At 68.3% G+C, this 51,669-nt stretch carries 43 protein-coding genes and 1 riboswitch (1 of these 44 cut by a window edge); of the genes, 25 read left to right on the top strand and 18 right to left on the bottom strand.

Features of this window, described 5'->3' with window-relative positions; genetic code table 11:
- Nucleotides 1-74: 74 nt before the first annotated feature.
- The 3 genes from GLA29479_RS02330 to glnA form a co-directional block, all read right to left on the bottom strand.
- Nucleotides 75-413, bottom strand: coding sequence for a P-II family nitrogen regulator (locus GLA29479_RS02330; RefSeq protein WP_031373127.1), 339 nt, complete (start codon nt 411-413; stop codon nt 75-77).
- Between the two features lie 46 nt (nt 414-459).
- Nucleotides 460-1,263 carry a TorF family putative porin gene (locus GLA29479_RS02325; RefSeq protein WP_082638224.1) on the bottom strand — a complete coding sequence of 268 codons (804 nt, stop codon included), beginning with the start codon at nt 1,261-1,263 and terminating at the stop codon, nt 460-462.
- 725 nt (nt 1,264-1,988) lie between these two features.
- Nucleotides 1,989-3,398: a type I glutamate--ammonia ligase gene (glnA, locus tag GLA29479_RS02320; protein WP_031373125.1), complete on the bottom strand. Its 1,410-nt coding sequence runs from the start codon at nt 3,396-3,398 to the stop codon at nt 1,989-1,991.
- 289 nt (nt 3,399-3,687) lie between these two features.
- On the opposite strand from glnA, the gene GLA29479_RS02315 reads away from it, so the two are divergent.
- The 5 genes from GLA29479_RS02315 (at nt 3,688) to GLA29479_RS02295 (ending at nt 7,637) form a co-directional block, all read left to right on the top strand.
- A complete protein-coding gene (locus GLA29479_RS02315) occupies nt 3,688-4,494 on the top strand; it encodes an undecaprenyl-diphosphate phosphatase (protein ID WP_031373124.1) in 807 nt (268 codons plus the stop codon).
- Between the two features lie 46 nt (nt 4,495-4,540).
- Nucleotides 4,541-5,032, top strand: a complete 492-nt coding sequence (locus GLA29479_RS02310) for a DUF2750 domain-containing protein (RefSeq protein WP_057970662.1) — start codon at nt 4,541-4,543, stop codon at nt 5,030-5,032.
- Between the two features lie 84 nt (nt 5,033-5,116).
- Complete coding sequence (locus GLA29479_RS02305) at nt 5,117-5,620, top strand: META domain-containing protein (RefSeq protein ID WP_057970661.1); 504 nt, start codon at nt 5,117-5,119, stop codon at nt 5,618-5,620.
- A 128-nt stretch (nt 5,621-5,748) separates the two neighbouring features.
- Nucleotides 5,749-6,678 carry a DUF4377 domain-containing protein gene (locus GLA29479_RS02300; protein ID WP_057970660.1) on the top strand — a complete coding sequence of 310 codons (930 nt, stop codon included), beginning with the start codon at nt 5,749-5,751 and terminating at the stop codon, nt 6,676-6,678.
- Nucleotides 6,679-6,776: 98 nt separating this feature from the next.
- Complete coding sequence (locus GLA29479_RS02295; protein ID WP_057970659.1) at nt 6,777-7,637, top strand: META and DUF4377 domain-containing protein; 861 nt, start codon at nt 6,777-6,779, stop codon at nt 7,635-7,637.
- Nucleotides 7,638-7,661: 24 nt separating this feature from the next.
- Here GLA29479_RS02295 and GLA29479_RS02290 read toward each other — a convergent pair whose 3' ends face one another.
- The 6 genes from GLA29479_RS02290 to GLA29479_RS02265 all read right to left on the bottom strand — a co-directional run bounded on the left by GLA29479_RS02290 (nt 7,662) and on the right by GLA29479_RS02265 (nt 14,550).
- Nucleotides 7,662-8,135 (bottom strand): RDD family protein, encoded by a 474-nt coding sequence (locus GLA29479_RS02290; protein WP_057919511.1) that lies wholly within the window; start codon nt 8,133-8,135, stop codon nt 7,662-7,664.
- A gap of 94 nt (nt 8,136-8,229) precedes the next feature.
- The gene (locus GLA29479_RS02285; RefSeq protein WP_057970658.1) at nt 8,230-8,856 is read right to left on the bottom strand and encodes a YbhB/YbcL family Raf kinase inhibitor-like protein; all 627 of its coding nucleotides are present in this window, start codon (nt 8,854-8,856) and stop codon (nt 8,230-8,232) included.
- Between the two features lie 63 nt (nt 8,857-8,919).
- Nucleotides 8,920-10,995, bottom strand: a complete 2,076-nt coding sequence (locus GLA29479_RS02280) for a tetratricopeptide repeat protein (RefSeq protein WP_057970657.1) — start codon at nt 10,993-10,995, stop codon at nt 8,920-8,922.
- Between the two features lie 91 nt (nt 10,996-11,086).
- Nucleotides 11,087-12,076 (bottom strand): YheT family hydrolase, encoded by a 990-nt coding sequence (locus tag GLA29479_RS02275; protein ID WP_082638959.1) that lies wholly within the window; start codon nt 12,074-12,076, stop codon nt 11,087-11,089.
- 7 nt (nt 12,077-12,083) lie between these two features.
- Nucleotides 12,084-12,893, bottom strand: a complete 810-nt coding sequence (locus tag GLA29479_RS02270; RefSeq protein WP_082638222.1) for a lysophospholipid acyltransferase family protein — start codon at nt 12,891-12,893, stop codon at nt 12,084-12,086.
- A gap of 334 nt (nt 12,894-13,227) precedes the next feature.
- Nucleotides 13,228-14,550 carry a sugar MFS transporter gene (locus GLA29479_RS02265; protein WP_057919515.1) on the bottom strand — a complete coding sequence of 441 codons (1,323 nt, stop codon included), beginning with the start codon at nt 14,548-14,550 and terminating at the stop codon, nt 13,228-13,230.
- Between the two features lie 410 nt (nt 14,551-14,960).
- On the opposite strand from GLA29479_RS02265, the gene GLA29479_RS02260 reads away from it, so the two are divergent.
- From GLA29479_RS02260 to GLA29479_RS02235, 6 genes are all read left to right on the top strand, one after another.
- Nucleotides 14,961-16,049, top strand: coding sequence for a glucokinase (locus GLA29479_RS02260; RefSeq protein ID WP_082638221.1), 1,089 nt, complete (start codon nt 14,961-14,963; stop codon nt 16,047-16,049).
- A gap of 201 nt (nt 16,050-16,250) precedes the next feature.
- Entirely contained in the window at nt 16,251-18,947 is a 2,697-nt protein-coding gene (locus GLA29479_RS02255) for a TonB-dependent receptor (protein WP_082638220.1), read from the top strand.
- Nucleotides 18,948-19,142: 195 nt separating this feature from the next.
- Nucleotides 19,143-21,560: a family 20 glycosylhydrolase gene (locus GLA29479_RS02250; protein ID WP_057970655.1), complete on the top strand. Its 2,418-nt coding sequence runs from the start codon at nt 19,143-19,145 to the stop codon at nt 21,558-21,560.
- Nucleotides 21,561-21,789: 229 nt separating this feature from the next.
- Nucleotides 21,790-22,428, top strand: a complete 639-nt coding sequence (locus tag GLA29479_RS02245) for a tetratricopeptide repeat protein (protein ID WP_057970654.1) — start codon at nt 21,790-21,792, stop codon at nt 22,426-22,428.
- Between the two features lie 217 nt (nt 22,429-22,645).
- On the top strand, nt 22,646-23,842 hold the full coding sequence (locus GLA29479_RS02240) for an EAL domain-containing response regulator (RefSeq protein ID WP_169795604.1): 1,197 nt from the start codon (nt 22,646-22,648) through the stop codon (nt 23,840-23,842).
- A gap of 8 nt (nt 23,843-23,850) precedes the next feature.
- A complete protein-coding gene (locus GLA29479_RS02235) occupies nt 23,851-26,697 on the top strand; it encodes an ATP-binding protein (protein WP_057970652.1) in 2,847 nt (948 codons plus the stop codon).
- A 258-nt stretch (nt 26,698-26,955) separates the two neighbouring features.
- On the opposite strand, the gene GLA29479_RS02230 is transcribed toward GLA29479_RS02235, so the two are convergent.
- On the bottom strand, nt 26,956-27,618 hold the full coding sequence (locus GLA29479_RS02230) for an ankyrin repeat domain-containing protein (RefSeq protein WP_057919521.1): 663 nt from the start codon (nt 27,616-27,618) through the stop codon (nt 26,956-26,958).
- Between the two features lie 292 nt (nt 27,619-27,910).
- A complete protein-coding gene (locus tag GLA29479_RS24240; protein ID WP_057970650.1) occupies nt 27,911-29,416 on the bottom strand; it encodes a Tle-like phospholipase domain-containing protein in 1,506 nt (501 codons plus the stop codon).
- Nucleotides 29,417-29,707: 291 nt separating this feature from the next.
- Between GLA29479_RS24240 and ggt the strand changes: the two genes are divergently transcribed.
- The 3 genes from ggt to GLA29479_RS02210 all read left to right on the top strand — a co-directional run bounded on the left by ggt (nt 29,708) and on the right by GLA29479_RS02210 (nt 33,115).
- The gene (ggt, locus tag GLA29479_RS02220; RefSeq protein WP_057970649.1) at nt 29,708-31,438 is read left to right on the top strand and encodes a gamma-glutamyltransferase; all 1,731 of its coding nucleotides are present in this window, start codon (nt 29,708-29,710) and stop codon (nt 31,436-31,438) included.
- Between the two features lie 203 nt (nt 31,439-31,641).
- Nucleotides 31,642-31,722: riboswitch (S-adenosyl-L-homocysteine riboswitch) on the top strand.
- Between the two features lie 12 nt (nt 31,723-31,734).
- Nucleotides 31,735-32,718 (top strand): ATP-grasp domain-containing protein, encoded by a 984-nt coding sequence (locus GLA29479_RS02215; protein WP_248842785.1) that lies wholly within the window; start codon nt 31,735-31,737, stop codon nt 32,716-32,718.
- Nucleotides 32,719-32,761: 43 nt separating this feature from the next.
- Nucleotides 32,762-33,115 carry a gamma-glutamylcyclotransferase family protein gene (locus tag GLA29479_RS02210; protein WP_057970648.1) on the top strand — a complete coding sequence of 118 codons (354 nt, stop codon included), beginning with the start codon at nt 32,762-32,764 and terminating at the stop codon, nt 33,113-33,115.
- 31 nt (nt 33,116-33,146) lie between these two features.
- Here the strand turns inward: GLA29479_RS02210 and GLA29479_RS02205 are convergent, their stop codons facing one another.
- Both GLA29479_RS02205 and GLA29479_RS02200 read right to left on the bottom strand, forming a co-directional pair.
- Nucleotides 33,147-33,713: a hypothetical protein gene (locus tag GLA29479_RS02205; RefSeq protein ID WP_057970647.1), complete on the bottom strand. Its 567-nt coding sequence runs from the start codon at nt 33,711-33,713 to the stop codon at nt 33,147-33,149.
- A 30-nt stretch (nt 33,714-33,743) separates the two neighbouring features.
- The gene (locus GLA29479_RS02200; RefSeq protein WP_057919526.1) at nt 33,744-35,234 is read right to left on the bottom strand and encodes an AAA family ATPase; all 1,491 of its coding nucleotides are present in this window, start codon (nt 35,232-35,234) and stop codon (nt 33,744-33,746) included.
- A gap of 348 nt (nt 35,235-35,582) precedes the next feature.
- Between GLA29479_RS02200 and GLA29479_RS02195 the strand changes: the two genes are divergently transcribed.
- The 11 genes from GLA29479_RS02195 (at nt 35,583) to GLA29479_RS02150 (ending at nt 45,345) form a co-directional block, all read left to right on the top strand.
- The gene (locus GLA29479_RS02195) at nt 35,583-36,491 is read left to right on the top strand and encodes an AEC family transporter (protein ID WP_057970646.1); all 909 of its coding nucleotides are present in this window, start codon (nt 35,583-35,585) and stop codon (nt 36,489-36,491) included.
- Between the two features lie 136 nt (nt 36,492-36,627).
- Entirely contained in the window at nt 36,628-37,257 is a 630-nt protein-coding gene (locus GLA29479_RS02190) for a ParA family protein (protein ID WP_057919529.1), read from the top strand.
- Between the two features lie 163 nt (nt 37,258-37,420).
- Nucleotides 37,421-37,897: a SixA phosphatase family protein gene (locus tag GLA29479_RS02185; RefSeq protein ID WP_031373099.1), complete on the top strand. Its 477-nt coding sequence runs from the start codon at nt 37,421-37,423 to the stop codon at nt 37,895-37,897.
- Entirely contained in the window at nt 37,888-38,607 is a 720-nt protein-coding gene (locus GLA29479_RS02180) for a YceI family protein (protein WP_169795603.1), read from the top strand. The genes GLA29479_RS02185 and GLA29479_RS02180 overlap by 10 nt, the downstream gene beginning before the upstream one ends.
- Nucleotides 38,604-40,541: a phospholipase D family protein gene (locus GLA29479_RS02175; RefSeq protein ID WP_057970644.1), complete on the top strand. Its 1,938-nt coding sequence runs from the start codon at nt 38,604-38,606 to the stop codon at nt 40,539-40,541. The genes GLA29479_RS02180 and GLA29479_RS02175 overlap by 4 nt, the downstream gene beginning before the upstream one ends.
- A gap of 143 nt (nt 40,542-40,684) precedes the next feature.
- Nucleotides 40,685-41,056 (top strand): hypothetical protein, encoded by a 372-nt coding sequence (locus GLA29479_RS24235; RefSeq protein ID WP_144436316.1) that lies wholly within the window; start codon nt 40,685-40,687, stop codon nt 41,054-41,056.
- The gene (locus GLA29479_RS02170; protein ID WP_057970643.1) at nt 40,954-41,439 is read left to right on the top strand and encodes a hypothetical protein; all 486 of its coding nucleotides are present in this window, start codon (nt 40,954-40,956) and stop codon (nt 41,437-41,439) included. Before GLA29479_RS24235 ends, GLA29479_RS02170 begins: the two co-directional genes overlap by 103 nt.
- A gap of 442 nt (nt 41,440-41,881) precedes the next feature.
- Nucleotides 41,882-42,073 carry a hypothetical protein gene (locus GLA29479_RS02165; protein WP_057919533.1) on the top strand — a complete coding sequence of 64 codons (192 nt, stop codon included), beginning with the start codon at nt 41,882-41,884 and terminating at the stop codon, nt 42,071-42,073.
- 370 nt (nt 42,074-42,443) lie between these two features.
- Entirely contained in the window at nt 42,444-42,803 is a 360-nt protein-coding gene (locus GLA29479_RS02160) for a hotdog fold thioesterase (RefSeq protein WP_408953896.1), read from the top strand.
- A 68-nt stretch (nt 42,804-42,871) separates the two neighbouring features.
- Nucleotides 42,872-43,918, top strand: a complete 1,047-nt coding sequence (locus tag GLA29479_RS02155) for a LacI family DNA-binding transcriptional regulator (RefSeq protein ID WP_031373094.1) — start codon at nt 42,872-42,874, stop codon at nt 43,916-43,918.
- Nucleotides 43,919-44,259: 341 nt separating this feature from the next.
- Nucleotides 44,260-45,345: an IS30 family transposase gene (locus GLA29479_RS02150; RefSeq protein WP_082638210.1), complete on the top strand. Its 1,086-nt coding sequence runs from the start codon at nt 44,260-44,262 to the stop codon at nt 45,343-45,345.
- Nucleotides 45,346-46,032: 687 nt separating this feature from the next.
- Here the strand turns inward: GLA29479_RS02150 and eda are convergent.
- From eda to zwf, 5 genes are all read right to left on the bottom strand, one after another.
- Nucleotides 46,033-46,680 (bottom strand): bifunctional 4-hydroxy-2-oxoglutarate aldolase/2-dehydro-3-deoxy-phosphogluconate aldolase, encoded by a 648-nt coding sequence (gene eda / locus GLA29479_RS02145; protein WP_057970641.1) that lies wholly within the window; start codon nt 46,678-46,680, stop codon nt 46,033-46,035.
- A 31-nt stretch (nt 46,681-46,711) separates the two neighbouring features.
- Nucleotides 46,712-47,392 carry an HAD family hydrolase gene (locus tag GLA29479_RS02140; protein ID WP_057970640.1) on the bottom strand — a complete coding sequence of 227 codons (681 nt, stop codon included), beginning with the start codon at nt 47,390-47,392 and terminating at the stop codon, nt 46,712-46,714.
- 39 nt (nt 47,393-47,431) lie between these two features.
- On the bottom strand, nt 47,432-49,252 hold the full coding sequence (gene edd / locus GLA29479_RS02135; RefSeq protein WP_057919538.1) for a phosphogluconate dehydratase: 1,821 nt from the start codon (nt 49,250-49,252) through the stop codon (nt 47,432-47,434).
- A gap of 354 nt (nt 49,253-49,606) precedes the next feature.
- On the bottom strand, nt 49,607-50,362 hold the full coding sequence (gene pgl, locus GLA29479_RS02130) for a 6-phosphogluconolactonase (RefSeq protein ID WP_248842784.1): 756 nt from the start codon (nt 50,360-50,362) through the stop codon (nt 49,607-49,609).
- Nucleotides 50,346-51,669: the 3' portion of a glucose-6-phosphate dehydrogenase gene (zwf, locus tag GLA29479_RS02125; protein WP_057970639.1), read on the bottom strand. 194 nt of this gene lie beyond the right edge of the window; 1,324 of the gene's 1,518 nt are visible here — the last part of the coding sequence; its start codon lies beyond the right edge, outside the window; its stop codon occupies nt 50,346-50,348. Before zwf ends, pgl begins: the two co-directional genes overlap by 17 nt.

The following is a 51,669-nucleotide window of genomic DNA, read 5'->3' as shown; positions in this document are numbered from 1 at the left end:
CAGGGTGCGGGTGATCCGCTCGCGCGAGCGGGAATCGATCGTCGTGTCTTTCATTTCGTTTCTCGCGTGGAGGGTCACAGGGCGTCGTCGTCGAGTTCGCCGGTGCGGATGCGCACCGTGTTCTCGACCGGCAGGACGATGATTTTTCCGTCGCCGACCTTGCCGGTGCGCGCGGCGTTCTGGATCGACTCCAAGGCCGCGTCGAGCAGGCTGTCGGGAACGGCGCACTCGATCTTGAGTTTGGGCAGGAAATCGACGACGTACTCGGCGCCGCGGTATAGCTCGGTGTGGCCCTTCTGGCGTCCGAAGCCTTTGACTTCGGTGACGGTGATGCCCGATACGCCGACTTCCGTCAGCGCCTCGCGCACCTCGTCGAGCTTGAACGGGCGGATGATGGCAATGATCAGTTTCATCTCGCAGCTCCGTAGTGGTTCGTGTGCGGTCGTGCGCCGGGCGTGCTCAGAACGCCTTGCTCACGGTCAGGGTGAAGGCGTCGTCGGCCAGGAAGTTATCGTGGGCGTTGGTGTACAAGGCCTGCTCGGCATCGGTGTCGCTGTAGGCGGCGGCGACCGAGAAGCCGTTGTCGAAGCTCTTGGTCACGCCCACTTTCCAGTCGGCGTACTCGAAGTCCTTGTTGTGCTCGATCCACTGCTTGCCGCCGTGGACGTTGAGCGTCCAGCCCGGCTGGAAGATCCAGTTGAGGTTGGCGTCGAGGTAGCCGCTGCCGTCGGAGTCGGCGTAGCCGAACAGGTCGGTCACGGCATAGGAGTACTTGAGCCCGACCGACACCGTCTCCGACGGCGCCAGCGTGCCGCCGAGGTAGATCTCGGTGGTGTCGGGGCTGTTGAAGCCGCTCGGGTAGTCGCCGGGGTAGTAATAGGTCAGCACGCCGACGTCGTAGGAGAACAGCTCGCCGGCCTTGCCGCGGTAGCCGACATAGCCGTCGAGTTCGAGGCTGTTGGAAATGTCGTCGCCGATCACGACGGTGTCCGACAGCCAACTGACGTTGCTGCCCCAGGCACCGACGTAGAAGCCGCTGTCGTGCGCGTACTCGATACCGCCCTGCAGGGCGGGGTTCTGGTTGTTCTGCGACACCCCACGGAACAGGTAGTCGCTGGTCAGGCTCACCGAGCCCGAGGTTCCGGCATGCGCGGTCGTCGCCGCGAGCGCGGCGAACGCGAGCGCGGTGGCGAGCGCCGCCTTGGCCAGCACGGTCTTGCCGGCGGCGCCGGCGGCGTTTTCGGTTTTGCTATGTAACGACATGACGCAGGCTCCTCATAAGCGGTGGCCCCTCCCCGGTCATTGCTTCGTTGCGCTCCGGCCGCGTCGACGCCTTCGTCGTGCTCGTGCCGGAGATGGACGCGCGGGCGGACTCTGCGGTCCGCGCCTGCGTCGAATGGCTGTCCTCCTGTCGGTGCGGTCGTCCTGGCATCGCGCGGGTCGATCGGTCGCGGCTCGAGGGCTGCGTACTCGTCGCGTCGGCTGCGTTGCTTCGTTCGATCGTTTCTGGGTTTCGTGGTTTGCGTTTCTGCTTCGGTTTTCGGTCCGGGACTTTGCGTTGCGTGTCCTGGGTTTGTTCGGGCAAGCCGCTCCCGCGACGTCGACCTCAGGCCGATATCGGGCGGTTGGCGGGCGAGTGGCGTCGCCCGGGTGGGTTCGTCTTCCCTGAAAGCGACACGGCCCGGAGCGTTAGCCCCGGGCCGTGTGCTGGTTCACCGCATCTCGCGCATCGCCTCCGCGCGCCGCCGCGTGGCATCCCGCCGCGCCGCATCGAAGCGGCGCGGGCGATCGGGACGGCAGGCGGGTGGCGGCAGGGCGTAGGCGCTCATGTGATCAGACCGCGTAGTACATCTGGTATTCGAGTGGGCGAGCCGGGAGCTTTCCGGAATGCGTTGAAGCGCATTCCGGCCCGGTGAGCGCCTGGTCCGCATGGACCGGGCCGGACATCCGCCGATCCGAAGACCCGATGTACATCTGCGGCAATCTCCTTAGACGGCGTAGTACATCTGGTATTCGAGCGGGTGGGTCGCGGCGCGGAACTTGGTCACTTCCTGCATCTTCAGCGAGATGTAGCTGTCGATGAAGTCGTCGGTGAACACGCCGCCGGCCTTGAGGAAGTCGCGGTCCTTGTCGAGCGCTTCGAGCGCCTGGTCGAGCGAGTGGCACACGGTCGGGATGCCCTTCTCCTCTTCCGGCGGCAGATCGTAGAGATCCTTGTCGCTCGGTGCGCCCGGGTCGATCTGGTTCTTGATGCCGTCCAGGCCGGCCATCATCAGTGCGGCGAAGGTCAGGTAGCCGGACTGGATCGGGTCGGGGAAGCGCATCTCGATGCGGCGCGCCTTCGGATTGGCCACGTAGGGAATACGGCAGCTGGCCGAACGGTTGCGGGCCGAATAGGCCAGCATCACCGGCGCTTCGTAGCCCGGCACCAGGCGCTTGTAGCTGTTGGTGCCCGAGTTGGTGAAGGCGTTGATCGCGCGCGCGTGCTTGAACACGCCGCCGATGTACCACAGCGCCATCTGCGACAGGCCGCCGTAGCCGTCGCCGCTGAACAGGTTGACGCCGCCCTTGGCGAAGGACTGGTGCACGTGCATGCCGCTGCCGTTGTCGCCGACGATCGGCTTGGGCATGAAGGTCGCGGTCTTGCCGTTGCGGTGGGCGACGTTCTTGATGATGTACTTCATCGTCAACAGCTCGTCGGCCTTGGCGACCAGCGAGTTGAACTTGGTGCCGATCTCGCACTGGCCGGCGTTGGCGACTTCGTGGTGGTGCACTTCGACTTCGATGCCGACCTGCTCGAGGGTCTTGCACATCTCGGCGCGGATGTCGTGCAGCGAGTCGAGCGGGGCGACCGGGAAATAACCACCCTTCACGCCCGGACGGTAACCGCTGTTGCCGCCTTCGTATTCCTTGCCCGAGTTCCAGGCGGCTTCTTCCGAATCGATATGGAAGAAGGTGTGGCCCATCTCATTGGCGTAACGCACCGAGTCGAAGATGAAGAACTCGGGTTCCGGACCGAAGAAGGCCTGGTCGGCGACGCCGCTGGACTTCAGGTAGGCCTCGGCGCGCTTGGCGACGCCGCGCGGGTCGCGCGAGTAGGCCTGCATGGTCGCCGGGTCGAGGATGTCGCAGGTCAGCACGACGGTCGGATCGGCGGTGAACGGGTCCAGGAACGCGGTCGAGGGATCTGGCAACAGGATCATGTCCGACTCGTTGATGCCCTTCCAGCCGCTGATCGACGAACCGTCGAACATCTTGCCGTCTTCGAACAGCGAGGGCTCGACGATGGACTTCGGGAAGGTCACGTGGTGCTGCACGCCACGCATGTCGGTGAAACGCAGGTCGACGAATTCGACCTTGTGATCCTTGATGAGCTTTTCGACCTGTTCGAGAGACATGTTCGTTCCGGGAATGGGGAGTCGGGTGAAAGAGTCGTGCAACACGAGGGCATTGAAGCCGCCTGCCTATAGGGAAGCAAGCGTCATGCCAACTTTTGGCCACCCGTAAGCCTATGAAATAAAAGTAAATCCCCGATTCGCCGCCGCACGAGCGCACCATATAAGCGCAGCGAAGCAGGCAATCACACCAAGTTAGTGCAGCACGCTTTCCGTTATTCTGGCGCGCCGCCGCGAACCCCCGATCGCGCCGCCGGCGTCCCGACTCCCCGACCCAAGACCCCCGCCCCTAATGACCGACCTGCTCGCCGCCCTGCTCCTCGGCATCATCGAAGGCATCACCGAATTCCTGCCGATCTCCAGCACCGGACATCTGCTGATCGCGCAACACTGGCTCGGGCATCGCTCCGACCTGTTCAACATCTCGATCCAGGCCGGCGCGATCCTCGCCGTGGTGGTCATCTACTGGCGCCGGCTGTGGACCCTGGCGACCGGCTTCGGTCAGCGCGACAACCGCGACTACCTGTTCAAGCTCGCCCTCGCTTTCGGCGTGACCGCGGTGCTCGGCATCGCGGTCAAGAAGGCCGGCTTCTCCCTGCCCGACCAAGTGCTGCCGATCGCATGGGCGCTGGTGCTGGGCGGCGTGTGGATGATCGCGGCCGAACATTTCGCCGCCAAGCGCGCCGCCGCGCTCGGCGAACGCAGCGAGATCACCTGGACCGTCGCGACCCTGGTCGGCATCGCCCAGGTCGTCGCCGGCGTGTTCCCGGGCACCTCGCGCTCGGGCGCGACGATCTTCATCGCCCTGTTGGCCGGCACCACCAGCCGCGCCGCGGCGACCGAGTTCACCTTCCTGATCGGCATCCCGACCATGTTCGCGGCCAGCGGCTACGAGCTGCTCGGCGTGCTCGGCACGCCCGCCGCCGCCAACGAAGACTGGAACGCGCTCGCGGTGGCGTTCGTCGCCTCGGCGGTGACCGCCTTCATCGCGGTGAAGTGGCTGTTGCGCTATATCCAGACCCACCGTTTCACCGCGTTCGCGATCTACCGCTTCGTGTTCGGCGCAGCGCTCTTGCTGCTGATGCCCTCAGGCAGTTGATCGCATCGCCCCAGCTGACCGCATCGCCCCACCGGCAGGAGCCGCCATGAACGAAGCCGATCGCGCCGCCGAACAAGAGTTGCTCGACTACGCGCAGTTGTCCGGGCCCGAGCGCTATGCCGCCTTCGTCGCGGCCATCGCGCGCACCCGGCAGTTGTGGGTCGCCGAGTCCGGCGAGTTCGTCCTGACCCTGTTCGACGCCGACGGCCAGGAGCTGCTGCCGGTATGGCCCTCGACCGGCACCGCGCGCGCCGCCCTGGCGGCCGCGCCGAACCTCAAGGGCTATGCCCCGGTGCTGCGCGAGCTGGAAACCTGGCGCGCGAAGGCCGCGCCGGCGCTGACCGAAGCCGGCCTCGGCGTCGGCGTGTTTCCGAACACGACGATGCAGTGCGCGGTGGTTACCGCGGCGGAACTGCTGGGGCATATCGACGCCGTGCTCGCCGACGAAAGCGAGCAGGAAGACGAGGGCGCCGGCGCCCTCGACCTGGAGCGCGCCCAGCGCGAACTGGCGCAGAAGTTCGCCAAGCCCAAGTCCTGACCCCGGACGGCGCGCCGGCGCGTTCGACCAGGACCGGCGGGCGCTGTCGCGCGCGCAGCGCATCCCCTTCGACAAGGAGTCGTCATGCACAGGATCTGTTCTGCCGCGGTGCTCGCGACGGCGCTCGCCGCCTGTTCGCTGTCCTCAGCCGCCGCATCGAAACGCGCGGCCCCGACGTATTCGCTGCCGCAGACCCAGGCCGGCTGGTTGCGCGCCTTCGACTGGTACCCGCTGGAGGCCACCGATGCGCAAGGCCGCCGCGTCCGCGACCTGCGCGGAGCGCGTAAACGCGGCCTGCATGTGCGCTTCGGCGACGACAGCTATCGAGTGAAAGGGGCCTGCAACACCCTCAGCGGCGCCTATCGGGTCGAAGGCGAACGGCTCGTGCACGACGGACGGCTCGACGCGGTACAGACCGTAGCGGGCTGTCGCCACGGCGCGGCGATGGAGCGCGCCTTTTTCGCCCAGCCCCTGATCGGCACGCATTTCTCCATCGATGCGCATGGCCGCGCGCCGGTCCTGCGCATCACGGCGGACGACGGCGCGCGCATGCAGTTGATCGGCCTGCCGGCCGCGCCGGCGCGCTGAAGCGCGTTCGCGCGCGACCTGTTTCGTTCTTCGGCAACGTGACCGAACTCGCATTTGTCGGCGCCGCAGCGATGGCGCGCAACCCCACGCACGACCCAGGCTATGCCATCTCGCCAAGGAGGCCCCTCATGCCCTCGCCATCTTCCGCTTCCACCCATTGCCGCCGCGCACATCTGCTAACACTGGTCGCCGCCCTGCTCACGGCCGCCTGCAGCGGCGGCGGCGGCGATCTGCCCGGCCATACTTCGGCGGCGGCGGCGACCGAACCCGAACCCACCGCCAAACCGGGCGACGCGCGCCCGGCCGCGGTGACGCAGCGTCCGCCGACGCCGACACCGGATCCAGGCCCACAGGGGCTGGTCGGCTACCGCTGGCAAATCCTGCTCGCCACCGCCGCCGACGGCCGCGCACTGCCGGAGCTGCAGCCGAACGAGTTCTCGCAGATCCATTTCGAGTTCGGCGACGACGGACGCCTGACGATCGACGGGCACTGCGGCGAAATGTCCGGCGACTATCGCCTGCGCGGCGATGTCGTCGAGGTGTCCGATGAAGTCCAACAGACCCTCGGCTGTCTCAACCATCTCGCCCAGGCGACTTCGATCGCGGTCCACGAACACCTGCTCTCGCCTTACCGCTACCGCCTGGAGGGCCATGGCGTGCGGCAGCGCCTGCGCTTGACCAGCCGCAACGGCACCCAGTTGGTCTTGCAGACGCAGGATGCGCTGTGGGGCAGCCAACCGGTCGAGAGGCTGCTGGAGGTCGCAGCGGAAGAAGTCGGCTGCGAAGGCGTGCCGGGCGGCGGCGCTCGCTGCATGTCGGTGCGCGAGTTGCGCTCGGTCCGGGGCCGACGTGCGCCGGTCTCGGCGTGGTATCGGTTCTTCGGTCCGATCGAGGGCTATCGCCACGCACCCGGCGCGCACGAACTCGTCCGTGTACGTCATTACCCGCTGAGGCTGCGCGACCGCCTCGTGGGCGCGTATGCGCTGGACTACGCCACGCCGTGGACGCCGGAACCGACCGAAGAGAACGGCACCGTAGGCGGAGCGGTCGCCCAATGATCGGCCCTGGCCGACCCGCGGCTGAACGCGGCCAACCCCATGGCCCGCGCAGGGCCGTTGATCCTGTCTTCGCAGCAAACATTGGATCATCGCGCCCCATGAACATCACCCGCCCCCTCGCTTTCTCCGCCGCAGCGCTGTCGCTCGCCCTGCTCGCCGCCTGCGCCGCGCCGTCCCACAACACCGGCAATGGGGGCGATACCGCCAAGCCCGCCGGCGACATCGCCGCCACGGCCGAGCCGGCCGCTGCGGCAAAATCCGCCATCGACCTGGGCGGCTACAAGTGGAATCTCGACTCGGCCACCGACAGCGCCGGCAAGCCGATCGCCACGCTCCAGCGCGAAGGCAAGTACGGCCTGCAGCTGAGCTTCGTCAAGGACCGCCTCGGCGTGTCCGGCGGCTGCAACCATGTCGGCGCGATGTACGTGCTCAAGGGCGACCGCATCGAGGTCAAGCAGTTCCAGACCACGTTGATGGCCTGCCAGGACCAGCGCCTGATGCAGATGGACAGCGAGATCGCCAAGCAGCTCGAAGGCAATGCGAAGTTCGCCATCGAAGGCGAGGCGCCGCAGCCGCGCCTGCGGCTGACCACCGCCTCGGGCAGCACCCTCAGCCTGAGCGGCGAGCCGACCGCGGAAACCCGTTACGGCAGCGCCGGCGCGACCCTGTTCTTCGAGGTCGACGCGCAGCGCCGCACCTGCCCGCATCCGCTGATGCCCAAGCACCAGTGCCTGTGGGTGCGCGAGCGCAGCTACGACGCCAACGGCGTCTCGCAGGCGCCGGGCGAGTGGCAGTTCCTGTACCAGGACATCGAGGGCTACCAGCACGAAGCCGGCGTGCGCAATGTCGTGCGGGTCAAGAAGTTCGACATCAAGAACCCGCCGGCCGACGCCTCGTCGGTGGCCTACGTGCTCGACATGGTGGTCGAGAGCGAACTGGTGCCCGCGCCGAAGTCCTGAGCCGCTCCCGCGGACGCGCTGCGCTCAGCGCGTCCGCACCACCAGCGTTTTCGGCAAGCGGTCGTGCCAGCCGGCGGGGCGGCGGCTGTCCGAGAACAGCACCGAGAACGGCTCGAACGGGATCAGGCGCGCGAAGGTGCGCCCGATCACCTGGCCCCAGCTCGGCGGACGCCCTTGCTCGTCGACGACGCGGGTGCCGGTGATGAGCTTGCCGACGGTGACGCCGAACATGCCTTCGAGCGGGATGTAGTAGACCAGCATCAGACCGATGCCGATGGCGTAGTCGCGAACAAAGTTCGGCTCGTCCATCGAAGCCAGCGCGCCTTCCCCGCCGAACAAGGCCAACGCGAAGGCAAGCACGAAGCCGACCGCATAGCAGGCGATGAAATCGATGAGGTAGTTGAAGAAACGCCGCAGGAAAGTCGCGGCTTCCAGCTGCGCCATGCGCTCGTCCGGATGCACCGCAGTCTGCGGTGCGTGATACGGGTTGTCGTCCATGTCGATCGTGCTCCCTGTCGGTCCCGGAGCGGGCCGCCTCGGCGGACTCTAGCCAGCCGGCGGCCTGCCCGCAATCGCGCCGCGCCGCCGTCTATCAGCCGGCGACCGCCGGATTCAGCGCATACGTCGCATACGTCGTGGCCTGGCCGAGCACGTGCCCCTGGATCGCATGCAGCACGTCGCCGGCGGTGAAACGCGCGTCGAGATCGAGGCGCTCGACGTCGAGGGCGAACACCCGGAAGAAATAGCGGTGCAGGCGCAGATCGTTCGGCGGCGGGAAGGCGCCGTCGTAGCCGTACCAGTCGCCGGCCAGATCCGGGTTGCCGACGAACCAGCCGGTGTAGTCGTTGATGCCCTGGCGCGAGCCCGCGGGACCGGCCGGGTTCTGCTTGCCGTGCGCGGTGACGCCGTCGCTGCAACTGCCGGCGGCGATCTCGGTGACCGCGGCGGGGATGTCGATCATCGCCCAATGAAAGAAATCGCCGCGCACCTGGTCGACCGGGATCTGCACGTCGTCGCGGTCGACCATCTCGGGCACGGTCGGCGCATCCGGGTCGATGCACAACAGCGCGAACGAGCGCGTGCCGGCCGGCACGCCGTCCCAGGCCAGGTGCGGATTGCGGTTGGCGGCGAAGCCGAAACCCTCGGCGGTGGCCTGGCCGGCGGCGAACTCGGCCGGCAGAGGCTTACCGTGCTCGAAACTATTGCTGTGGATACGCATGTCGGGCTCCTGGAGCGACGGCGCGTCGGGCGCGCCGTCGATGTCGTGGATAAGGCTAGGGGCTCAGTTTTCCGAGTAGCCCAGGCGGCGGGCGACCGGCTTGAGCAGGGCGAAGGCTTCGCCGAGCGGACCGGTGTACTCGCGCCAACGGCCCGGCGCCAGGCGCGCGCCGCCGAGCGACAGATCGTTCGGCAGCGACACCTGGATGCGCAAGGTGTCGGCGACGGCCTGAGCGAGCGCGCCCGGGTCGTCGACGATCTCGTCGAGCTTGACCAGGTTGTGCGGGAACAGATTGCCTTCGTGCAGGTCGACGATCTGGTCCAGGGTCTGGGCCAGCCAGCGCGCGCCGGCCTCGGGCGTTTCCAGCGCGTACGGCGTGGTGCTGCCGAAGGCCAGCCAGTCGAGCAGCATGTCGCGCGGGTCGCGCACCGCGATCAGCATCATCGCTTCGGGCAGGTAAGGACGCAGTGCGCGCAGCAGGGCGTTGTCCCACCACAGCAGCCAGTCGAACACCGGGCCTTCGGCGGCACCGCGCGCGGGCAAGGCGGCGCGGTACATCTTGACCAGGAACGCCGGGTCGAGCGAGCCGGCGAGCAATTCCTCGACCGTGCCGTAACGTTGCAGCGGATCGGTCGGCGGTTGTTCGCCATAGCGGTCGACCAGCAGCGGCGCGCCGACCGCGGTCAGCATCTGGGCGAAACGCTCGACCCGCGAGCCCGGCGCGCCCCACAGCAACAGCACGCCTTGGGCGCCGTCGGCGATCGGCGCCATCGCCGGCCATTCGGCGGCGTTGCGACGGCTGATGGCGTTGCGCGGCAGGCGCTGGTCGATGACTTCGGCATGCAGCTCGGCCCAGGTCGCGGCCGCCGCTTCGGGCTGGCCGGCCAGGTCGAAGGCGCGCCCGAGCAACTGGCGCAACTCGCGCTTGACCAAGGGATCGGGCGACAGGCTGATCAGGCGTTCGATGCGTTCGGCGGCGGCGTCGGGATCGGTCTCGGCCAGGCCCTGGACGATGCGCATCTCGGCGCGCACGTCGCCGGGATGCAGCTCGACGATGCGATGGGCGATGGCTTCGGCCTGCGCGTGTTCGCCGAGGTAGTCGTGCACCGCCGCGCGCGCTTCCAGCGCGCCCAGGTGACCGGGCATGCCGTTCTGCCAGCGCTCGATGACCTCGATCGCGCCGGCTTCGGCGAACGGCTCCAGGGCCAGGCGCGCGCGCCACAGGTTGGGCAGGTCGGCGTGGGTGGCGAGCGCGGATTCGAGAGTGCGACGCGCATCGTCGACGTCGTCGAGGCGGCGCCAGGCTTCCATGATCGCGTTGAGCGTGCGCGGGTCGTCGGGAATCACCGCCAGCGCCGAGCGCAGCGCCGGCAGCGCGCGTTCGGGGCGGCCGGCGTCGAGTTCGAGCTCACCGAGCCAACGCTGTACGCCGAAACCGGCATCCTCGCGCTGGGCCACTGCGGCGACGCGGTCGGCGGCTTCGCCGAAGCGCTGCTGGCGGCGCATCAGGTCGGCGATCATCAACTGCAGCGTGGGCTGCTCGGGTTGACGCTCGGCCAGGGTCAGGAAGGCCTGCTCGGCGAAGGCCAGATGGCCCTTGGCGAGGTAGGCGAAGGCGAGCGCATGGATGATCTGGGCGTCTTCCGGCGCCAGCGAGGCGGCCTGGCTGAGCACCGCCAGGGCGCGGTCGTTGTCGCCGCGGCGCAGCGCCAGCGAACCTTCAACGGCGGCGACCTGCGGATGGCCGGGGGCGATGCGCGCCGCGGTACGGCCGAGGCGCTCGGCTTCGTCGAGGTCGCCGCGCGCGATCGCGAGGTGGGCTTTGACGATATAGGCCGGGAACTGATTGGGGTCGAGCCCGATCGCGGTGGCGAGCGCGGCCTGGGCCTCGTCGAGCTGACGGCCGTCGAGCAGCGCGCCGGCGCGTTCCAGATGCAGTTGCGCATCCTCGGGGTTCAGGCCGATCGCGCGGTCGATCGCCGCGACTGCGCCTTCGCGGTCGCCGCCCAGACGCAGCGCGGCGGCGTGCAGGCGATGCGCGGCGGCGTCTTGCGGGTCTGCGGCCACGGCCTGCTCGGCGGCGGACAACGCCTCCGCGGTGGCGCCACGGCGCAGGGCGTCGAGGATGGGTTCGTACATTCGTGTGCTTCGGGTGGGATAAGAACGGCAATTGTAGGCGGGCCGCGCCGGTTTTCCCGGCCCCCGGCGGCGCTTGCCGCGCGCAGCAGCCTCAGGCCGAGGCGCAGGCGCTCAGGCGGTCGGCGATCCAGCGTTCGGCGAAGCCGTCGAGCTGGGCATTCTCGAGGAAGCCGCAATGCCCGCCCCAGGGCGCGATCTCGACGCGGGCGTGCTCGGGCAGGACCAGTTCCTGGAAGCCGGCGACCGGGATCACCGGATCGTCGGCGGCCATCAGGATGCTCACCGGCACCTCCAGGCGGGCCATGCGCTGGCCGGCGATCGAGTAGCCGTCGAAGTAGCGGTCGAGGGTGCCGAAGTCGGTGTGGCGTTCGACCATCCACTGGGTCAGCGGGCGCATGCTCAGGCCCAAGGTACGGTCGTCGAAATCGTGCAGCGCCGGGAACAGCGCGCGCTTGCGCGCCAGCGAGTCGCGCCATTTGCGCTCGAAGTACCACAGGTACAGCGGCAGGCCGGACTCCATCGACTCCATGGTCCGGGCCGGATCGAGCACCGGGCAGACCGCGGCGACATGGGCGAGCGGCAGGCCGGCATCGGTGGCGCACAGGGCCAGGCGCAGGGCGAAGTTGCCGCCCAGCGAATAACCGGCGACCGACAGCGGCCGCAACGGAAAGCGCCGCGCGATCTCGGCCGTGGCCTGCACCACCTCGTCGATGCGGTTGGAGTGGAACAGGCCTTCGTTGAGGTGATGGGTGTCGCCGTGATCGCGGAAATTGAGCCGGAACACCTCGAAGCCGCGCGCCAGCAACTGCGCCGCGGTCAGGCGCATGTAGTTGGAATCGGCGCTGCCTTCCCAGCCGTGCAGCAGCAGCACCAGCCCGCACGCGGCGGTGCCGGGCACGGCGCTGTGCAGGCCGTGCAGGCGCACGCCGTCGCCGGCCTCGATCAGGTGTTCGGTGGTCTGCGCGCCGATCTGGGCGAAGCGTAGCTCGGCGCGGCGCCGCCGCAGCGGGCTGGAACCCAGCGCCGACTGGACGTGCGCGTTCCTCAGCCAACGTGGAGGCGCGTAGTCGGCGGCGGTCAGCATGGCCTCAGCTCGCCATCGCCTCGACGATGCGCTGCCGCGCCAGGTCGGCGATGCGGCGGCGGCCATCGGCTTGCCCGGGACCGATCGGGGTCAGGAAATGGATCTCGGCGACACAGCCGGGTTCGCCGAGCAGGCGCAGGAAGTTGGCGAAGAAGCTTTCCTTGCCCTGGAAGGCGACCACCGACTGGGCGTTGCCGCGCTCGCCGTAGCGCAGCGCGACCGGCTGCACCGGCACGTTGGCCTCGACCGCGGCGAGGAAGATGCGCGCATGGAAGGGGCCGATTTCGCCGCCGCCGCGCGTGCCGCCTTCGGGAAACACGCCGACCGAGCGCCCGGCGCGCAGGCGCGCGAGCATCTCGTGCAGCACGCCGCCGAGCGATTCGGTGTTGCCGCGGTGGTGGAAGATGGTCTCGCCGCGCGCCGCCAGCCAACCGACCACCGGCCAGCTCTCGATCTCGCGCTTGGCCACGAACCCCATCATGCGCTGGCTGTGCAGGGTCTCGATGTCAATCCAGCTGACGTGGTTGGCGACGAACAAGGTCGCGCCCGGCAGCGGCGTGCCGATGCGGCGCAGGCGGAAGCCGAACACGTGCATCAACCCGGCCGACCAGGCGCGGATCAGGCGATGCCCCAGGGTTTCGCCGCCGCCGACGGGAATGCCGGTGGTCAAGGGCGTGGTCAGCAACAGCACGAGCGGAAGGTGCACGAGCACATGCCACAGGAGCAGAGGTACGCGGATCAGGTAACGCAGCGCGCGCGCGGTCGACGCACCCGTAGGCGCGACCGCGCCGGCGTGGGGAGGCGGCGCATTCATTGTGTGCACGATACCGAAGCGTCGTCGCAGCGGCCAGCGGCGATTGCGACTGATGGCGGGTTTTCGATTCGACGGTGAGAAATTGACCGCTCGTTCGGGCGCGAGGGCGATGGGAGGCCGGCAGCCGCACCCCGCCTGAGAAGGCAGACCGGGCGCCTGCACCCCTCTTCGACAAAGAGGGGTGGGGAGCTGCTTCAGCCGGCTGGCCGAATCCGCCCAGCGTGGGGTTGGGGGCGCGGGCAACCCGATGCCGGGGTTCGGCACGCCCACACCCAGCCCGCCGGATTCCCCTCGTACGAGCCAGCGCACAAGGGGAACCGCGACCGAAACGGCCTCAGTTCGAGACCGCGGCCGATGCCGTGGCCGAAGCCGTCGCGCGATGGGCCAGGCCGACCTTATGCCCGGCCTTGGCGAAGTACAGGATGTACAGGTAGCAGGGCACCATCAGCAGCAGGAACACCAGCTGGAAGTCGAAGTGCTGCTTGAGCGCGGCGAACAGCTGCGGGATCACCGCGCCGCCGGCGATGCCCATCACCAGCAGGGCCGAACCGCGCTCGGTCAAACGTCCCAACCCTTCGATCGCGAGCGGGAAGATCGCCGGCCACATCATCGCGTTGGCGAAGCCCAGCGCGGCGACGAAGCCGACCGAGACATAGCCCTTGGTGAAGAACGCGCCGACGGTGAAGACGATGCCGAGCACGGCCGAGACCGCCAGGTATTTCTGCTGGCTGACGAAACGCGGAATCACCACCAGCCCGACCAGGTAGCCGACCAGCATCGCGATCAGGGTGAAGGTGGTGAAGAAACTGGTTTCGCTCGGCGGCAGGCCCAGGGCCGCGCCGTAGGTGCCGATCGCATCGCCGGCCATCACTTCGGCGCCGACGTAGACGAAGATGCACAAGGCGCCGAGCCAGACGTGCGGGTAATGCGCGAGGCTCTTCTTGCCGCTACCGCTGCCGCTGTCGGCCGGGGTCGAGTTGACGTCCTCGGCGCGGATTTCCGGCAACGGCGAGCGCAGCAGCAGCACCGCCAACACCGCCAACACGCCGGCCATCGCGACATAAGGCACGTGCACTTTCGCGGCGAATTCGTCGAGCAGGGTTTGGCGCCCGGCCGGCGTAGCCGCGGCGAGCTGCGCATCGAATTTGTTGATGCCGGCCAGGACCAGGGTCGCGAACGCGAACGGCGCCAGCGCGCCGGCGATCTTGTTGCAGATGCCCATGACCGCGATGCGCTGGGCCGCGCCTTCGATCGGGCCGAGGATGCTGATGTAGGGATTGGCCGCGGTCTGCAGGATCGCCAGGCCCGCGCCGATGGTGAACAGTCCGGCGAGCGCGCCCGGGTAGGAACCGCGCAGGACGAATTCGCCGAAGGCGAAGGCGCCGATCGCCATCACGAACAGACCCAGCGACATGCCTTTCTTCATGCCGGTGCGCTTGAGAATGCTCGACGCCGGCAAGGCCAGGAACAGATACGACAGGTAGAACACCGTCAGCACCAGGAACGCGTTGAAGTCGTTCAACTCGAACCGGTATTTGACGAAGGTGATCAACGGGCCGTTGAGCCAGGTGACGAAACCGAACACGAAGAACAGCGCGCCGATGATCGCGATCGAACCCAGGTGACGCGGCCGAGCGCTGGCGTTGGAAACCGACATGAGACTCCCCTCCCAGAGCGGCGGGTACCGCCCGCCACGTCCCGCTGGTCATCCGGATGACCGGCACGACAAGCGTCGGCCCAACGTTGTCACAAGTCGCTCCCGCATACCAGTCGCAAGGCCAAGAAGCCCGCCAAACCGTGATCTTGCGCGCGCGCCACCATGTTGCGGCGCATCAATATTCCGGGCACCGAAACACGGTTTTGCGGCCTGGGAGACACATTGGCGCGAACTTGTTGACAACGTTGTCAAACCCAGAGCACTCTCGGCGCCGCCAAGGGGAAACACACCGGCAGCCGCGGAGGGCGCATGCAGTGGGAACGGAACGGGACGTCGTCGATGTCCTTGCGGGGACGCATCATGAACACACACGCCGGCGCAATCACCTACGCCGTCGTCGGAGCCTGCGCATGAGCGCGGCCGCCCGGCTGAATACGGCCACGCCCCAGTTCATCGCCGCCGATGTCGGCGGTACCCATACCCGCGTCGGCCTGGTCCGTGCCGGCAACGGCGGCGAGTCCACCGTGACCGTGCTCGCCCACCGCAAGTACGTCTGCGCGGACTATCCGAGCCTGGCCGCGATCCTGGCCGAGTTCATCGCCAGCAACGGCGTCGGCATCGATCGCGTGGTGATCGCCTCCGCCGGCGTGGTGCTCGACGACCAGGTCATCAATTCCAACCTGCCGTGGCGGATCTCGCTGTCGGAACTGCGCCGCGAGCTCGGCCTGCGCCAGGTGCTGGTCATCAACGATTTCCAGGCCAATGCCAACGCCGCCCAGTGCATGGCGCCGAACGATTCGACCCTGCTCACGCCCGGCGTCAGCGAGTCGACGCCCGGCCCGGTGCTGGTGATCGGCCCCGGCACCGGCCTCGGCGCGGCGGTGCGCATTCCGCACGGCAAGACCACCGTGGTGCTGCCGACCGAAGCCGGCCACACCGCCTTCGCGCCGGGCAATGCGCGCGAAGTCGAAATGCTGAGCCTGGCCCAGCAACGCGGCCAGACCCACGTGCCGACCGAGTACTTCGTCTCCGGCCCCGGCCTGGTCAACCTGTATAGCGCGCTGTGCACGTTCAACGGCGTCGAGCCGTCGCTGCGTGCGCCGGCGGCGATCACCGAAGCGGCGCGTCGCGGCGAAGCGATCGCGCGCGAAGCGGTGCTGACGTTCTGCGCGCTGCTCGGCAGCGTGATCGGCGATCTGGCCGTGATCAGCGGCGCCAAGTCGGTGTTCATCGCCGGCGGCATCCTGCCCCAGCTCAAGGACTTCGTGCCCGAGAGCGAATTCCACGCCCGCATGCTCGACAAGGGCGCGATGCGTCCGGTGCTCGAACGCGTGCCGGTGCGGTTGATCGAGAACGAACGGCTCGGCGTGATCGGTGCGGCGAGCTGGTATCTGGAGCACGGGCAATACGAGCCGGGCCAGTACGAGCAGGGCCCGCAAGAAAGCGAACCCGGCGATGGCGCGACGGCGCCGGCGAATCGCCAACAAAAAACGCAGTAGGCGCAAGGCCTCAGGCGCACGCGCGCAAGGCGCGTGCGCGAAACCGCGGCCTCGCATCGAAGGCGGCAACACCGAAACCGGAAACGGCGTCGCCGCGACCGGCTGCACCAAGACAAACAAGACAAGACAAACCGGACTTCGCGACGAACCGGCTTTCCCCGGTCGATCGCCGAGCCATCACCGCCCGAGGGAGGAACAGTAATGAAAGCGCGCAAGAGCATCCTGTCAGCCAGCATCGTCGCGGTCCTGACCTGTATCGGTCCGGGCCTGGCGGCCGCCCAGGACACCCAGGACACCCAGGCAGCAACGAGCCCGTCCGCATCGTCGGAAGCCACCGAGCTCGATACCGTCGTCGTCACCGGCATCCGTGCGAGTTTGGAAAAATCGCTGGATACCAAGCGGGCCAACGTGACCGTGTCGGAAGCGATCACCGCCGAGGACATCGGCAAGTTCGCCAACACCAACGTCGCCGAGGCCATGTCGCAGATTCCCGGCGTCACCCTCGATCGCCGCTTCGGCCAGGGCGAGCGGGTCAGCATCGACGGCACCGACCCCAGCCTCAACCTGACCTTCCTCGACGGCCATCCGGTCGCCCAGGCGATCTGGCTGTACGGCGAACAGCCGAACCGCGGTTTCGACTACACCCTGCTCGCGCCGGAAATCCTCGGCCGCCTGGAGATCATCAAGTCGTCGGAAGCGCGCATCACCGAAGGCAGCCTCGGCGGCACGGTGTTGATGCACACCCGCCAGCCGCTCGACATGGACGCCAACTCGGTCGCCGGCTCGGTCAGCTACAACTACAGCGACCAGGGCAGCAAGGGCCGCCCGAGCGCGTCGCTGCTGTACAGCTGGAAGAACCCGGAAGAAACCTTCGGCGTCTCGGTCGCCGCGCAGCACTACGAAGAGCAGGTCGATCGCCAGGGCCTGGAGATCTTCGGCTACGCCAAGGCCTCCACCTTCACCAATGCCGCGCGCGCCGGTCTCGACCCGAACGCGGAAGTGCCGAACTCGATCAACGCCGCCTGGTTCCAGCAGCACCGCAAGCGCGACAGCGCCGTGGTCAACCTGCAGTTCAAGCCGAGCGACGAGTGGGAGTTCAACCTCAGCGGCCTGTACATCAAGGAAAACTTCGACAACTACAACCAGTCGCTGTACAGCTTCCTGACCTGGAACGACGGCACCGTCGCAGCGGTCAACCGCCTCGGCGATGCGAAGAACGGCGTGGTCACCAGCGGCCATTCCAACGCCAACGCCGATCCGCTCGGCGGCACGGTGCTGTACGACAACAACGTGCGCGAGTCGGAAGTCGAGACCAAGGGCCTGGACCTGCGCACCGCGTTCGACGGCGAGGGCTGGGGCTTCAAGGGCCAGATCGGCCGCAGCAAGTCCGAGAACAAGCACCTCGCCCAGTACTTCATCGAGCCGGTCTACAACGGCGGCTTCAGCTGGGACATCGACCGCGGCATCACCTTCGACAACCCCGACGCCGCGCGCAATCCGGCCAACTGGGGTCCGTCGGGCGGACTGGTCAACGGCTGGATGGGCAACAACGGTGTGTTCTCGACCGAGAGCAAGGACACCTACGGACAGGTCGACTTCAACGTCGAGTTCGACAGCGTGTTCAACAACCTCCAGTTCGGCGTGCGTCGCGCCAAGCACGAAGAGTCCTTCGAGCTCAACATCTACGGCCCGGTCAACCGCGGCACCCTGGCGGACGTCGGCACCGTCGGCCTGACCGACATCCGCGGTTTCAGCAACGACCACGGACGCCACATCCAGGTCGGCCGCGGCAACGTGCTCGACTGGGTCAAGGGCAGCCCGCTGAACTTCGCCAACCCCGATCCGGCCGGCTTCCTCAACAACACCTGGGCGCTGGAACAGACCAACACCGCGGCCTATGTGCAGGCCGACTTCGCCAGCGGCGCCTGGCGCGGCAACTTCGGTCTGCGCTACGTCGAATCCAAGACCGACGCCAGCGGCTTCGTCTACGGCGGCGCGCCTTCGCTCGACAACCTGGCCAGCAAGTGGCAGACCAAGTCGAAGAAGGAAGACTTCGTGCTGCCGTCGCTGAACGTGGTCTACGACACCGGCAACGACGTGCTGCTGCGTTTCGCCGCGGCCAAGGTGATCGCCTGGGCGCCGTACAACCAGATGGTCAACAACACCTTCCTCAACGACACCACGTATAACGGCAGCGGCGGCAACGCCGACCTGTCGCCGTACGAGTCGACCAACTTCAACCTGTCGGCCGAGTGGTACTTCGCCGAGCAGTCGGTGCTGGCGGCGTCGGTGTTCTACAAGGACATCTCCAACTACATCGACAGCGCGGCCCGGATCGAACGCCAGTACAACTCGATCCGCGACACCAACCGGGTCGTGTTCGACACCACCCTGGTCGGTTTCCACGGCTGCACCAGCGACGGCTATTGCGACTACGACATCCAGCGCCCGCGCAATGCCGGCAAGGGCAAGGTCAAGGGTTTCAACGTCAGCTACCAGCAGCCGTTCGCCGACACCGGCTTCGGCCTGACCGCGAACTACACCTACGCCGACGGCGAAAACAACACCGGCGACCCGTTGCCGTACCAGTCGCGCGACAGCGTCGCGATCAGCCCGTACTACGAGAACGGCCCGCTGACGTTACGCCTGTCGTACAACTGGCGCAGCCATTACCTGGCCGGCGGTTACGTGGCCGGCGCGGCGCCGGCGAGCGTGGACGCCTACTCGGAACTCGGCGCCAGCGTAGGTTGGAAGTTCAACGAGAACATGGCCTTGTCGTTCGACGCGATGAACATCCTCGACGAGGAATACGTGCAGTACTCCGGCAGCAAGAGCAAGCCGGTCGGTACCTACCACAGCGGCCGCCGCTACATGGCCGCGTTCCGGTTCAACTTCTGATCCGCACCGCAACCGGCACGCGCCGGCCGCAAGGCCGGACGCGTGGCAACGTCGCCGGGATCGCCACGATCCCGTCGGCGCGTCGCATCCGAAGCCCGGCACTTACCCTGCCGGGCTTCGCCGCATTGAGCACCGCACACTGACACCGCCGGCGCGCGCCCCACGCACGCCGGCCACGAACGGAGCAGCGCAACGATGAAAACGCGTACCGCCTGGAACCTGGCCCTGGCCAGCGCCGCGGCGATCGGACTGGCCGCCTGCCAGAACACGACCTCGCCGGCCGGCTCTACCTCAGCCAGCTCCAGCTCAGCCGACGCCACCTCCACCGCCGCGAGCGGCGCCGAGCCGGCGATCGCCGCGCATGCGAGCGCGGTGATCCCGCGTCCGGCGCAAGTCGTCGCCGGCGAAGGGCGGTTCGTGTTCGGGCCGCAGACCCGCCTGGTCGTCGCCGCCGACGATGCGGCCGCGCGTCGCGTCGCCGAGGATTTCGCCGCGCGCGTGCGGCAGTTGCGCGGCTTCGCGCCGAGCATCGACAGCGGCGGCAAGGCCGGCGCCGATGCGATCGTGTTCGCGCTGGATCCCAAGTCCGCCGCCGGCGACGAGGCCTATACCCTCGACATCGGCCGCGACGGCGTACGCGTGCAGGCGCGCGCCGCCGCCGGCCTGTTCTACGGCGCGGTCACGTTGTGGCAACTGGCCACCGCCGACGGCGGCAAAGGCGCGGCGAGCATCGCCGCGCAGCGCATCGACGACGCCCCGCGTTTCGTCTGGCGCGGCCTGATGCTCGATGTCGCCCGCCACTTCCGCAGCGTCGACGAGGTCAAGTCGGTCATCGACCAGATGGCGCTGCACAAGCTCAATACCTTCCACTGGCATCTCACCGACGACCAGGGCTGGCGCGTGGAGATCAAGAAGTACCCGCGCCTGACCGAGGTCGGCGGTTGCCGCATCCTCGCCGGCGCCGCCGGCCGCGATGCCGAGGGCAAGCCGAAACCTTATTGCGGCTATTACACCCAGGAACAGATCCGCGACGTCGTGCGCTACGCCGCCGAGCGCCACATCACCGTGGTCCCCGAAATCGAAATGCCCGGCCACGCGCAATCGGCGATCGCCGCCTACCCGGAACTCGGCGTCACCGACGTCGTGCGCAAGGCGCCGCCGGTGTCGCCGGACTGGGGCGTGCACACCTACCTGTACGGCGTCGACGATTCCACTTTCGGCTTCCTCGAAAACGTCCTCGACGAAGTCGTCGGCCTGTTCCCCTCCCGCTACATCCACATCGGCGGCGACGAAGCGGCCAAGGACCAGTGGATCGCCTCGCCGAACGTGCAGGCCAAGATCAAGTCGCTCGGCCTCAAGGACGAGATGGCGCTGCAGAGCTGGTTCGTCGGCCGCATCGCCGGCCATCTGCAGAAGCACGACCGCATCCTGCTGGGCTGGGACGAGATCCTCGAAGGCGGCAAGCTGCCGGCCAGCGCGACGGTGATGTCCTGGCGCGGCACCAAGGGCGCGGTCGAGGCCGCGCGCGATGGCCACGACGTGGTCGTCGCGCCGGACCGCCAGCTCTACCTCGACTACGTCCAGAGCGACCGCGACGACGAGCCGAGCGGGCGCTTCCCGATCAGCACCCTGCGCGACTTCTATCAGTTCTCGGTGGTGCCGGCCGAGCTCGACGCGGCCCAGAGCAAGCACGTGCTCGGCGCCCAGGCCAACCTGTGGGCCGAGCACCGGCGCAGCTTCGAGCGCATCCAGACCGCCTTGTACCCGCGCCTGGATGCGCTGTCGGAAGTGGTCTGGTCGCCGCAGGCGCGGATCGACTGGAACGACTTCCAGCAGCGCCTGGCCGCGCAGATGGCGCGCTACCGCGCCCAGGACGTGAAGGCCTCCGACGTCGCCTACGCGGTCAAGTTCAAGGTCGAGGACGGCGCCGACGGCGCCGCGCCGAAGCTGGCGCTGAGCAACCAGACCGGCTTCGGCGAGATCCGCTACCGCACCGACGGCCAGGACCCTGGCGTCGACGCCCCGCTGTACACGCAGCCGCTCGCCGCGACCCTGCCGCTGGACCTGGTGGCGACCACCTTCGTCGACGGCAAGGCGATCTCGGCGCCGCGCCGCTTCAGCGCCCGCGACCTGTCCGACCTGAGCACCCGCACCAGCGCCGGCCTGCGCCCTTGCCGCGAGGGCTACAACCTGCGCCTGGAGGACGACGCCGCGATCGAAGGCAAGGGCGACGGCGCCCGCGCCTCGCTGACCACCAACCTGATCGACCCCTGCTGGATCTACGAAGGCGCCCGCCTCGACGGGGTCGGCCGGATCGAGGTCCGGGTCGGCCAGGTGCCCTACAACTTCCAACTCTGGCACGACACCAAGAACATCGTGACCCGCAAGGCCGAGCTCGGCGGCGCCCTGGAAGTGCGCGTCGACGACTGCAAGAGCGCACCGATCGCGCGTCTGCCGCTGGCCGAGGCCAAACGTTCGGACGGTCTGAGCACGCTGCAGGCGACCCTGCCGAAGCTCGCCGGCCGCCACGACCTGTGCTTCGTCTTCGCCAGCGGCGGCCACGACCCCTTGTGGGCGCTCGACCGCGTGACCCTGCGCCCGGCCGCGAACTGACCCGGCCAAGCCCTTCGCTCCGCCGCGGCGACCGCGGCGGAGCGCTCGTCCAGACACCGCGGCCGCCCATCCATGCCCCGCGCCGACGGCCGACCCGGTCGCGATGGCACGATCCGGCCAGCTCGCAACAGGCGATCCGCCACCTTGCGTCAAATAAATTATGTGCGCCGATTCATGGATTGTGCATCGCAGCGGTTAGCATGTAGGGGTTCCAGGGGGATCTACAAACATGCCTATTCGCAAGTTGTTGTTGGCTGCGGCACTCGCCGCCGCCGTGGTATCCGGCTCCGCCGGCGCCCAGGCCCTGTCGAAGCCGGGCGAGTTCTACTTCGACGCCGACGCTCAGACCACCAAACCGGTGGTCGCGATCAAAGAGACCGGCGACGCCGCCATGGAACGGCTGGCCAAAATCATCGAACGCAAGGCGCACGCGCCGACCGAGGCCGCGCAGCTCGCGCACCTGGCCATGGAAGGCGGCCGGGTCGAGTTGGGCCGCCAGTTGTACGGACGGGCGCTGCGCGAGATCGACAGCGGCAGCACCTACTGGCGCGCGATCATGTGGAACTACGCCTGGGATCTGTACCACCTGGGCGCCCACGAGGAAGCGTTCAAGTACTGGGCGACCCTGCACGGCGCGCGCAACGTCAGCGCCGCATGGATGCCGCCGACCTACGCGGTCGCGCTGTGGTCGTTGGGACGCAAGGACGAAGCGGTGGAGTGGTACGCCGCCGCGGTGCGCAGCGAGCCGGATCTGTGGCGCGACAGCTCGCGTTATGCCGAGTTGCTGCCGGCGTGGCGCGACAGCGATCGCGCCACTCTCGCCCAGGTGCGACAGGCCTGGGCCGAGAACCCGCCGCGCTGGCCGTAAGGCCGCGCAAGGCCGTGCCGGGCGCCTCGCCCGGCGTGCGCGAAAGCAGCGGCGCGGCGTGATGCCGCGCCGCTTTTTCGTGGCGACGACCGCAACCGCGACCGTTCGTCGCCGTTGTTTCCGTTGGACTCCTTACACGGCTACAGTCGGCCGTCCACAGCCGCGCGTTCGCTCGACGACGTCGGTCTGTCGATGCGCCGTCGCAGCCGAGGATCGGATGTCCCTTTCGCTACTGAGCGTTGTGGTGGTCGAAGACCACGGCTTCCAACGCCGCATGGCGCTGCGCCTGTTGTCCGAACTCGGCGTCGCCCGCCTGCACGAGGCCGGCGACGGCGCCTCCGCGCTGCGCTTGCTGCGCTCGCTGGCGCAGGTGCCGGACGTGGTGCTGGTCGATCTGGACATGCCGGGCATGGACGGCATCGAATTCATCGACCACCTCGCCCGCGAGCACCTGGCGCGCGCGATCCTGGTGGTCAGCGCGCTCGACGCGGCCCTGCTGCACACCGTCCAGACCATGGCCCGCGCCTGCGGCCTGCGCGTGCTGGAGGCGGTGCCCAAACCGCTGACCCGGAGCAAACTCGCCCAGGCCCTGGCCGGCCTGGAACTGGTCGCCGCCACCGTCGCCGACGACGACCCCGGCGAGATCGGCCTCGACAGCCTGCGCGCGGCCTTGGCCGCCGGCGAGATCGTGCCGTGGTTCCAACCGCAGGTCGAACTCGGCAACGGCCGGGCGATCGGCGTCGAGGCCCTGGCACGCTGGACGCGCGGCGACGGCCGCGTGGTCCTGCCGCATCATTTTCTGCCGTTGCTGGAAAGCGCCGACCTGGTCGACGAACTCACCGAACAGATGCTCGCCCAGGCCTGCCGCTGGAAACGCCAGTGGGACCGCAGCGGGCTGCGCCTGAAACTGTCGGTCAACGTCTCCGCCTCGACCCTCGACGATGCCGGCGCCGCCGATCGCTATCAGCGCATCGTCCGCGAGGCCGGCGTCGACCCGGCCGAGGTCGTGCTCGAACTCACCGAAAGTTCGCTGATCGCCGACGCCGCACGCGGCCTCGGCGTGCTGGCGCGCTTGCGCCTGAAGGGCTTCGGCTTGTCGATCGACGACTTCGGCACCGGCTGGTCCTCGCTGTCGCAACTCTCGCAGGTGCCGTTCACCGAATTGAAGATCGACCAGGAATTCATCGCCGGCGCCAGCCAACAGCCGCGCAAGCGCGCGGTGGTCGAGGCCAGCCTCGACCTGGCGCGCAAGCTCGGCCTGGACGCGGTCGCCGAAGGCGTGGAAACGGTCGAGGACTGGCAGATGCTGGCCGAACTGGGCTGTGCGATCGCCCAGGGCCGGCTGATCGGCGATGCGGTACCGGGCGAAGAGTTGCCGGCCCTGCTCGGCCGCTGGCGCCGGCCCGAACATTGAGGCGCGCAGTGTTCGCCTGGCTCGACCGCTTCAGCATCCGCCACCAACTGTGGGGGCTGTTCGGCCTGTTCCTGCTCACCGGCGCCAGCGTGCTGGTGATCGACGAGATCGAGCAGTACCGCGCGCGCCGCACCCTGCAGACCTTGCAGGACGACGCCCTGCTCGGCCTGCGCCTGATCAAGACCGTGTCCGACGGCTACGGCCTGGACGTGGTCGACACCACCTTCCGCGTGCGCAACTACCTGGTCGACTGGGACGAAGGCCTGCAACGCGTCGACAGCGCCCAGCGCCGCGTCGACCAGGCCTGGCCGCGCCTGCAGGCCTTGCCGCATTCGGCCGAGGAGCGCGCGCAGTTGCACGCCGCCGCGCAGGCCCGCCGCACCGCCGACGCCGCCGCGGCCGAGCTGCGCGCGATCCTGCGCCATCGCGACATCCGCGCCTTGGGCCAATTCGCCGACAAACGCCTGTACCCGGCGATCGACCCGCTGACCCAACGCCTGCAACTGCTGTCCGACCTCAAGCTGGTCCAGGCCGACAGCGTGGTGCGCGCCGACATCGTCCGCAGCGAGTGGGTCAGCCTGATCCGCATCGCCCTGTCGCTGTTCGCCCTGACCACCGCGGCGTTGATCGGCCGGCGCATCCTGCGCAACGCCTCGCGCGGCATCGACCGCCTGACCTGGCTGGCGCGGCGCATGCGCGAGCACGACTACACCGCCGAACCCGGCGAACTGCCGGCCGGCGAACTCGGCGCGGTCATGCAGGCCTTCATCGACATGCGCCGCGACGTGCTCGGCTTCGAGACCGAACTGACCGGACAGCTGATCCGCAACGAACGCACCCGCGCCGAACTCGAACAACGCGAGCGCTTCCAGCGTTCGCTGCTGGATTCGGCGCAGATCGCCATCCTCGCCGTCGACGGCGACGGCTGCCTGACCCTGGTCAATCCTTTCGCCGAACGCCTGCTCGGGGTCAGCGCCGAGGAAGTGATCGGCCACGAGCGCCTGCACACGGTGTTCGAGCCGCGCGCCCTGCAAGCCCTGGCCAGCGAGTTGAGCGCGCAGACCGGACAGACGGTGCGCGCCGACTGGACCGCCTTGCGCGAACTCGCCCTGGCCAACGCCGCGCCGCGCGAGACCCGCCTGCGCCATCGCAACGGCACCTGGGTGCCGGCGCTGGTCGCGGTGTCGGCCACCCACGAAGACGAAGACGCACCGGGCCTGCTGCTGATCGCCGCCGACCTGAGCGCGCTCAAGCGGCTCGAACGCGAACTGCGCGCCAGCGAAGCGCGCGCCCAGGACGCCAACCGCGCCAAGTCCTCGTTCCTGGCGGCGATGAGCCACGAAATCCGCACCCCGATGATCGGCGTCACCGGCATGATCGAGGTGCTCGCGCATTCGCGCCTGGACGCCGAGCAACGCCGCGCCCTCGACGTGATCGAGCAGTCGTCGCAATCGCTGCTGCAGATCATCGGCGGCATCCTCGACTTTTCGAAGATCGAGGCCGGACGCCTGGAGATCGTCACCGAGGCGGTCGACCTGCCGGCGCTGGTGCGCAGCACGATGGCCGGCTTCGTCGGCGCCGCCGCCAGCCGCGGCGTGGCCTTGAGCTGCCGGATCGACGCCGGCGTGGCCCCGGCGCATCGCGCCGACGCCCTGCGCCTGCGCCAGATCCTCGGCAATTTCCTTTCCAACGCGGTCAAGTTCACCGAACACGGCAGCATCGAGATCGCACTCGAATACCTCGGCCCGGCCCTGGCCGACGGCGACGACGAAGCCCGCGATGCCTTGTGCCTGCGCGTCAGCGACACCGGCATCGGCGTCGGCGCCGAGCAGCAACAACGCTTGTTCGAACCTTTCAGCCAGGCCGACGGCGACACCACCCGCCGCTACGGCGGCACCGGCCTCGGCCTGGCGATCTGCCGGCGTCTGGCGCTGCTGATGGGCGGCGACGTCACCATGGAAAGCGCGCCCGGCGTCGGCACGACCATGCGCTTGCGCGTCGCTCTGACGCGGGCGCCGGCCTCGGAATTGCGCGCCTCGATCCTCGGCGACGCGGAGGCGACGGCGCTGGTCGCGCGTCCCCTGCCCGACCTCGCCAGCGCCGAGCGCGAACGCAGCCTGATCCTGCTGATCGACGACCACCCGACCAACCGCCTGGTGATCGCGCGCCAGCTCGCCCTGGCCGGGTATGCCAGCGAAGCCGCCAGCAGCGGCCAGGAAGGCCTGCAACGCTGGCGCAGCGGGCGCTATGCACTGCTGTTGTCGGACGTGCATATGCCCGGCCTGGACGGCTACGGCCTGGCCCGCGCGGTGCGCGAAGAAGAAGCGCGCGGCGGCCTGCCGCGCACCCCCATCGTCGCCCTGACCGCGTCGGCATTGAAAGGCGAAGCCGAGGCCTGCCAGGCCGCGGGCATGGACGACTACCTGGTCAAGCCGGTCGCGGTCGCAGGCCTGGCCGCCTGCCTGCAACGCTGGTTGCCGCACACCGTACCGCCGCCGGGCACCTCGCCCGTGCTGGCGGGCGACGAGCGCGCGCGCGTGCTCGACGGCGAGGTGCTGCAGCACCTGCTCAACGACAGCGGCGGCGATGCCACGCAGGTGCTCGACGACTTCCTCGCCGTTACCCGCCAGGACTTGGCCGAGTTGCAGGCCGCACGCACGCAGGGCGATTTGGATGGCGTGCGCCGTCAGGCCCACCGTATCAAGGGCGCCGCCGCCTTGATCGGCGCCTGCGAACTCGGCGAAGCCGCGCAGGCGGTCGAGCAGGCCGCGCACAACGAAGACTGGGCGTCGTTGCTGGCGCTGCTCAGCGAACTGGAAACCGCGCTGGAGCGTTTACGGCGGCTGCCGCGGTGAGCGGGAAGAGCAAATCCCCCCTTCCCCCCTTTTCCAAAAGTGGGGAACGGCAGCAATTGCGGCTGCGGCTGCGATAGCGACAACCGCCGCAGCGGCAGCCGCGGCGACGATCGCCTCAAGACCTTCCGAACAAGCGCGTTGATTCGCCCCCCTTTGAAAAAGGGGGCGGCGCCCGGCGCAAAACCGGGGTCGACCGCCTCCGCAGCGCGGGGGAGTTGCTGTTGCTGTTGCTGTTGCTGTTTCCGTCGCCCCAGCGCCCTACTTCGCCTGCGCATCCTCGATCGGGATCTGGTGCTCGCGCAGCCATTCGATCACCGCTTCGCGCTCGCGACGGGTCTGGCCGTTGAGGACCTTCTCCGGGGTCATGAACATGAAGCGCTGGAAGCTCGCACCCTGCACGTTGCGGGCGTTCGGGCTCGCGCCGGCCTGCAGCAAGGACAGGGCATGGCCGAATTCGTTGACCTTGGCGGCCTGGTGCAGCGGCGTGTTGCCCATGCGGTCGGCCAGGTCGGGCTTGGCACCGGCTGCGAGCAGGGCCTTGAAGTTCTCGGCGCGCTCGCCCATCAGCGCCGCCGCAAGCGGGGTGGCCTGGGTAACGGTGTTCGGGGTGTCCGGGTTCGCGCCGCGCTCCAGCAGCACCCGCAGGTAGCGCGGGTCGTTGGCCATCGCCGCCAAGTGCATCACGGTCATGCCGTCGTCGCTGCCGACCGCCGGGTCGGCGCCGACCCCCAGCAAGGCCTCCAGGCCGGCGCTGCTGTGGTGGTACAGCGCCCACTGCAGCGGCGTGGTGCCCTTCGCGCCGCGCGCGTTCGGGTTGGCGCCGGCCGCGGCGAGCTCGCGCACACGCGCGGCATTGCCGTCGGCCGCGGCCTCGGCCAGTTCGGCGCTGCGCACGTCGGGGAAGACTTCGCTGGCTTGCATCGATCGGTTTCCCGGGCCTGCACACGCCGTGCAGACCGACAGCATAAGCAGGATGGCGGCGGCCATCACGCGCGAGGCCGCGCCACGCGGGTTCAGATGCGGAAGATTCATGACGAGGCGCCTGCTCTGGAAGACGACCGTGGTCGGATGGCCGGATCGTAACGCAGCCGCGCCGGCGGGTAAGAGAAGCCGATGCCGTTCACGCACAGACGCGACGGCGCGGCCCGCCGCACAGGCCGCGCCCGTGCCGTCACCGCGGCCGCCCCAGGGCCGTCAGTCGAACCCGGGGCCGTCAATCGAACGGATTGAGGAAGCTGCCGACGTCGTCCAACACCTTGACCGTGCCTTCGGCGACATCGCCGGCGAAGTCGAGGGTGGCCTCGGTCGCCGTGCCCAGGCCGTCGAACACGATCTCGGTCAGCTCGCCGGCGCCTTCGGCGACGTCGCCGAGGATCTGGCCGCCGTCCTCGATCCAACCGCCGAGGGTGTCGCCGGCATCCTTGAGGCCGACGTATTCGCCGAGATCGCGAATCAGGCCGCCGGCCAGTTCGCCGCTGCCTTCGGCGACGTCGCCGACCAGGTTGAAGCCGCCGCGGCCGACGTCGCCGGCCAGGTTCAGCGTGCCCTCGGCGAGGTCGCCGGTGAGCTTGAAGGTGCCGTCGATATAGCGACCGTCGGCGTATTCGTTGTTGATCACGCCGTCGAGGTCGCCGCCGAAGTCGTAGCCGACGTTGAAGGCGTCGACGCCGAGGTCGATGACCTCCTGGGCGCCGTCGCCGAGCAGGTCGATCGCGGTTTCCGAACCGGTCTCGGCCATGCGGTCGAGCACCCCGAGTTCGTCGCCTTCGATGCTCTCGGTCGGCGTCGGGGTCTGGGTCTTCATCGCCTCGATCACGGTCGCCGCGCCGTGCGCGCTGAGCACGTTCGGCCAGCCTTCGGGATGCTTGAGATTGAGTTCGTAGCCGACCGCGTCGGGCGTGCCGTTGAGCACCTCGACGCTCTGCTGCACGCCGGTCAGCGGATCGCCGTCGACGTTGTAGCGGCGGATCTGGCCGTCCTCGGCCTGCGAGCGCGCGTCGTGCGGGCTGAAGCCCAGGTCGCGCAAGGTGTCGTTGCTGAGGCCGGCGGCGTTGAAGGTCACCGCGGTGTTGCCGGTGGCCAGCGCCGCGGTCGAGGCCAGGCCGCCGCCGAGCGAGTGACCGGTGAACACGACGTTGTCGCCGAACGCTGCCTCGGCTTCCTTGGCCAAGGCGACCGCCTGCTTGTACTGGCTGGTGTCGAAGCCCAGGCCCTGGCCGACGTCGTTGGCGATGTCGCCGTCGCCGAACGGACTGAAGCCGTTGGTGCCGGCGAAGGCGACCACGTACTGGCCGTTGTTGTTGGTGTAGACCGCGGCGCGGAAGCCGGTGCCCTCGGTTTCCAGCGAGGCCGGGTCGATACCGGCGGGCTTGCCGTCGGGGCCCTTGAGGTCGAGCAACTGCTCGGGCGTGAGCCGGGTCCAGCCGGCGGTGCCGGCGCCGTCGGTCTTGTAGACGTCGCTGGACAGCTCGGCCAGCGAGGTGTCGATGGCCTTCTGCGGCTGCTGGCCGTAGAGCTGCTCGCTGAAGGGTTCTTGCGAGGCGGTGTCGACCGGCGCGTGCGGCGAATACGGCAGCTCGACCGGTGCGCTGGCCAGGGTCAGCGGCGGCGCGGTGTCCTGCGGCAGGGGCTGCGACGACGGCTGCGGGTGCAGCAGGTGATCGATCAGATTCGGCAACTGGGCGAAACGGAACGCACTGTCGAACTCTGGAAAGCTCATCGCGGCCACCCCCTGGATACTTGAACGCAGCGTATGGACGCGATTTGTGCAGAAACAGCTGGTACGTGCCCGAGCTAGGGTTAGCCCTAGGTCTCGGGAGTCGGGAATCGGGAATCGGGAATCGGGAGTCGGGAGTCGGGAGTCGGGAATCGAGAGTTGGGAGTTGGGAGTTGGGAGTTGGGAGTCCGAGAGCGAAACAGGGGGGCGGGAGTTGGAGGGAGGTCAACCTTCGGCCCAGGCGCGCGGTCGCCGGGCTGCGTTATGGTCGGGGTTCACCTGGAGAGGCCCCGCATGTCCCGACCGATCACCGCGCCACGCCGCGGCCTGGCGCTGCTCGCCCTGGCCTGCGCGCTCGGCCTGCCGCTGTCCGCCCCCGCCGCCGACCGCATCAGCGGCAAGGCCTTCGCCACCCGCAGCGAGGTCTATGCCCCGCACGCGATCGCCGCGACCTCGCACCCGCTGACCACCCAGATCGCGCTCGACGTGATGAAGGCCGGCGGCAGCGCAGTCGATGCCGCCATCGCCGCCAACGCCGCGCTTGGTCTGATGGAGCCGACCGGCAACGGCATCGGCGGCGATCTGTTCGCGATCGTGTGGGACCCGAAAACCCAGAAGCTCTACGGCTACAACGGCTCGGGCCGTTCGCCCAAGTCGCTGACCCTGGCCGAGTTCCAAAAGCGCGGGCTCAAGGACATTCCGCCGCACGGCCCGCTGCCGGTGACCGTACCCGGCACCGTCGACGGCTGGTTCGCCCTGCACGAACGCTTCGGCCGCAAGCCGATGGCCGAGAACCTGGCGCCGGCGATCCGCTATGCGCGCGACGGCCATCCGGTGCACGAGGTCATCGCCTATTACTGGAACGCCTCGGTGCCGCGCTTGTCGAAGTGGCCGGGCTTCAAGGAGCAGTTCACCATCGACGGCCGCGCCCCGCGCACCGGCGAGATGTGGAAGAACCCGAACCTCGCCAGCACCCTGGAGCAGATCGCGAAGGGCGGGCGCGATGCGTTCTACAAGGGCGAGATCGCCCACACCATCGACGCCTATTTCAAGGCCAACGACGGTTTCCTGAGTTACGACGACCTCGCCGCCCATCGCGGCGAGTGGGTCGAACCGGTCAGCACCAACTACCGCGGCTACGACGTCTGGGAACTGCCGCCGAACGGCCAGGGCATCGCCGCACTGCAGATCCTCAACCTGCTCGAACCCTACGACCTGAAGTCCTACGGCTTCGGCAGCGTCGAGCACCTGCACCTGTTCACCGAGGCCAAGAAGCTCGCCTTCGCCGACCGCGCGCGCTGGTACGCCGACCCGGCGTTCTCGAAGTCGCCGGTCGCGAAATTGATTTCCAAGGACTACGCCGCGCAACGGCGCAAGCTGATCTCGATGGACAAGGCCCTGCGCGAAGTGCAGCCGGCGACACCGAAGGAACTCGACGAAGGCGACACCATCTATATGACCGTCGCCGATGCCGACGGCATGATGGTGTCGCTGATCCAGTCCAACTACCGCGGCATGGGCAGCGGCATGGCACCGCCGGGCCTGGGCTTCATCTTCCAGGACCGCGGCGAGCAGTTCGTGCTCAAGCAAGGCCATCCCAATTCGTTCGCGCCGGGCAAGCGGCCGTTCCACACCATCATCCCCGCGTTCGTGACCAAGGACGGCAAACCCTGGCTGTCGTTCGGGGTGATGGGCGGGGCGATGCAGCCGCAGGGCCATGCCCAGATCGTGATCAACCTGATCGACTTCGGCATGAACCTGCAGGAAGCCGGCGACGCCCCGCGTCTGCAGCACGACGGTTCCACCGAACCGGCCGGCCAGGCCACGGTCATGAGCGACGGCGGCGAACTCGACCTGGAGACCGGCTTCAGCTACGAGACCGTGCGCGAGCTGATGCGCCGCGGCCACAGCGTGCGCTTCGCCCACGGCCCTTACGGCGGCTACCAGGCGATCATGGTCAACCCCCACGGCGGCTACGTCGGCGCCAGCGAATCGCGCAAGGACGGCCAAGCCGCGGGCTACTGAGAAGGCGCCGGCTTCAAGGGTAGGAGCGACGCAAGTCGCGACCGCGCAACCTCATGAACCGGCGCAGTCGCGGCTCGCGCCGCTCCTACCCAAAAACATCGCCGCGCGATTGACAGCGCCGACCGTGCTATCGAACACTATTCGCGCGGCGTCGCCACGACGCCGCGCACCAGTTGCGGATCGCCCCCGGGCCATCCGCAGTCCGGACCGAGGGGTGCTGCGACGGAACCGACGCGTTCCGCCACGCTCGATCCGCGATGCCGAGACAAGGGCGCCCTCCCGATCATGGAGGCGTCATGCCCGTTGTTTCCCACACCGCGTCCGACGACGCGAACATCCATCCCGGTGCCGCGATCGGCGCCATCAGCGCTGCGTCGCCGAACGGCTTCCAGCTCGCCCTGGTCACCTCGACCGTCTACGCCGAGTTCCATCCCGACGACGCCGGTCTCGTCGACGCCCTGCGCGGGCACGGCATCGAGCCGGTCGCCTGCGTCTGGAACGACCCGGCGGTGGACTGGACCCGCTTCGATGCCGTCCTGGTCCGCACCACCTGGGACTATTTCCGCCACTACGACGACTTCCTCGCCTGGTACGACCAGATCGAAACCCTCGGCCTGCCGATCGCCAACGAACTGCCCTTGCTGCGCTGGAACAGCAACAAGCGCTACCTGCTCGAACTCGCCGCTCGCGATGTCGCGATCATCCCGACCGTGTCGGCGCCCGGCGATGCGCTCGCCGAGGCGGTCGCGCCCATGTCCGGCCAGGACGTGGTGATCAAGCCCACGGTCAGCGGCGGCGCCTGGCATACCATGCGCGGCCGGGTCGGCGAGGCCGCCTTCGCCGAGTTGCTCGCGGCGCTGCCGCGCGATCTCGATTATCTGGTGCAGCCGTTCATGCCCGAGATCGTCGCCGAGGGCGAGTGGTCGCTGATGTTCTTCGACGGCCACTACAGCCACGCCGTGCTCAAGAAACCCAGCGCCGGCGATTACCGCGTGCAGACCGATTTCGGCGGCAGTGCGAGCTTGACCGAGCCCGACCCGGCGATTCTCGCCGCGGCCCGGCACGCGCTCGACGCCGTGGCCGCCCTGGGCTATCGCGACCAGGCCTATGTGCGCGTGGACGGGGTGATGACCGCCGACGGCTTCCGCCTGATGGAACTGGAATTCATCGAACCCTTCCTGCACTTCGCCGCATATCCGCCGGCGGCGGAGATGTTCGCCGCACAACTGGCGCGACGCTGGCCGAGCGTGCGCGAATCGGCGACGCTCGCCGCCGGATAAGCTTCTGCATCGCGCCGCCGCGAGGCGGCGCAACGGAGTCCGCATGCCCCCCGCAAGCACCGAATCCTTGTTCTCCTACGGCACCTTGCAACAGACCGGCGTGCAGCAGGCCACCTTCGGCCGTCTGCTCCAAGGCGAGGCCGACGCCTTGGTCGGTTATCGCCGCACGATGGTGAAGATCGAAGACGCGCAGGTCGTCGCCACCAGCGGCGAGGCCTATCACCCGATCCTCGAAGCCAGCGGCGACCCGCACGACCGCGTCGAAGGCATGGTGTTCGCGATCACCGCCGAGGAACTGGCCCATGCCGACGCCTACGAAGTGGACGACTACGAACGTGTGCAGGCCGAGTTGGCGTCGGGGCGGCGCGCGTGGGTGTACGTGAAACGCCGCGACTGAAGCGGCGGCCGGCGCTTGATCGGTGGACCGGTCAAGCGCTCGCCGCGAAGCCGCGCAGCAAGACCATCGCGGCGACGACCGCCGCGACCATCAACACCGCGATTCCGAGCGCGCGCCGTGAACCGCTGCGCGGCGCTGCCGGCGTAGGCGCCGCGGCCACAATGCCAGGACGAAGCCTTGATGGCGTCTGCGGCGGCGAGTACCGCGCCTCGTCCTCCGGTCGCGCGAACTCGGCCAGATAACCTTCGTATTCGGGGCCGTCCTGGAACAGTTCCGGCCGCGGCCGCGGATTGACGAAGAACCAATTGCCGGCCTGATCGTAGGCGTCGTAGCCGGGGCGATACATGCGCGAGGCGCGCATCGCCGCGTCGGGCTCGACCGGTACGGCGCTGCCGACCTGGATCAGCATAGCCCGCCAGCCCTCGAGCGCCTGCGGCGAATCCGCTTCGACGCAGGCCTCCTCGTAATTGCCGTTGCCCAGGCCGACGATCAAGGCGAAGGCGAGCTTCGGATGATCGAGCGCGAACCGATGCGCCTGCGGCCGCTGTCGCTGCGCGCCTTGCCAGTGCCTGCACCAATCGATTACTAACAAACGCATCGCCGCCCCTCGTGGTCCTTGCCAGCCCCCTCAGTCCGCCGCGACCGTGCGCCCACGCGCCCATTCGCGCAGAGCGGTGACTTGTTCACCCATCAATACCGACAAGGGCCGGGTCTGCTTGAGCTCGGCGCGCAACTGGAAATCCGCCAAGGGCGTGTTCGCCGCATGCGCGGCGTACATCGCCGCGACGATGGCCTGCTCGATCTCGGCGCCGGAAAAACCGTCGCTGGCCTGGGCGAGCCCGGCCAGATCGAACCCTTCCGGCTTCAGCGCGCGCTTGCGCAGATGGCTGGCGAACAATTCCTCGCGCACCTCGGCGACCGGCAGGTCGACGAAGAAGATCTCGTCGAAACGGCCCTTGCGCAACAGTTCCGGCGGCAGGGCCTCGATCTGGTTGGCGGTGGCGACCAGGAACAGCCGCGACTTGCGCTCGGCCATCCAGGTCAGCAGATAACCGAGCACGCGCCGCGACACTCCGCCGTCGCTGTCGCCGCCGTCGCCGGCCAGACCTTTCTCGATCTCGTCGATCCACAGCACCGCCGGCGACAACTGCTCGGCCGAACTCAGCGCCGCGCGCAGGTTTTTCTCGGTCTCGCCGTGGAACTTGTCGTACAGGGTGCCGAAGTCCAGGCGCACCAGCGGCACGCCGAAGCCGGCCGCAACCGCCTTGGCGATCATCGACTTGCCGCAGCCCTGTACGCCGAGCAGCAGGATGCCCTTCGGCGGGTCGAGCCCCGGCGGCGCATCGCCGCTGACGAACACGCCGCGGCGCTGTTCGATCCAGCGCTTGATCCGGCGCGCGCCGGCGACCTCGCTCATGCGCGCACTGTCGTATTCGTAATGCAGGTGGCCGGAACGGTTGAGCAGCTCGAACTTGAGCTTGGCCAGCTCGGGCAGGTCGTCCGGGCCGATGGCGCCGTCGCGGAAGATCAGGTGGCGCGCGATCCTCCGCGCGTCGACCGGGTCCAGGCCCTGCAGGTTGCGCACGATCTGCTTGACCACGTCGGCATCGCTTTCGACCCGACGCCCGCCGTGCTCGCGCATGTAGTTCTCGGCTTCCTCGCGCACCAGCTTGAGCAGGGCATTGGCGTCCGGCAGGCTCGGCCGGTGGCGCACCGCCAGCGATTCCAGGTCCGGCGGCAACTCCACCTTGTGTCCGATCAACACCAGCACGTGCGGCTGGCAACCGCGGCGCTGGACGATCTCGCGCAACTGGCGCTGAGTGCTGGCGTAGCCCAGGTAAGGGTGCGCATCGAACATCAGGTAGATGCCGCGCTGGTCGGCGTCGCGGATCGACTGCAAGGTGTTGGAGATGTCCGGCGCGACCTCGGTCTCTTCGTCGTCGCGGTCGAAATCGACCCGGCGCAGGCCTTCGGTGATCGACCAGCGGTACAGCGCCCGCCACACGTTCATCAGCACCTGGCGGAACAGCTCGATCACCCGCGACTCGTCGCGGGTCTCGATCACGATCAATGCGGTGTTGGCGCGGATCAGCGCCGTCAGGTCTTGCAGTTCGCTCATGGGGCCGTTCTTCCGTGGACGCGACATGATACGGCGCGCGGATGGGCGGCTTCCTAAAAGCGAGAGCAAATCCCCCGCGCCCGCTGCGCGGGCACCGCCCCTTTGCCAGAGGGGGCAACCGCCGACACCACCGCAGCAAGCACGCATCGAACGCGAGCCCTGCGCGCCCCACCCGATGCACTTCCCCCCTTTGGAAAAGAGGGCCAGGGGGGATTTGCTCTTGCTCTTGCTTCCAACCCATCTCACCAGGCAAACCGCCCGCCACCCTCGTCTAACCCGAAAGCCGTCTTGAGCCCGCGCCGCGCAACCGCGACCATGCCCTACCGTCCGACGTTCGCGGTCCCATCCATGGCTTTCGACGCCTTCGCCCTGGTGCTGGCCATGCTGGCGCTGGGTTACCTGTTCCAGCGCTCGCGCGTGTTGCCCGACAACGCCGCGCAGACCTTGAACCTGGTCGTGCTCTACGTCTGCCTGCCGGCGGCGGTGTTGCGCTACGCGCCGCGCCTGCACCTGGAGCCGGCCTTGCTCGGCATCGCCGCGGTGCCGTGGCTGCTGCTGGCCGCGACCGTGCCCTGCGTCGGCGCGTTGTCGCGCTGGTTGAAGTTCCGTCGCGACGAGCATGCGGTGCTGCTGCTCACCGTCGCCCTCGGCAACACCAGCTTTCTCGGTTACCCGCTGACCCGCGCCCTGATCGGCGAAGACGCCTTGCCGTATGCGGTGGTCTACGACCAGTTCGGCGCCTTCCTGATGCTGTCGACCTTCGGCCTGTGGGTGCTGGCGCGCTACGGCGGCGACCAGCGGCCCAGCGCCGCCGACATGCTGCGCCGGATCGTGCGCTTCCCGCCGCTGTGGGCCTTGTCGATCGGCTTCACGGTGATGCCGGTCGAGCCGCCGGGCTGGATCGCCGGCGGCCTGCAACGCCTGTCCGACGCCCTGTTGCCCCTGGCGATGCTGACCATCGGCCTGTCGGTGAAGCTGGCCCTGCCGCGCGACGAACTCAAGCCGCTGCTGTCTGGCCTGGCGCTGAAATTGGCGCTGATGCCGGCCCTGGCCTGGGCCCTGGTGCCGCTGCTCGGCCTGCACGGCGCGATGGCCCGCACCACCGTGCTCGAATCGGCGATGCCGCCGATGGTCACCGCCGGCGCCCTGGCCATCGCCCACCAACTCGCCCCGCGCCTGGCCGCGGCGATGGTCGGTTACGGCCTGCTGCTGTCGCTGCTGACCTTGCCGTTGTGGGCGCGCATCGCCCTGAGCTAATCGGAAGCCGGGCTGATCACAAGGCGGTCGTGACCGCCTGCCGCGAGCCGACATTCGGCCGCGGATCGAACCAACCCGTGATGGCCCCCGCCACACCCCCGGTGTACGCTGCGGTTTCCATCCGGAGGGAGCTCGCATGAAGACCGTGCTGGTGGCCAGTTCGAAGGGCGGCGTCGGCAAGACCACGATCGCCACCCACCTTGCCGCCCAGGCGGCCCTCGATGGCCTGCGCACGGCCTTGATCGATGCCGATCCCCAGGGGTCCTCGACCCGCTGGGCGGAGCGCCGCTCGGTCCTGGAGAGCGCGGTCCTGCCGCTCGACGGCACCCGCCGCAAGGCCTGGCGCAAGAGCCTGCCCGACGACGCCCAACGTACGGTGATCGATGCACCAGCCGGCGCGATGGCCGACGATCTGGAAAGTTTCCTGGAGATCGCCGACGCGGTGCTGGTGCCGATCCAGCCCTCGACCCTCGACATCGAAGCGACCGTGCCCTTCCTCGACACCCTGGCCCAGCACCCGCGGGTGCGCCGCGGCCAGCTCCGCGTCGGTCTGGTCGGCAACAAGCTCAAGCCCTGGACCAACGCCTCGCAGCAGGCCATCGAGCTGCTGCGCGAATGGCCCTACCCGGTGGTCGGGCAGATCCGCGACAGCCAGGCCTATGTGGTCATGACCGCGCTCGGCAAGAGCCTGTTCGACTACCACTCCGCACAGATCCGCGAACACCAGGCCGATTGGCAGCCGCTGCTGAAGTGGATCCGGAAATAGGCGCCGCCGCGTCGGCCGCGGTCGGCGCCGACGCTACCCTTATTCCGATCCGACAGGCATCCTCCTACCGTCGCTCTTCGCACGTCGCAACGATTCGTCCAGCCTTCGCGCGCCTGTCGTTTCCGACCCCGCTTTCACCTCCGCCGCCAGAACTGCCCACTCCATGCGCGAATTGATCCTGCTCCGCCACGCCCACGCCGAGCCGGCCGCCCAAGGCCAGGCCGACCTCGACCGCCCCCTCTCCGCCGAAGGCCTGGCCGAAGCCGAGGCCGCCGGCCGCTGGCTCGCCGAGAACAAACTGGTCCCGGACTGCGTGCTGTGCTCGCCCTCGCGGCGAACCCGCGAGACCCTGGAAGCCGTGCTCGGCGCGATCGGCTATGTCGAACAGCGCATCGAGCCGTCGGTCTACGACGCGACGCCCGGTACGCTGATCGGCCTGGCCGACACCCACATCGAAGCCGAGCGGCTGATGCTGGTCGGCCACAACCCGGGCCTGGAACGCTTGGCCGCGCTGCTGCACAGCGGCCAGTCCGGCGATTACCGCGGCATGCCGCCGGGCGGGATCGCCGTATTGAGCGTGCCGGTCGGCACCGGACTGGAACCGGGAGTGGCCCAGCTCAGCGCTTTTTGGTGGCCGTGAGCCAGGTGCGGCCGGCGCCGTCGCGCTGGCGGCGCCTTCGCAGTCGGGTCGTCGCCGGTGCCGCCTTCGCGGCCGCGTTCGCCTGGCCGGCCTGGGCGCAACCGACGTTCCAGGTGTTCGACCCCGACCACACCCGTTTCAGCTTCGAGCTGCGCACGCGCTGGGGCCAGAAGGTCGCCGGCGTGTTTCCGCGTTACGACGGCGAGGTCAGCACCCTCGCCGACGGCCGTCATCAGGTGCGGATCCGCCTGGCGACCGCCGCGGTGCAGCTCGGCGACTCCGAGCGCTACACCCGCCTCGCCCGCGGCGAGCGCTTCTTCAATGCCCCGCTGTATCCCTACATCGAGTTCCTGTCCGAACCGCATGCGCCCGACCTGGTGCGCACCGGCGGTGCCCTGCGCGGCAAACTGACCCTGCACGGGGTCAGCCGCATGGAAACCTTCGTGCTCAGCGCGCCGGCCTGCGCCCGTCCCGGCGAAGACTGCGACGCCATCGCCCAGGGCAGCGTCAGCCGCTACGACTACCGTCTCGACGGCTGGCAGCTCGCGCTCGGCGACCGGGTCCGCTTCACCATGCAGGTCCGGCTCAAGCCGGGCGTGTTCAAGCACCACGAAGCCAAGCCGGCCGAGAGCCGCTCCAATGAGGGCCGCTCCAATGAAAGCCGCCCGGCCGACGGCCGGGTTCCGGAACGAAAGGAGTCTTTGCGTTGAATGCGGTACCGCGCGGCCTGACGGCCCTGCTCGTCCTGACCTTGTCGGCCTGCGCCACGCTGAGCCCGGCGCAGCGCGATCGCGCCAGCCAAATCGCCGCGCAGGCGCGCTCCAACCAGATCGACTGCGACGCCGCCGACGCCTGCGCGCAACCCTCGCCGCTGCGCGAGCTGGGCAGCAAGGCCCTGGCCGCTTCGACCCCGGAGCAGCCGCGCCATTACGCGGTGATCCTCGACCGCGGCCCGGACGCCCTGCTCGCTCGCATCGACCTGATCCGCGGCGCCACCCATACCCTCGACCTGCAGACCTACATCTACGACGAGGACGACGCCGGCAAGCTCGTGCTCGACGAACTGCTCGCCGCCGCACGCCGCGGCGTGCGCGTGCGCCTGCTGATGGACCAGCTCGCGGCGCTGCGCCACATCGACACCCTGGCCGCGCTGTCCGGCGCCCACGTCAATCTGGAAGTGCGGCTGTACAACCCGGTGCTGCACCGCGCCCGCATCACCTACCCGCAGTACGTGCTGGCCGCGGCCTGCTGCTGGCGCCGGCTCAACCAGCGCATGCACACCAAGCTGTTGCTCGCCGACGGCCGGGTCGGCATCGCCGGCGGCCGCAACTACCAGGACGACTATTACGACTGGGACGACGAATACAACTTCCGCGACCGCGACGTACTCGTCGCCGGCCCGGTCGCCGACGTTATGGGCACCGACTTCGAACTGTTCTGGAGCGACCGCCGCAGCGTCCCGGTCGAACGCCTCAGCGACGTCGGCCGGCGCCTGATCTCCGACGGCGTGCCGGCCCTGCCGAAGACCGAATTCGAGCGCCCAAAGCGCGCCCAGGCCATGCTCAACGATGCCGCCAATGCCGAGACCGTGCGCGAGCGCGTCGCCGCCCACGCCATCGAAGTCGGGCAGGTGCGCTACATCTCCGATACGCCCGACAAGCATCGCGAGAACAGCGACGCCAGCGCGCTGGCGTCGGACTCGCTGCGCAGCCTGATCGCCAATTCGCGCAAGGAAGTGATGCTGCAAACGCCGTACCTGGTGCTGTCGAAGGCCGCGCAGAAATTGTTCAGCGACCTGCACGAACGCCCCGACGCGCCGCGCGTGATCGTCTCCACCAACAGCCTCGCCGCGACCGACGCCTTCATCGCCTACGCCCTGTCGTACAAGTACAAGCGCCGCTACCTGCGCGAGTTCGGCTTCAACATCTACGAGTACAAGCCGTTCCCGGCCGACGCGCCGATCGACATCGCCGCGACCGGCGCGACCCTGCCCGCACTCGGCTTGCCGGGCCTGTCCGAGCAGCAGGAACCGCCGCCGGCGCGGTGGCGGCGCCAGGACCGCAGCAGCGTCGCCTACCCGTACCAGTACCGCCGGCCGCTGTCGCGCGAGTACGTCGCCACGCGTTATGCGCGCCGCCGCAGCAACGAACCGGTGCCGCTCAAGCGCGCCGGCGTGCGCATCGGCATGCACGCCAAGTCGATGGTCATCGACGACCGCATCAGTGTGATCGGCACCCACAACTTCGATCCGCGCGGCGACCACTACAACACCGAGAGCGCGGTAGTGATCGAAGACGAGGCCTTCGCCCGCGCACTCGGCGACAGCATCCGCCGCGACATCGCTCCGGCCAACTCCTGGGTGATCGCGCGCCGCGACAAACCGCCGGTGTTCTCGGGACTGGAGTATTCGATCGCGAAGGTCTCCGAGCACCTGCCCTTGTTCGACCTGTGGCCGGTGCGTTACGCGACCAGCTACGAATTCGTGCCCGGCCCGAACTGCCCGAGCCCGCTGTACCGTACCGACCCGGGCTTCCGCGCCTGCTACAAACCGGTCGGCGATTTCCCCGAGGTCAACCTCGGCGTGAAGAGCCTGACCACGCGCATGTTCACGGCGTTCGGCGCGGGGCTGGCTCCGATTCTCTGACCCAGGCGCTGCTTGAGCGCCCATGGGCGCCGCCGCTGCGGGACTGATCCGCAGCGGCCGACCCCAACTGCACCGGATTGAACTCGCCCGGCCCGCACGGGTCTGAGTGGGGACGATTCAAGCCCATGGACCGGAGCCTTTCGATGCGTATCGTCGCGTTGCTTGTAAGCGTATTGGGCGTGCTGGCATTCGGCGGCGCGCTCGTTTATTCGTTCGTGCGACCCACCGCGATCGAATCGTTGGCCCGCGACCTGATCCGGGTCGAAGTGGAGCAACGCGTCGGCGAAACCCTGCACACGCTGGACGACAGCACGGTGTCGCGGATCGCCACGCGGATGTCCGAACGCAGCCGTGCGCGCATCGCGCAGATCGGCCAGCAATTGCAAGCCGGGTCGCCGAGATCGCAACGCAGATGCGCGATCCCGACTGCGCCTGCCGCGACCGGATCGAAGCCGGCGCCACCGCGGCGCTGCAGATGCAGCGCGAGCGCCTGCTGGATTCGGACACGCGCCTGACCCGCGCGATCCGCGCCAAGTACATGCAAGTCGCCGACGCCTTGATCCGCGAGTTCCGCATTTTCAGCGCTGCGAATCTGCTGGTGTTCGGACTGCTCGGCGTGGTGACGCTGACCCGGCCTCGCGCCGGCCTGCATTTGCTGCTGCCGACCCTGGTGGTGCTGGGCGCGGCGGCCATCACCGCCTGCTTCTATCTGTTCCAGCAGGACTGGCTGCGCACCGTCGTGTTCGGCGACTACGTGGGTTTGACCTATTTCGTTTACCTGGGGTTGGCGGGCGTTTGGCTGAGCGATATCTCGTTCAATCATGCGCGCCTGACCACCGCGACGATCAACGGTGCCGGCGAAGCGGTCGGCGTGGCGTTCAACCTCGTGGTCTGCTGAAGCCCGCGCGCCGCGCTCACCGACTTATTGGGCCGGAGCGGTCCCCATCGCTCCGCGCGTGCGACGTAAATCGCGCGCCCCGTACTCTCCGCTGCCCCGCTATCTCGTGCCCGGAACGGGTCATGGGCCATTGCCATGGCCGAGGGCCCTGGTCTTCGTGATATGCGCGCAGCCAATCCGGTTTCGGTCCTCTTCGGTTGGTCACATCCGCGCCCTGATCTAGGTCTTCAGTCATAGGTGCGCGACTGCAACCTCCGCGCCCCTCAACACATCTCTATCAACAATCCCGGCGCTTGCAGCCCAGCCGCCGGGGCCCGGAACCCCCACCGGGCACCCCGAAACACCGGGGCATGACTTCCAGCACATAGGCAAGATTGTTTAGGTGTTGTACTTTACCAACACACCGAGTCACTACAGCCCCCCACGACACAGGAAGCCCGCCATGAACGCACAGAACGCCCGCACCGTTACCCCGACCGCCACGACCGCTCCGGCCACCGTCCAGACCGCCCCGACCGTCCGTCACCTGCACCGCCAGCGCGATTTCGGCGTCGGCTACGGCAACAGCAGCGGCTACGCCAGCAACCGCAGCTACGCCAGCAACTGGGTCCAGCCGCGCTTCCGCTTCGCCTGATCGCAGACGTTCGTCCATGGGCCGGCCGAACGCGGTGATGACCTCCCCCTCCTCTTTCCGACCCGGACCGGCGCGCACAGTCCCCACTGTTCAACGCGCGCCGTTCCGGGCTTTTTAGAGGACGCCGGGGTCACCCGACCGCCCGAGCCAATCGCCCAAGCGCCGCCCGAACGCCGCTCCATCGCCTCGCCGCAGCATCCGATGTACGCCCGCAACGCCTGCGAGCCGACGCTCGCGACTGGTCCGACCGCGGCATCGCCGCTATCGTGAGGCGATGAATGCCTCCGACACCGCTCCCTCCGCCGCGCGTCCCCTGTTCCGCGGCCACAACACCGTCGCCGACCTCAACCAGCTCTCGCGCAACACCGCGATGGAGCCCCTCGGCATCGTCTTCACCGAAATCGGCCCGGATTACGTCCGCGGCACCATGCCGGTCGACGCCCGCACCCATCAGCCCTACGGCCTGCTCCACGGCGGCGCCTCGGTCCTGCTCGCCGAGACCCTGGGCAGCAGCGCGGCCAACCTAAGCGTGCCGGAAGGCAAGATGTGCGTCGGCATCGAGATCAACGCCAATCACGTCCGCGGCGTGCGCAGCGGCACCGTCACCGGCACCGCGCGTCCCGTGCACGTCGGCGCCAGCACCCAGGTCTGGGAAATCCGCATCGAGGACGAGGCCGGCAAGCTGGCGTGCATCTCGCGCCTGACCCTGGCCGTGGTACCCAAGCCCTGACCCGGCGAGTAGGCTAGGACCTCATCCGGCGCAGCAGCGCCGGTTTTGCGCTGACTCGCGAGAACCCCGTGCGCCGACCCACCATCAAAGACGTCGCCGAACTGGCCCAGGTCTCGCTGAAGACCGTCTCGCGCGTGATCAACGACGAATCCGGCGTGCGCGCGCGCACCCGCGCCCGCGTCCACGAAGCGATCGCCGAACTCGACTACCGCCCCGACCCGTCGGCGCGCAGCCTGCGCAGCGCGCAGCCGTATGCGCTCGGCGTGGTCTACGACAACCCGAACCCGTACTACATCATCAGCGTGCAGAACGGCGTCCTCGCCGCCTGCCGCGAAACCGGCTACGGCCTGCAGATCCACCCCTGCGATTCGTCCTCGCCGCTGCTCGCCGCCGACCTGATCGACCTGGTCCAGGGCGCGCGCCTGGCCGGCCTGGTGCTGGCGCCGCCGATGTCCGAGCGCATGGAACTGGTCAGCGAACTGGTCGCCCACGGCATCCGCCTGGTGCGCATCGTCTCGGCCGCCGAAGACCCGAAGGACGGCTCGCCCTGCGTCTGGGTCGACGACCGCGACGCCGCCTACGACATCACCGAACACCTGATCCAGCTCGGCCATCAGCGCATCGGCTTCCTGTGGGGCGGCAAATCGCACCGCTCCAGTTGGGAGCGCTACAAGGGCTATGCCCAGGCGCTCAACGACTACGGCATCGCCGAAGACGAAAACCTGGTGCTGCCCGGCGACTACTCCTTCGACGACGGCTTCCGCGGCGCGCGGCGATTGTTCGCCCTGCCCGACCGCCCGACCGCGATCTTCGGCAGCAACGACGAAATCGCCGCCGGCGTACTGGCCGCGGCGAAGTCGAGCGGCATGCACGTGCCCTACGACCTGTCGATCGCCGGCTTCGAAGACAGCCCGTTCTCCAAGCAATCCTGGCCGACCCTGACCACCGCGCGCCAGGCCACCGAAGAGATCGCCCGTCACGCGGCGTATCGCCTGATCGCCGAGTTGCGCCGCGAAGTGGATCAGCCCTTGGAAGTCCCGCCGAACGAAGGCTTCAGCCCGATCCTGGTGGTGCGTGGTTCGACCGCGCCGCCGCGGCCGCTGCAGACGCCGTAAGCCACCGCAACTTCTTCGCAAGTTCCCTCATCGCCCTGCTCTTTCCCCTTTTTGAAAGGGGATCAGGGATTTGCCCGTTGCCGTTGCCGTTGCCGTTGCCGTTGCCGTTGCCGTAAAGATTTTGCGGTTGCCGTGCGCCGTCTCGGGCTAGCGAAGGCAATAGAAGACCCGGAGGGCGGCGCGCAGGGATGCGCGCCGTTTTTCATCGGGACAGGGATGTCCCGTATGAAAAATCCCCGCGAATGCACCGCTCGTGCGGGCCTGTGATTCAAAACAAAAGCATTTTTCTTTGGTGTGCACTGTCTAACCTCAAGCGCATCACCCACCCTTGAGGTCAGCGCATGGGAACCCAGTACAGCCACTTCAGCGCCGAAGAACGCGGTGTGCTCATGGCCATGAAGCAGCATGGCCATAGCGGCCGCGCTATCGCCCGAATGTTGGGGCGTGCCGATAGCAGCGTGTCGCGCGAATTGGCCCGCAATGGGGTGCGTACGCCGGGGCCCACCCCGGCGCTGGGTCGACCCCGGCGAGGCTATGATGCGGTTCGTGCTGGCGAACGGGCGCGGCGCTTGCGCCGTCGAGCGCGACGCGAGCGCAAGCTGAGCGCCGACAGTGCCTTGTGGCTGGAGGTGCAGCGGCGACTGGCACGTTATTGGTCGCCACGTCAGATCAGCCAGGGACTGCGCGAAGAATATCCTGACCGACCGGAGTGGCGGGTGTCGCACGAGACCATCTATACGGCGATTTATGCCATGCCCCGTGGCCCCATTCGGCGGGAGCTGACTCGTTTACTGAAGCAGCAGCGCGCTGCCCGCCATTCGTCCGCACGGGGCCCGGAGCGGCGCGGTCGGATGCTGGATGTGCAGAGTATTCACCTGCGTCCGCCCGCCGCCACCGAACGCCTGGTGCCCGGCCACTGGGAAGGCGATTTCCTGGTCGGCGCACGCAACGCTTCGGCGATCGGCGTGCTGGTGGACCGCAAGACCCTGTTCACGGTGCTGGCGCGGATGCGTGGTTGCACGGCCGCTGACGCGCTGGAGGGATTCAGCCGGGTGCTGCGTCGTTTGCCGCTATCGGCGAGGCAGACGCTGACCTACGACCAGGGCAAGGAGATGGCGCTGCATCGGGTATTGACCCAGCGCACCAACGTATCGGTCTACTTCGCTGACCCAAGCAGTCCTTGGCAGCGCGGCATCTGCGAGAACACCAACGGTCTGCTCCGGCAATATTTTCCGAAGGGCACCGATCTGTCGGGCTACACGCAACGGCAATTGGATCGAATCGCTCATGAGTTCAACACGCGGCCACGGGCGTCGTTGGGCTATCAATTCCCGGCGGTGGTGTTCTTGCGTGAGCTGGGCATGCCTGAGTTAGCCGCGAAGGTTCGTCAGAGTGTTTTCGACTCGTTTGCTGCACTTAGACGTTGACAGTGCAGTGACTTTCTTTTGTTGCTTTAGACAAAAGAAAGTTACCCGCCGCTTTAGTGGCGGAAGCTTTTAGCGTTTGATCTTGCTTCGGAGATACGCAGCAAGACCGACGTAGCGCGGTCGCTGCTTGTGACCGAAGGAAATCCAGCAGGACGCCGCTCCTATCCTGGCAGGGCCGTTGCCGTTGCCGTTGCCGTTGCCGTTGCCCGCAAAGATTTTGCGGTTGCCGTGCGCCGTCTCGGGCTAGCGAAGGCAATAGAAGACCCGGAGGGCGGCGCGCAGGGATGCGCGCCGTTTTTCATCGGGACAGGGATGTCCCGTATGAAAAATCCCCGCGAATGCACCGCTCGCGCGGGCCCTTGACTCAAAGAAAAGCAACTTCTTTGGTTAGCTTTGACCGAAGGGAATCCAGACGGACTTTTGTTGCTTTAGACAAAAGAAAGTAACCCGCCGCTTTAGTGGCGGAAGCTTTTGGCGTTTGATCCGGACCTTGCTCGAAGGAGGCGCCGCAAGACCATCGCAGCGCGGTCGCGGCTTGCGCCGCTCCTACCCTGGCGAAAGCGCGTCGCTTCGACGAATAGCGACGGCTTCGTTACCTCTGCGCATCCCGTGGTCGCGACTCACGTCGCTCCTACAGGAAAGATGTCGCAACAGTGGCGGCAAAAGCGTCGCCGACAAAACCACGCATCAACCGCGTAATGCCACCGCCTCGCGCGCCAGCGCCTCCACCTTGCCCCAATCGCCGGCCTTTACCGCCGCCGCAGGCGCCACCCAGGACCCGCCCACGCAAGGCACGTTCTTGAGCGCCAGGTATTCGTGCGCGTTGTGCACGCCGATGCCGCCGGTCGCGCAGAAGCGCAGTTCCGGCAGCGGGCCGCCGATCGCTTTCAACGCCGTGGCGCCGCCGATCGATTCGGCCGGGAAGAACTTGAGTTGGGTGTAGCCATGCTCGAACAAGGCCATCGCTTCCGAAGCGGTGGCCACGCCCGGCAGCCACGGCAGGTCGATGTCACGCGCGGCCGCGATCAGGCCCGGCGCGCTGCCCGGCGACACCGCGAAGGTCGCGCCGGCCTTGAGCGCATCGGTAAAATCGGACGGTTTGCGCACGCTGCCGACGCCGACCGCGGCACCTTCGACTTCGGCGGCGATCGCGCGTACCGCGTCGAGCGCCACCGCGGTGCGCAGGGTCACCTCGATCGCCGGCAAACCGCCGGCGACCAGCGCGCGCGCCAACGGCACCGCGTCTTTCAATTCATCGATCACCAACACCGGCACCACCGGCGCCAGGGCCAACACGGCGGCGACGCGCGCCTGCAGATCCTGCATCGAACTCATTGCCTCACTCCTGTCGTTCGCTGCCTCGCGCTCAAGCGCGCGCAGCCACTTCGTCGATATGCCTGAGCAGGTCGGCCGGGTCTTCGTAGACACGGAACGCGCCGGCGCGTTCGAGTTCTTCCTGGCCGTAGCCACCCGACAGCAGACCCACGCCGAGCGAACGCGCGCGACGCGCGGCGAGCAGATCCCAGATGCTGTCGCCGACCACGATCGAATGTTCGATGTCGGCGCCGAGTTTGTCGGCGGCGGCCAGGAACAGGTCCGGGTCGGGCTTGGCGTGCTTGACCATGTCGCGGGTGATCACCGGGGTGACCTCGGGATCGACGCCGAGTGCGACCAGGTTATGGCGCGCGGTTTCCATGCGGCCGCTGGTGGCGATCGCCCACGGAATCCGATTCTCGGTCAGATAAGCGAGCAGCTCGACCGCGCCCGGCAGCGGACGGATCTGGGTCGCCTGCCGGCCATAGGCCTCGGCATGCAGGCGGTGCAGACGCTCGATGCGCTCGGGGGTGATGTCGATCCCGGTCTCGCGCAGCAGGATGTTGGTGAACAAGCCGCCGCTCATGCCGATCTTGCGGTGGATGCGCCACACCGACAGCGGAATGCCGTCGGCATCGAGCGCCTGCTTCCAGGCGAGCACGTGCTGGTAGACGCTGTCGACGAGGGTGCCGTCGAGGTCGAACAGGAAAGTGGTGGGTGCGGGAGCGGGCATGAGGGACCAGGGTTGGGAATTAGGAATTCGGGTGGACGATCACAGCGGCAGCGCGCCGAACACGCCGGCGCCCTTGTCCGCCGGTGCGGCGTAGTCGCGGAACGCGGCGAACAGTTCGCGGCCGAGACCGACGTGGTGCGAGGACAAGTCGACGACCGCGTTTTCCCGCTCGCTCCAATCGGCCGGCGCCAGCACGCTGAGGGTTCCGGCGATCGCATCGACGCGCAGCACGTCGCCGTCGCGCAGCTTCGCCAGCGGGCCGCCGCAGGCGGCTTCCGGGGTCACATGAATCGCCGCCGGCACCTGACCGGACGCGCCGGACATACGGCCGTCGGTGACCAGAGCGACGCGATGGCCGCGCTTTTGCAGCACGCTCAAGGTCGGAGTGAGCTGGTGCAGCTCCGGCATGCCGTTCGCGCGCGGGCCCTGGAAACGCACGACCACGATCACATCGCGATCGAGTTCGCCCTGCTCGAAGGCCTGCTTGACCTGATGCTGTTCGGTAAACACCCGGCACGGCGCTTCCACGGTCCAGCGGTCCTCGGGCACGGCCGAGACCTTGATCGCGGCGGTGCCGAGATTGCCGTCGAGCACGCGCAGACCGCCGTCGACCCGGAACGGTTCGGTCACCGGACGCAGCACCGCCGTGTCGGCGCTGGTCGGCGCCGACGGCACGTGCATGACTTGGCCAGCGTCGTCGAGGCGTGCCTCGATGCGGTAGCGCGCCAGGCCCGGGCCGGCCACGGTTTCGACGTCGCCGTGCAGCAGGCCGTGGTCGAGCAGTTCGCCGATCAGATAGGCCAGGCCGCCGGCGGCGTGGAAGTGGTTCACGTCGGCGCTGCCGTTCGGATACACCCGTGCCAGCAGCGGGACGACCGAGGACAGCGCGTCGAAATCCTCCAGGCGCAGTTCGATCCCGGCCGCAGCGGCCATCGCGATCAGGTGCAGCAGGTGATTGGTCGAACCGCCGGTCGCGTGCAGGCCGATCACGCCGTTGACGATCGCGCGCTCATCGACGATGCGGCCGATCGGCCGGTAGTCGTCGCCGAGCGCGGTGATCTGCGCGGCGCGCTGCGCGGCCTGCGCGGTCAGTGCGTCGCGCAGCGGCGTGTTGGGATGGACGAAGCTCGAACCCGGCAGGTGCAGGCCCATCAGTTCCATCAGCATCTGGTTGGAATTGGCGGTGCCGTAGAAGGTGCAGGTGCCGGGGCCGTGGTAGCTGCGCGCCTCGGCTTCGAGCAATTCTTCGCGCGAAGCGTCGCCGGTGGCATAACGCTGGCGCACCCGCGATTTTTCGTCGTTCGGCAAGCCCGAGGTCATCGGCCCGGCCGGCACGAAGATGCCCGGCAGGTGGCCGAAGTGCAGTGCGCCGATCAGCAGCCCCGGCACGATCTTGTCGCACACGCCCAGGTACAACGCGGCGTCGAACATGTCGTGCGAAAGCGCGATCGCGGTCGACATGGCGATGACGTCGCGCGAGAACAGCGACAGCTCCATGCCTTCGCGGCCCTGGGTGACGCCGTCGCACATCGCCGGCACGCCGCCGGCGACCTGCGCGGTCGCACCGGCCTCGCGCGCGGCGGTCTTGAGCAGGTCGGGAAACCGCTCCAAGGGCTGATGCGCCGAGAGCATGTCGTTGAACGAGGTGACGATGCCCAGGTTGGGCGCATGGCCCGAGCGCAGCGCGCTCTTGTCGCCGGCCGCGCAGGCGGCGAAACCGTGAGCGAGGTTGCCGCAGGACAGGCGCCGGCGTTGCGGGCCGCTGCTCAGCGCCGCATCGATGCGGGCGAGATAAGCATTGCGGCGCGCGCGGCTGCGTTCCTGGATGCGGTGCGTGACTTGCGCGACAACGGGATGCATAGGGGTATTCACGGGTACTCGATTCGTTCGGGGCGCCTGCGATGGCGCCGGCCAGTGCCCCCCTTCGAAAAAGGGGGGTTAGGGGGATTGGCTCTACCTACACCTTCCTGAGAAGCCAAGGCAAAAGCAAATCCCCCCGCGCCCGCCTAGCGGACGCAGCCCCCTCAAGAAGGGGGCGACAGCAAAGGCCTGAGCTTGGGAGGGGAGGGAGCCTGGGCCTGGCTGTCGAGGAGTCCAAGAGTGTTGCGGACTCCAAGGGTGGAGCGAGAGAGACGGAACGCGAAACGTAAATGGGGAATCGGGAATCGGGAATCGGGAACAGCAAATGCCGGGCAGACGATGCAGGCAACGGGATCAAGGACTCCAGTACAAGGTCGGTGTGACCGGTGCGCCGCTCAGCACTGAGCGGATCGGCAGCGCACTGCGCGGATCGCGCTGCGCGCCGTCGAGCACCGCGCGCTTCTTCTCGCCTTCGATGTGCAGGTACAAGGCCGGCGCGGTGAAAATCGCGCTCAGGGTCAGGGTCATGCGCGGCTCCGGCATCGCCGCGGTGCGGATCGACATCACCGGTGCGCGGCCGCGCGGTTGCAGGCCGATCTCGCGCAAGGCCGGATTGTCGTAACCCAGGTCGGGGAACAATGAGGCCACGTGGCCGTCGTCGCCCATGCCGAGCACCGCGACGTCGAGCGGCAGGCCTTCGTTGGCGATCTTGGTCAGCACCGGCATCAGCGCCGCTTCCGGGGTTTCGGTCGGGCGGTACAGCGGCAACAGACGCGCGACGGCGGCGTTGTGCTGCAACAGGAATTCGCGCAGCAGCCGTTCGTTGGAACGCGGATGCTCCGGCGGCAACCAGCGCTCGTCGATCGGCAGCACGGTCACCCGCGCCCAGTCCAGGGTCTGGGTCGACAAGGCCTGGAAGAAGCGCTTCGGCGTATTGCCGCCGGACAGCGCGATGCAGGCTTCGCCGTGGCGGGCGAGCGCGCCGCGCAGATCCGCCGCGACCTGTTTCGCCAGCGCTTGCGCGAGCTGCTCGCCATCGTCGAACAGACGCTCGTGCAACGGCAGGGGCAAGGGTTCGATCACTTTCAGTCGCTCAGCCTGCATCTTCATGCCAGGTCCTCCCATCGCGTTCGATCAAGGCCACTGCGGCGCTCGGGCCCCAGCTGCCGGCGGTGTACGGGCGCGGCGCGTCGGCGCTCGCGGCCCAGGCGGCACGGATCGGGTCGATCCATTTCCAGGCCGCGTCGACTTCGTCGCGACGCATGAACAGCATCGGGTTGCCGCGCACCACGTCCATCAGCAGGCGCTCGTAGGCATCGGCCTGACGCCCGCCGAAGGCCGCGGCGAAGCTCATGTCCAGCGGCACATGGCGCAGGCGCAGACCGCCGGGGCCGGGCACCTTGTTCATCAGCCACAGCTTCACGCCTTCATCGGGCTGCAGACGCAGTACCAGCTTGTTCGGCGCCAGCCGGCTGGACGGGTCTTGTTCGGTGAGGTCTTCGAAGATCGAATGCGGCACCTGGCGGAAGGTCACCACGATCTCGGACGAACGCTCGGCCAGGCGCTTGCCGGTGCGCAGGTAGAACGGCACCCCGGCCCAGCGCCAGTTCTTCACTTCGGCCTTGATCGCCACGAAGGTTTCGGTCAGCGACTGCGCGCCGAGCTCTTGCGCATAGCCTGGCACCGCGCGTCCGTCGACCGCGCCGGCCTTGTACTGGCCGCGCACGGTGGATTGCGCGGCATTGCCGTTCTCGATCGGGCGCAAGGCGCGCAGCACTTTCAGTTTCTCGTCGCGGATCGCGTCGGCGGCGAGCGACGACGGCGGCTCCATCGCGACTAGGCACAGCAACTGCAGCAGATGGTTCTGGACCATGTCGCGCAGCGCGCCGGACTTGTCGTAGTACGGCGCGCGCGATTCCACGCCGACGGTCTCGGCGACGGTGATCTGCACGTGGTCGATGTGCTCGGCCTTCCACAGCGGCTCGAACAAGGCGTTGCCGAAGCGCAACGCGGTCAGGTTCTGCACCGTTTCCTTACCGAGGTAGTGGTCGATGCGGAAAATCTGGGTTTCGGCGAACACGCGGCCGAGCGCGTTGTTGATCGCATCGGCGCTGACGCCGTCCTTGCCGAGCGGCTTCTCGACCACGACCCGGGTCTTGGGCCCGACCAGGCCGTGCGAATGCAGGCGGTCGCCGACCACGCCGAACAAGTCCGGGCCGACCGCGAGATAGAACACGCGGACGCGCTCTTCGTCGGGGAACTCGGCGGCGAACTCGGGCCAGCCGGCGTCGGAGCTGAGGTCGAGACGGCGGTAGTACAGCAGCCCCAGGAACCCGTTGAGGGCGTCGCCGTCGCGCGCCTGCTCGCCGGCGAAATTCTGCAGCGCCTCGCGGATCTTGCCGCGGTAGTCCTCGTCG

The sequence above is a fragment of the Lysobacter antibioticus genome, from assembly GCF_001442535.1.
GTDB lineage: Bacteria > Pseudomonadota > Gammaproteobacteria > Xanthomonadales > Xanthomonadaceae > Lysobacter > Lysobacter antibioticus.
Note: the sequence above shows the minus strand (reverse complement) of the source record. Positions and strands in the feature narration are given on the sequence as shown.

Excerpts from the sequence above, each read along its gene's own strand:
- GLA29479_RS02295 (WP_057970659.1), top strand. The coding sequence starts at position 6,777 with ATGAACATCACCCGCCCCCTCGCTTTCTCCGCCGCAGCGCTGTCGCTC.
- GLA29479_RS02185 (WP_031373099.1), top strand. The coding sequence starts at position 37,421 with ATGCGCGAATTGATCCTGCTCCGCCACGCCCACGCCGAGCCGGCCGCC.
- GLA29479_RS02140 (WP_057970640.1), bottom strand. The coding sequence starts at position 47,392 with ATGCCCGCTCCCGCACCCACCACTTTCCTGTTCGACCTCGACGGCACC.
- GLA29479_RS02190 (WP_057919529.1), top strand. The coding sequence starts at position 36,628 with ATGAAGACCGTGCTGGTGGCCAGTTCGAAGGGCGGCGTCGGCAAGACC.
- GLA29479_RS02265 (WP_057919515.1), bottom strand. The coding sequence starts at position 14,550 with ATGTCGGTTTCCAACGCCAGCGCTCGGCCGCGTCACCTGGGTTCGATC.
- GLA29479_RS02290 (WP_057919511.1), bottom strand. The coding sequence starts at position 8,135 with ATGGACGACAACCCGTATCACGCACCGCAGACTGCGGTGCATCCGGAC.
- GLA29479_RS02285 (WP_057970658.1), bottom strand. The coding sequence starts at position 8,856 with ATGCGTATCCACAGCAATAGTTTCGAGCACGGTAAGCCTCTGCCGGCC.
- GLA29479_RS02160 (WP_408953896.1), top strand. The coding sequence starts at position 42,444 with ATGGAGCCCCTCGGCATCGTCTTCACCGAAATCGGCCCGGATTACGTC.
- GLA29479_RS02270 (WP_082638222.1), bottom strand. The coding sequence starts at position 12,893 with ATGAATGCGCCGCCTCCCCACGCCGGCGCGGTCGCGCCTACGGGTGCG.
- GLA29479_RS02260 (WP_082638221.1), top strand. The coding sequence starts at position 14,961 with ATGAGCGCGGCCGCCCGGCTGAATACGGCCACGCCCCAGTTCATCGCC.
- GLA29479_RS02280 (WP_057970657.1), bottom strand. The coding sequence starts at position 10,995 with ATGTACGAACCCATCCTCGACGCCCTGCGCCGTGGCGCCACCGCGGAG.
- GLA29479_RS02205 (WP_057970647.1), bottom strand. The coding sequence starts at position 33,713 with ATGCGTTTGTTAGTAATCGATTGGTGCAGGCACTGGCAAGGCGCGCAG.
- GLA29479_RS02195 (WP_057970646.1), top strand. The coding sequence starts at position 35,583 with ATGGCTTTCGACGCCTTCGCCCTGGTGCTGGCCATGCTGGCGCTGGGT.
- GLA29479_RS02250 (WP_057970655.1), top strand. The coding sequence starts at position 19,143 with ATGAAAACGCGTACCGCCTGGAACCTGGCCCTGGCCAGCGCCGCGGCG.
- GLA29479_RS02230 (WP_057919521.1), bottom strand. The coding sequence starts at position 27,618 with ATGCAAGCCAGCGAAGTCTTCCCCGACGTGCGCAGCGCCGAACTGGCC.
- glnA (WP_031373125.1), bottom strand. The coding sequence starts at position 3,398 with ATGTCTCTCGAACAGGTCGAAAAGCTCATCAAGGATCACAAGGTCGAA.
- GLA29479_RS02245 (WP_057970654.1), top strand. The coding sequence starts at position 21,790 with ATGCCTATTCGCAAGTTGTTGTTGGCTGCGGCACTCGCCGCCGCCGTG.
- GLA29479_RS02150 (WP_082638210.1), top strand. The coding sequence starts at position 44,260 with ATGGGAACCCAGTACAGCCACTTCAGCGCCGAAGAACGCGGTGTGCTC.
- GLA29479_RS02170 (WP_057970643.1), top strand. The coding sequence starts at position 40,954 with ATGCGCGATCCCGACTGCGCCTGCCGCGACCGGATCGAAGCCGGCGCC.
- eda (WP_057970641.1), bottom strand. The coding sequence starts at position 46,680 with ATGAGTTCGATGCAGGATCTGCAGGCGCGCGTCGCCGCCGTGTTGGCC.
- GLA29479_RS02310 (WP_057970662.1), top strand. The coding sequence starts at position 4,541 with ATGAACGAAGCCGATCGCGCCGCCGAACAAGAGTTGCTCGACTACGCG.
- GLA29479_RS02215 (WP_248842785.1), top strand. The coding sequence starts at position 31,735 with ATGCCCGTTGTTTCCCACACCGCGTCCGACGACGCGAACATCCATCCC.
- GLA29479_RS24240 (WP_057970650.1), bottom strand. The coding sequence starts at position 29,416 with ATGAGCTTTCCAGAGTTCGACAGTGCGTTCCGTTTCGCCCAGTTGCCG.
- GLA29479_RS02240 (WP_169795604.1), top strand. The coding sequence starts at position 22,646 with ATGTCCCTTTCGCTACTGAGCGTTGTGGTGGTCGAAGACCACGGCTTC.
- ggt (WP_057970649.1), top strand. The coding sequence starts at position 29,708 with ATGTCCCGACCGATCACCGCGCCACGCCGCGGCCTGGCGCTGCTCGCC.
- GLA29479_RS02325 (WP_082638224.1), bottom strand. The coding sequence starts at position 1,263 with ATGTCGTTACATAGCAAAACCGAAAACGCCGCCGGCGCCGCCGGCAAG.
- GLA29479_RS24235 (WP_144436316.1), top strand. The coding sequence starts at position 40,685 with ATGCGTATCGTCGCGTTGCTTGTAAGCGTATTGGGCGTGCTGGCATTC.
- GLA29479_RS02200 (WP_057919526.1), bottom strand. The coding sequence starts at position 35,234 with ATGAGCGAACTGCAAGACCTGACGGCGCTGATCCGCGCCAACACCGCA.
- GLA29479_RS02210 (WP_057970648.1), top strand. The coding sequence starts at position 32,762 with ATGCCCCCCGCAAGCACCGAATCCTTGTTCTCCTACGGCACCTTGCAA.
- GLA29479_RS02300 (WP_057970660.1), top strand. The coding sequence starts at position 5,749 with ATGCCCTCGCCATCTTCCGCTTCCACCCATTGCCGCCGCGCACATCTG.
- GLA29479_RS02255 (WP_082638220.1), top strand. The coding sequence starts at position 16,251 with ATGAAAGCGCGCAAGAGCATCCTGTCAGCCAGCATCGTCGCGGTCCTG.
- edd (WP_057919538.1), bottom strand. The coding sequence starts at position 49,252 with ATGCATCCCGTTGTCGCGCAAGTCACGCACCGCATCCAGGAACGCAGC.
- pgl (WP_248842784.1), bottom strand. The coding sequence starts at position 50,362 with ATGAAGATGCAGGCTGAGCGACTGAAAGTGATCGAACCCTTGCCCCTG.
- GLA29479_RS02330 (WP_031373127.1), bottom strand. The coding sequence starts at position 413 with ATGAAACTGATCATTGCCATCATCCGCCCGTTCAAGCTCGACGAGGTG.
- GLA29479_RS02305 (WP_057970661.1), top strand. The coding sequence starts at position 5,117 with ATGCACAGGATCTGTTCTGCCGCGGTGCTCGCGACGGCGCTCGCCGCC.
- GLA29479_RS02315 (WP_031373124.1), top strand. The coding sequence starts at position 3,688 with ATGACCGACCTGCTCGCCGCCCTGCTCCTCGGCATCATCGAAGGCATC.
- GLA29479_RS02165 (WP_057919533.1), top strand. The coding sequence starts at position 41,882 with ATGAACGCACAGAACGCCCGCACCGTTACCCCGACCGCCACGACCGCT.